This window comes from Rhizobium oryziradicis, assembly GCF_001939045.1.
Classification (GTDB): domain Bacteria; phylum Pseudomonadota; class Alphaproteobacteria; order Rhizobiales; family Rhizobiaceae; genus Allorhizobium; species Allorhizobium oryziradicis.
This window is the reverse complement of sequence record NZ_MKIM01000020.1, coordinates 1-57,671: the sequence shown is the minus strand read 5'-3', so window position 1 is coordinate 57,671 and position 57,671 is coordinate 1. Positions and strand designations below refer to the sequence as shown.

Sequence of the window (57,671 nt, the reverse complement as noted above, 5' to 3'; positions counted from 1 at the left end):
CCCTGATGGAAGGCAAGACGCCTGAAGTCAACGACACCAAGACCTATGACAACGGCGTGAAGGTTGTTCCAGCTTACCTGCTGAAGCCTGTTGCTGTGACCAAGGCCAACTACGAAAAGGTTCTGGTTGAAGGCGGCTACTACAAGGCTGACCAACTGAAGTAATACGGAATGGCCGGAATTTATGTCTGATAAATTCCGGCTTTCTTTTTTGTTCGCGCATCCGCCCCTGAAGCGGGATGGCGAAAACTGCGAGCGGTTTTCGCATGAAATCGCGCTCTAACTGTTTGTTGCAGATCATGATTGGACGAGAAGGCGACAACGCCTGACATCAGCATGATCTCGCGGCTGTGGCTCTGGAACAATATTATGGAAAATACCATCCTCGAAATGCGGAACATCACCAAGACGTTCCCAGGCGTGAAAGCGCTTGCGGATGTGAACCTCAAGGTTCGCAAGGGTGAGATCCACGCATTGGTGGGCGAGAACGGGGCTGGCAAGTCCACCTTGATGAAAGTTCTCTCCGGCGTTTACCCGGCCGGAAGTTACGATGGCGATATTGTTTATGACGGCGAAGTGCGCAACTTCAAAGTCATCAAAGACAGTGAAGAAATCGGCATCATCATTATTCACCAGGAACTGGCGCTTGTGCCGCAATTGTCGATTGCCGAGAATATTTTCTTGGGCAATGAAATTGCCTCCAAGGGCGTCATCAGCTGGGAACAAACCTTCAGCCGCACCAAGAAACTCCTCGCCATGGTTGGCTTGAAGGAGTCTCCGAGCACGCTGGTCACGGATATTGGTGTTGGCAAACAGCAATTGGCCGAAATTGCCAAGGCGCTGTCCAAGAGCGTTAAATTGCTCATTCTGGACGAACCAACTGCCTCGCTGAATGAAACTGACTCGGATGCGCTTCTCAATCTTTTGATCGAGTTCCGCAAACAGGGCATTACCTCGATCATCATCACCCACAAGCTGAACGAAGTGCGCAAAGTGGCCGACCAGATCACGGTGTTGCGCGACGGCATGACCGTGAAGACACTGGACTGTCACGCGGAAGAAGTCAGCGAAGACGTGATCATTCGCAACATGGTTGGTCGTGATCTGGAAGATCGTTATCCTCCGCGCTCCGTGCCGATTGGCGAAACCGTTCTTGAGGTCAAGAACTGGAATGCCTTCCATCACCAGCACCGCGAACGCCAGGTTTTGCACGACATCAATGTGCATGTGAAGCGTGGCGAAGTGGTTGGTATCGCTGGCCTTATGGGCGCAGGTCGCACCGAATTTGCCATGAGCCTGTTTGGCAAGTCCTACGGCCACCGCATCAGCGGTGAGGCCTATATGGATGGCAAGCCTGTGGATGTCTCCACCGTGCGCAAAGCCATTGATGCGGGCCTTGCCTATGTGACCGAAGACCGCAAACATCTGGGTCTGGTGCTGGCTGATACCATTTTGCACAACACGACGCTTGCCAATCTGCCGGGTGTGTCCAGCGCCGGTGTCATCAATGACATCAAAGAGATCAAGGTTGCCACCGATTATCGCTCAAAACTGCGTATTCGCTCGCACGGCATCTATCAGGAAACGGTCAACCTGTCGGGCGGCAACCAGCAGAAGGTTGTTTTGTCCAAATGGCTGTTTTCCGACCCGGAAGTGCTCATTCTGGATGAGCCAACGCGCGGCATCGATGTTGGCGCGAAATATGAAATCTACAGCATTATCAACCAGCTTGCGGCCGATGGTAAGGGCGTTCTGATGATCTCGTCGGAAATGCCTGAACTGCTTGGAACCTGTGACCGCATCTACGTTATGAACGAAGGACGCATCGTCGCAGAGCTTTCGAAGGAAGAGGCAAGCCAGGAAAGCATCATGCGCGCTATCATGCGTTCAGGGGAGAATAAATAATGAGTTCCGCCAATCCATCCTCGCAAGAGCAGAACGTGGTGTCGATCGCGTCCTACATTCGCGCCAATATCCGCGAATATGGCATGCTGATTGCCCTCGTGGCCATCATGGTGTTCTTCCAGTTCTACACCGGCGGTATCTTGTTCAAGCCCGTCAACCTGACCAACCTTGTGCTGCAGAACTCGTTCATCGTCATCATGGCGCTGGGCATGTTGCTGGTCATCGTGGCGGGGCATATCGACCTGTCGGTCGGCTCGATCGTTGGTTTCATTGGTGCTGTGGCTGCCATTCTCACCGTGCAATGGGGTCTTGGGTTTATCCCGACCGTGCTGATCTGTTTGGTGATCGGCGGTATTATCGGTGCGGCCCAGGGTTATTGGGTTGCCTACCACCGTATCCCGTCGTTTATCGTCACGCTGGCCGGCATGTTGGTGTTTCGTGGTCTTACGCTTTTCGTGCTCGGCGGCCGTAATATCGGTCCTTTCCCGAAGGAATTCCAGCTGATCAGCACCGGCTTCCTGCCCGATCTGGTGGATATGGGCGACCTGCACTCGACATCGATCATTCTGACTGTGATTGGTGCCGTTGCATTGTTTGTGCTGGCTTGGCGTCGTCGTCAGGTCAATGTCGCTCACGGCATTGATGTTGAGCCATTCAGCTTCTTCCTCGTTCAGAACCTGCTGGTATCGGGCGCGGTTATGGCACTTGGCTATCTTCTGTCGACCTATCGCGGTCTGCCAAACGTCTTGGTCGTGATGCTGGCGCTGATCGTTCTCTATTCCTTCGTCACCCGCCGCACCACCATTGGCCGTCGCATCTACGCCATGGGTGGCAACGAGAAGGCTACCAAACTGTCGGGTATCAACACCGAGCGTCTGAGCTTCCTGACATTCGTCAACATGGGTGTTCTGGCTGGTCTGGCTGGCATGATTATCGCCGCCCGCCTCAACTCTGCCACACCAAAAGCCGGTAGTGGTTTCGAGCTGGACGTGATTGCCGCCTGCTTTATCGGCGGTGCTTCGGCCTCTGGTGGCGTTGGCAAAATTACCGGTGCCGTGATTGGTGCCTTTATCATGGGCGTGATGAACAACGGCATGTCCATCGTTGGTCTGGGGATTGATTTCCAGCAGATGGTCAAGGGTCTCGTGCTTCTCGCCGCCGTCTTCTTCGACGTCTACAACAAGAACAAAGCAGCCTAAGGAAACTGGGTCATGTATCTTTCGCAATTGAAAGCCGGTGGGGTGATCTGCCGGCAGGGTGAAGTCGCGCGTCTTGTACCGGGCTTCTCCTCTACATTTGAACTCGCCAAGGCAGCGCTGGCTGCCAAGGTTAGCCTCGCTGATCTGATCGCCAAGCAGGGCGAAGGCGAAGTGGTTGATCTGGTAAGCTTAGCTGCCAGCGGCAAGCTGGATTGTCCTGTGCGCCATCCCGATGCGGCGCATATGTTCCTGACCGGAACGGGCCTGACCCACACCGGTTCGGCTTCTGCCCGCGACAGCATGCATGCGGATACCGCTGGCATGAGCGACAGCATGAAAATGTTCCGCATGGGTCTTGAAGGCGGCAAGCCCAAGGATGGCGCATGGGGCGTGCAACCGGAATGGTTCTACAAGGGCACGGGCGTCAATGCTGTTGCACCGTTGGACGGCCTAGAATCCCCCTCGTTTGCGCTTGACGGCGGCGAAGAGCCAGAAATTGCGGGCTTTTATGTTATCGATACCGATGGCACGCCAGTGCGCATTGGCTTCACGCTGGCCAACGAATTTTCGGACCACGTGACCGAGAAGATCAACTATCTCTACCTCGCCCATTCCAAGCTGCGCCCGGCTTCTTTTGGCCCGGAATTGCTCGTGGGTGATCTGCCTGCCAACATCAACGGCACATCGAAAATCCTGCGCGACGGCAAGACGGTTTGGGAAAAGCCTTTCCTATCGGGCGAGGACAACATGTCTCACACAATTGCCAATCTGGAATATCACCATTTCAAATACGGTCTGTTCTGCCAGCCCGGCGATTTGCATGTGCATATGTTTGGCACCGCGACACTTTCCTTCGCTGATGGTTTCAAGACTGTCGCTGGCGACGTGTTTGAAGTGAGCGCGCCGGAATTTGGCCTGCCTTTGCAAAATCCGCTGGTGGTTGCCGCGGAAACGCCATTTGCAGTGAAGAAAATCTGAACAACAAGAGGCGGCAGCAAGCCGCCGCGTTAACACCAAACACGGGAAGAAACACCATGAGTGGCTTCAAACCTAAGGAATGGCCCCGCACGCTTCGCTCACAATCGTGGTACGGCGGCACATCACGCGACACCATCTACCATCGCGGCTGGATGAAAAATCAGGGCCATCCGCACGATCTGTTCGACGGTCGCCCCGTTATCGGCATTCTCAACACCTGGTCGGACCTGACCCCTTGCAACGGCCACCTGCGGGAACTGGCCGAGAAGGTCAAGGCTGGCGTGTGGGAAGCTGGTGGCTTCCCGGTTGAAGTGCCGGTGTTCTCGGCCTCCGAAAACACCTTCCGCCCGACCGCGATGATGTATCGCAATCTGGCGGCTCTGGCTGTTGAAGAAGCCATGCGTGGCCAGCCTATGGACGGTGCCGTTCTGCTGGTGGGCTGTGACAAGACCACGCCATCATTGGTGATGGGTGCGGCCTCCACCGATATCCCGTCCATCGTTGTCACCGGCGGCCCGATGCTGAACGGTTACTTCCGTGGCGAGCGCGTTGGTTCTGGCACGCATCTGTGGAAGTTCTCGGAAGCTGTGAAGGCTGGCGAGATGACGCAGGAAGAATTCCTGGAAGCCGAAGCCTCGATGTCGCGCTCTTCCGGCACCTGTAACACCATGGGTACTGCATCCACCATGGCATCCATGGTCGAAGCGCTCGGCATGGCGCTGTCTGGCAATGCCGCTATTCCAGCGGTTGACAGCCGTCGCCGCGTGATGGCGCAGCTGTCTGGCCGTCGCATTGTGCAGATGGTCAAGGACGATTTGAAGCCTTCCGATATCATGACCAAGGCAGCATTTGAAAACGCCATCCGCGTCAACGGCGCCATCGGCGGTTCCACCAATGCCGTTGTGCATTTGTTGGCTATGGCTGGTCGCGCTGGTATTGATTTGACGCTGGACGATTGGGACCGCCTTGGCCGCGACGTCCCCACAATCGTCAATCTGATGCCATCGGGCAAATATCTGATGGAAGAATTCTTCTATGCAGGCGGTCTGCCGGTTGTCATCAAGCGTCTTGGCGAAGCGGGCAAGCTCAACAAGGATGCCCTGACGGTTTCCGGCGAAACCATCTGGGACGAAGTCAAGGATGTGAAAAACTGGAACGAGGATGTTATCCTGCCAGTTGAGAAGGCCCTGACCCAGCACGGCGGCATCGTTGTTCTGCGCGGCAATCTGGCACCCAAGGGCTGCGTGCTGAAGCCATCGGCAGCTTCCGAGCATCTGATGAAGCATCGCGGCCGCGCCGTGGTGTTTGAAGACATCGACGATTACAAGGCCAAGATCAATGACGAGGCGCTCGACATTGACGAAACCTGCGTGATGGTTTTGAAAAACTGTGGTCCGCGCGGCTATCCGGGCATGGCCGAAGTGGGCAACATGGGCCTGCCGCCCAAGGTGTTGCGCAAGGGCATTACCGATATGGTGCGTATCTCGGATGCGCGCATGTCCGGCACCGCTTACGGCACCGTGCTGCTGCACACATCGCCGGAAGCGGCCCGTGGTGGCCCGCTGGCAATTGTCAAGGATGGCGATTTCATCGAGCTGGATGTGGATGCCCGCAAGATTCATCTGGATATTTCCGATGAAGAAATGCAGCGCCGTCTGGCCGATTGGCGCCCGAATGTTGAAACCCCTGCCAGCGGTTACGCCCGCCTGTTCCACGATCACGTGGAAGGTGCCGACACCGGAGCCGACTTCGACTTCCTCAAGGGTTGTCGTGGTGCCGCCGTTGGCAAAGACTCGCATTAATCTTATCAACCAAGGAAATGCGCCGGATCGGCGCATTTCTCTTTGACGAACTAGAACACTGGGGCAAGCTCATGACCTCCTCCCAAAAGATCGCGCTGGCCTTGGCTGGCGTTGGCAAAATTGCCCGTGACCAGCACATTCCGTCTTGCGAAGAAGGCCGCGATTTCGACATCAAGGCTGCCATCAGCCGCAATGGCAAAATTGAAGGTGCCGAGAATTTCGAAAGCTATGATGCCTTTTTGCAAAATCGCAACGGCATTCAGGCCATTTCGCTTTGCACGCCGCCAGAAGTGCGCTTTGACATGGCCAAAAAAGCCATTGCAGCAGGCCTCGACGTATTGATGGAAAAGCCCCCTGCTGCCACCATGGGCGAAGCGCAGGCGCTGGCTGAAATGGCGGATATGGCAGGCGTTGTGCTGTTTGCCACCTGGCATTCGCGCTTTGCCAATGGTGTTGAACCAGCCCGCGAATGGCTGTCCACCAAGAAAATCACCAGCGTCACCATCACCTGGAAAGAAGATGTGCGCCGCTGGCACCCCGGTCAGGCATGGATCTGGGAAGCCGGTGGTTTTGGCGTGTTTGATCCGGGCATCAATGCGCTCTCCATCCTCACCGCTATCATTCCCGGCCAGACGATTGTAGAAAAGGCATCGCTGTCTTTCCCCGCCAATCGCCAGCAGCCGATAGCGGCAAGCCTCAAGATGCGCAGTGCCGCAGGCGCTCCCATCAGCGCCGAATTTGACTGGCGTCAGGAAGGCCCGCAGACTTGGGATATCGTGGTCGAGACAGATAAAGGCACGCTTCGCCTCGCAAAAGGCGGTGCGGAACTCTATATTGATGGCAAGCTGACGGTTGAAGGCCCAGACCGCGAATACGCCCGCATCTACACCCGCTTTGCGGAACTGGTGCGGACTCGCAAGAGCGATGCCGATTATCAGCCGCTTCGCCTTGTTGCCGATGCTTTCCTGACCGGAGAGCGTCATGAGGTTGAAGCCTTTATCGAGTAACAGGAACTTTCATAGTTTCTGACAGGATACAGGCGCGCCTCCCAAGCTGATCTTGCGCTTGTGTCCCCCATTTCTAGAGCCTGTTAGGTTCAGATTGAACCAGACAGCCTCTAGATTCCCTTATTTGAGTTTGTCTTTTCGGGAAAACCGGATTCCACTTTTCCCTGACAAACTCTATTGAGAAAAAAGGAATTCAGGATGACATTGAATCTGACCGGAAAGCACCTGATCGCAGGCGAATGGGTGGATGGCGCAGGCACTTTCGTCTCCCATCCCGCAACTGGCGAAAGCCGCACCTATGCTCTCGGCTCGGCAGCGCTTGTTGATCGCGCCTTCAAGGCTGCGGAAGAGGCTTTTGTATCGTATGGCTACTCGACACGCGAAGAGCGCGCCAAGTTTCTCGAAGCCATCGCGGAAGAAATTGACGCCCGTGGCGAAGCCATCACCGCCATTGGTTCTCAGGAAACCGGCCTGCCGGAAGCCCGCCTGCAAGGCGAGCGCGGCCGCACCACTGGCCAGCTCAAGCTGTTTGCCGAGCATATCCGCAAGGGTGACTATCTGGACCGCCGCTTTGATGCCGCCCTGCCAGACCGCCAGCCTCTGCCCCGCCCCGACATTCGCCTGATGCAGCGGCCGATTGGCCCGGTTGGCGTATTTGGCGCGTCCAATTTCCCATTGGCCTTCTCCACCGCTGGCGGTGATACCGCTTCCGCACTGGCCGCTGGCTGCCCGGTTGTGGTCAAGGGTCACGAGGCTCATCCCGGCACGTCTGAAATCGTCGCCCAAGCCATTGATGCCGCCATCAAGCGCACAGGCGTTCATCCCGGCGTGTTCTCGCTGGTACAAGGCGGCAACCGCGAAACCGGAGAGGCCATCTGCTTGCATCCGCTGACCCGCGCTGTTGGCTTCACGGGCTCGCTGGCCGGTGGTCGTGCGCTGTTTGATCTCTGCGTGCGTCGTCCAGAGCCTATTCCGTTCTTTGGTGAGCTTGGCTCGGTCAACCCGATGTTCCTGCTGCCAAACGCCATTTCGGCACGCGGCGAAGCGCTTGCCAAGGGTTGGGCTGGTTCGCTCACCATGGGCGCTGGCCAGTTCTGCACCAATCCCGGCATTGCCATCATCACCGAAGGCGCGGAAGCGGACGCTTTCCTCGAAACCGCAAAGACCGCCCTTGCAAGCGTCAACGCCCAGACCATGTTGACCGACGGCATTGCCAACGCTTACCGCGCCGGTGCCGACAAGATTGCAGCGACCGAAGGCGTTCAAGCCGTTCTGACCACCACCTGCGATCTGCGCAACGCCACGCCTTACCTGTTTGCCACCACCGGCGAAAACTGGTTGGCCAACCATGTGTTGGGCGAAGAAGTGTTTGGTCCGCTTGGCATTCTCGTCACCGTCAAGGATGAGGCCGAGATGGTGAAGCTGGCGGAAAGCTTTGTTGGCCAGCTGACCACCACCCTGCATATGGATGATGCTGACGCGCCAACTGCGAAAAAGCTTCTGCCGATTCTGGAGCGCAAATCTGGCCGCGTGCTGGCCAATGGCTTCCCGACCGGTGTTGAAGTCTGTGATGCCATGGTGCATGGCGGTCCTTATCCGGCCACCACCAACTTTGGCGCAACCTCGGTTGGCACCATGGCGATCCGCCGTTTCTTGCGCCCAGTCAGCTATCAGAACATTCCGGTGGCCCTGCTGCCAGAAGATCTGCAACAATAACGGTTCCATCGCATGGCTGACATGAGCACACATAACGCCCCCTTTGCCGCTTTGGTGGATTGGGGCACCAGCAATTTTCGTCTGTGGTTGGTGGATGCTGAGGGCGCAATCCTCGGCGAGCGCCAATCCGCAGACGGCATGTCAGCCTGCGCGGCAGACAATCGGTTTGCCACTGTTCTCGAAGACAATCTTCAGGCGCTGAATGCGCCTGAAGATCTGCCCGTGGTCATCGCGGGCATGGCCGGTGCGCGGGCCGGATGGCTGGAAGCGCCATACGTGGAAACACCCACAGCGCTTTCTGGACTGCACCTTCATACTGTGTCGCCCAAAACATCGCGCCCGGTGTCCATTCTTCCCGGCCTTTGCCAGAAAGACACTGGCCCGTTTGATGTGATGCGCGGGGAAGAAACCCAACTGGCAGGCGTGGTCGCAGGCGGTATTTCCACAGGCATCATCTGCATGCCCGGCACCCATTGCAAATGGGTGGACCTGGAAGAGGGCGTGGTCAAACGCTTCCGCACCGCCATGACCGGCGAGATGTTTGATCTCTTGTCCAAGCAATCGATCCTGCGTCTGTCCATCCCACAGGATAGCGACCACTCGACCCATGACGTGGCTTTTGACACCGCTGTTGCGGAAGCGTTGAGCGAAGGCTTTTCGCTGACCACCAGCCTGTTTTCCATCCGTGCTGGCGGATTGCTCTCCACGCCCGCCCCCAATGAAGCGGCCAGCCGCCTGTCTGGGCTGTTGATTGGCGCAGAGATTGCCGGCATGCGACAATTTTACGCCTCCGGCAAAACCGTGCATATCGTGGCTTCCAAATCCTTGTCAGCGCTTTATATTCGCGCCTTGACGCAGGCCGGAGCCAAGGCGCAAAGCCTTGATGGCAGCGCGCTGGTGCGCGACGGCCTGTTTGCTGCGGCCCAACATCTTTTGACATCTGCGAAGTAGGATAATCCCCATGACCTCCCCCATCGTTCCATGGCCCACCCTGAAGCGCGAATTGGTCGCCATTTTGCGCGGCATCGGCCCAGCCGATATTGAAAGCGTGGTGGAAGCCCTGCTGGAAGAAGGCTTTGAGGCCATTGAAGTGCCGCTGAACTCGCCAGAGCCGTTTGTGTCGATCGAAAAAGCCCGCAAGCTGGCACCATCCGAGATCCTGATCGGTGCAGGCACCGTGCTGGATGCAGGCTCTGTCGAAGAGCTGCACAATGTCGGCGGCAATCTTGTGGTCACGCCCAACACCGATCCATCGGTGATTGGTCAGGCGGCACGGCTTGGCATGGTCTCCATGCCCGGTGCCTTCACACCCACCGAAGCGCTCGCTGCCATCAAGGCAGGCGCGTCTGCCATTAAATTCTTCCCCGCCAGCGTGCTCGGCCCAAGCGGCATCAATGCCATCAAGGCCATTTTGCCACCCCATATCCCGCTGGGTGCCGTCGGTGGCGTTGGCGAAAACAATTTTGGCGACTATCTCAAGGCCGGAGCCCGCGCCTTTGGCATTGGCACCAGCCTCTATAAGCCTGGTGACAAGGCCGATGTGGTCAAGGCTAGAGCTGCCAAGCTGGTGGCCGCTTATGATGCAGCGGTTGCAGCCCACAAAGGCTAACCGCAGCGCTGCACCTGTGCTATATTTCGCCACCGGCCCGCTGACGGCTGGTGGCGAATTGCTTTTGGGGACATGATCGATGCGACTGGTGTTATTTGCACTCGGCTGGTTTTTTGTCGTCCTCGGCGTGATTGGCATTTTCCTGCCGCTGTTGCCCACCACCCCCTTCATGATCCTTGCCGCAGGACTATTTGCCCGCTCATCGCCGCGCTTTGAGCGCTGGTTGCTGGATCATCCCCGCTTCGGCCAGCCTCTGGCCGATTGGCGCAAACAAGGGGCCATTTCCACCCGCGCCAAAATTCTGGCCGTCTCGATGATGGCGGCAAGCCTTTGTGTCATGTGGTTTTTCTCGTCTGCCCCTCTGTGGGTGCGCATTATGACCGCCATCATTCTGGCAGGCTCTGCCACTTTCGTGCTAACACGGCCCACACCACAACCAAAGCATCAAGACGCAGCCTCGGAGAGCCGTGATTAATGTCCCAGATCAAACCCGCGCTCGACCTTGGCGACGAACTCCTGATCGATGCCGAGCCGGATGAAAAGCCCGACCTTTCTCCGTCGAGATCCAATCTTTCGCGCGTCATTCTGGGCATCAGTCTGGTGCTGATCGCCTTCAATTTGCGGCCCTTGTTTTCCAGCGCCTCCACGCTTTTGCCCGAAATACGCGAGCAGATTGGCCTTTCCGCCTTTGGCGCAAGCCTGCTCACCACATTGCCCGTAGTCTGCCTTGGGGTGTTCTCGCCTCTGGCTCCGCGCCTTGCTGATCGGTTTGGCGCGGAAAAAACACTCGGCGTCATGATGTTGCTGCTCACCATCGGCACGGCTTTGCGCGGCTTGCACGCGGCCACGCCCCTGTTTTTGGGAACCGCCCTGGCGGGTGGCTGCATTGCCGTGGGCAATGTGCTCCTACCCGGTCTGGTGAAGCGCGATTTTCCCAACCGCACCGCACTCATGACCGGCTTTTACACCATGGCTTTGTGTGGCGGGGCTGCGGCAGCGGCCGGTTTGACCTTGCCAATCAAGACAGCCAGTGGATCCCTCTCCATCGGGCTTGCCATCTGGGCACTGCCAGCATTTTTGGTTTTTGTGCTGTGGTTGCCGCAAAACTTCTCCACCCATGCCAAACGGGCAAAACTGCGCGTCAGCGTGCAAGGCCTGTGGCAGGATCGGCTGGCATGGAATGTCACGCTGTTCACCGGCCTGCAATCGGCTTTGGCCTATTGCGTGTTTGGCTGGCTGGTGCCCATTTTGCGTGAGCGCGGGCTGGATGGCGTCACGGCGGGCGGCATTGTTTCCGTCTCCGTCATGGTGCAGGCCGCCGCCTGTATTATCGCTCCCCAATTGGCGGTGCGCGGCAAAGATCAGCGGCTGGTCAACGCCGCTTTTGTCGGTGTTGCGGTCATTGCCCTGTTCGGGCTGTTGTTTGCGCCGCTCTCCACCGTCTGGTTCTGGGCGATTTTGCAAGGTATTGGCCAAGGCAGTTTGATTGCGCTGGCCATGACCACGATTGTGTTGCGCTCCGGCAGTCCGCAAATTGCCGCTCATCTATCGGGCATGGCCCAGTTTGTCGGCTATTGTCTGGCGGCAATTGGACCCCTTCTGGTGGGGTTGATCCGTGCCTTCACCGGCAGTTTTAGCGCCTCTGCCCTGTTGTTTCTGGCGCTTGGCATGGGGGCTGGCTGGCATGGCTGGCGGGCGGGTCGAAATCTGCATGTGAATGTGACAACAACCGAAAAAGACAATTGACACCAATCGGTTAAAAAACAAGAGTATTTTGCCGATGATTGGTACTGCATAATTCCTTAAATCGGAATCGCTTTAAGGCAAAAATTATGCAGAAAATATAAATGCTACAGCAAACCTTTGTGCGCCCTATAGGGCGCACAAAGGTTTGCTGTCGTGCAGGGACGGAGAGCCGGGCGTGTTCACATATCTGAAATTTGCCGTTGCGGGATTGGTCTTGCTCTCAGGTCTGCAAACCCAACCTGTTATGGCCGCAGATCAAAGCCGCAGCGTGGAAACCACGGTGGATAGCGACTATGCGGGGTTTGATCTTCGCACCTTGCAAAATGTCTCCCAGGCCCAATGCCAGACCGCTTGTGTTGATGACAAATCCTGCCGCGCTTTTACCTATAATATCAAGGCGCGCTGGTGTTTCCTCAAGTCAGACTTCAACACGCTGAACAGTTTTGCAGGGGCCGTTGCCGGCAAAGTGGTGATCAAGGATGCCCAGCCAGATTTGGGCCGCGCGCCAAAACTTGCTTTTCTCTCCGATGATCTGCGCCAGCAAGCCAAAGATTTTCGCGAAAATCTGCCCCAGACAGCAACCGCCTCGGAGCTTGGCCTCAACACCTTGATGGGGCAAGCCTATGGCAACCTCACGGCGGGCAAAGCACCGGAAGCCTTGGGCGATTTTCTCTCGGCCCTGCTGATTGCCCCTGATGATGCCACACTTTGGATTGATGCGGCCCGCGCCGGAAATGCCGTGAAAAGCAATCGCGAACTTGCAACCCAAGGGCTTTATGCCGCCATCATCGGCTATGATCTGAGCCGCAATGCCAAAGCCCGCGCCAGCGCCCTCGCCGTGATGGCCAAGGGACTAGAACGCAACGAGAATTACCGTGCAGCGCTGAGCGCTTACAAGGCTAGTCTGGATCTCAGCGCCAGCCCATCGGTCAGTGCGGCCTATCTAGCGCTCAAATCCACCAAGGGCTTTCGCATCACCGGCAATAGCGTTGATGCTGATGGAGCATCTCCGCGTGCCTGCATTCAGTTTTCCGATCCGCTGATTGCGCGGGGCACGGATTATACGCCTTACGTGAGCGTGGACGGTCAGCCACCCAAATCCATGGAAATCAAGGGCAGCCAGCTGTGTATCGAAGGGCTGGACTATGGCAAGCGCTACACCATAGCCTTGCGTGAAGGTCTGCCATCTTCGGTCGACGAGCCACTGGCTGCCAAGACCGATATTCAGGTCTATGTGCGTGACCGCAGCCCAACAGTGCGTTTCACCGGCGATCATTTCGTGCTGCCATCCTCGGCCCGTCATGGCATTCCGCTGGTATCGGTCAACACCGATCGCGCCAATCTCAAGCTCTATCGTATTGGTGATCGCGCCATTGCGCCGCTGATGACCAATTCGCAATTTCTCTCGCAGCTCAGTGGCTACAGCGCCAGCCGCATTGAGCAAGACAATGGCGAGTTGATCTGGCAGGGCAGCATTGATATCGCCACCAGTCTCAACCGCGAAGTCACCACCAGCTTTCCGGTGGACGATGTGCTGCCAGAGCGAAAGCCCGGTGTTTATGTGCTGACGGCGGTTGCCAACAGCGGCAAGGCAGACGAGTGGGACGACCGCGCCACCCAATGGTTTCTGGTGTCCGATATTGGCCTGTCCACCTTTGCCGGAACCGATGGGTTGAATGTCTTTGCCCGCGCCCTGTCCTCTGCCAAGCCGCTGGCGGGGATTGAGCTGAAATTGCTGGCCAAAAACAACGAAATCCTCGGCACCGCCACCACCGATGCGGATGGCAGGGCCATTTTCTCGCCGGGCCTGATGCGGGCGGGGGCGGCCCTTGCCCCTGCCGTGCTGACCGCCGAGCAGCCCGGCAAAGACTACGTGTTTCTGGACATGACCCGCGCTGGTTTTGATCTGTCGGATCGTGGTGTCACCGGCAGACCCGCGCCCGGCGCGATTGATATTTATGCCTGGACCGAGCGCGGCATCTATCGCCCCGGCGAAACCGTGCATGTGGGCGCGCTGGCGCGTGATATAGGTGCTGAAGCCATCGATGGCCTGCCGCTGACATTCATCTTCACCCGGCCTGACGGGGTGGAATATCGCCGCGTGGTCAGCACCGGTGCTGGCCTTGGTGGCCACAATGTTGATCTGGCGCTGGACAGCAATGTCATGCGCGGCACATGGACATTGGGTATCCACGTCGATCCCAAAAAGGCCGCCATTGCCGAGAAAACCTTCCTGGTGGATGATTTTCTTCCTGATCGGATCGAGTTTGACCTGAAATCAACAGAGCCTGCGATAACACCCGGTACGCCGCTGAGCGTGGGTGTGGATGGCCGCTATCTTTATGGTGCCCCAGCCGAAGGGCTGACACTTGAAGGCGACGTGGTGATCAAGCCAACGCGCAGCAGCAAGGCATGGCCCGCTTACGTGTTTGGCCTTGCCGACGAAGAGGCCGGTGACAACACCACTCTCACACTGGATGGGCTTGAGCCGCTGGATGCCAAAGGCCATGGCACCATCAACGTGCAACTCAACGATTTGCCATCCACCACGCGCTTGTTGGAGGCCACGCTCTCGGTGCGGCTGAAAGAAGGCAGTGGTCGGGCTGTGGAGCGGCAATTGACATTGCCGGTGCAGACAGAGCAGCCCGCTATTGGCATCAAACCCGAATTTTCTGGCGATCTGGGCGAAGGGGCCACCGGCCATTTCCGTGTGATGGCGCTGGATGCCAGCGGCAAGCCTGCGACCAGCACGGGTGCCCATTGGAAGCTGGTGCAGTTGGAGCGCAATTACCAATGGTATCGCGATGGCAATTCCTGGCGCTATGAACCCATTACCACCACCAAGCAGGTGGCCAATGGCGTGATTGATATTGCTGCCGACGGTGTGGATCTTCCTGTCAATGTCAACTGGGGCCGCTATCGGCTAGAAGTCGATGGCGCAGGCCCTGCGGCGGCAGCCAGCAGCATAGAGTTCAACGCTGGATGGTTTGTCGAGGCAAGTTCGTCCGAGACACCAGACGCGCTGGACATTGCCCTCGATAAGCCGGTTTACAAAGTTGGCGAGACTGCCAAGTTGAAAATCTCCGCCCATTTTGCGGGCGAGGTCTTGCTGACCATTGGCTCAGAATCGCTGATTTCCACCCAGACCGCCACCGTGCCAGAGGGTGACAGCGAAATTTCCATTCCAGTGACCGAAAATTTTGGGGCTGGTAGCTATGTCACGGCCACACTCTGGCGGCCGGGCGATGCACAGGAAAGCCGCATGCCAAGCCGCTCTATCGGTGTGGCATGGCTCAACATTGATCCCGGCCCGCGCAAACTTAGCGTGAAGCTCAATCCGCCGCAGCAGATGCAACCGCGTCAGGCTTTGAGCATTCCGGTATCCGTCACCGGCGGTGGCAATGACGCCTATGTCATGCTGGCCGCCGTGGATGTTGGCATTCTCAATCTCACCCGCTATCAGGCCCCTGATCCGGAAAGCTGGTATTTTGGCCAACGGCGCTTGGGCCTTGAGATGCGCGACCTCTATGGTCGTCTCATTGATGGATCGCTGGGGGATACCGGCGCATTGCGAAGCGGCGGTGATGGCGGCATGCTGGCGTTGCAGGCAAGCCCGCCCAAGGAAAAGCTGGTGGCCTTCTTCTCTGGCCCGGTCAAGCTCGACCGCAATGGCAAGGCTGAGGTGAAATTTGATATTCCGCAGTTTAACGGCACCGTGCGGATCATGGCTGTTGCCTGGTCACGCACCGGAGTTGGCCATGCCACGAGCGATGTTATCATCCGCGATCCTGTGGTGGTGACGGCCTCTCTGCCGCGCTTTTTAGCACCTAACGATGTCTCCAGCTTGCGCCTTGATCTGGCGGCCACCGATGCACCAAGCGGTGATTACAGCCTCGCTATCACTGGCAATGCCGCTGTTGGCGTGGACGCAAAAGATGCGCAAAAAACGATTGCCTTGACCGCAGGCGGCAAAACGAGCCTGATTGTGCCCATCACCGCCACTCAAACCGGGGATGGTGCCATTACAGTGGCACTCAGCAATACCGACGGCCTGTCGCTCACCCAATCTTTGGACCTGCCCGTGCGCCCGGCCTCGCTGCCGGTCACCACCCGTCGTGAACTGCCTCTGGCGGCTGGCGCAAGCCTGAAAGTTGACAGTGATCTGTTGGCCGACAGCATTATGACGGGAGCGTCTGTCAGCCTGTCTGTGTCGCGGGGTGCCAGTTTGGACATCGCAGCCCTGTTGACCAGTCTGGATCGCTATCCTTATGGCTGCGCCGAGCAGACCACCAGCCGCGCCCTGCCCCTGCTCTATTTCAGTGATATGGCTTCGGTTGCCGGTCTGCCCGATGATGCCGAGATCAAGCATCGGGTGCAGGATGCCATTTACCGGGTTCTGTCCTATCAAGCAGCAGCAGGCAGCTTTGGCCTGTGGGCACCCGGCTCGGAAGACCTGTGGCTGGATGCCTATGTGACAGATTTTCTGACCCGTGCCCGCGAAAAAGGCTTTGATGTACCAGACAATGCACTGGTGCAAGCACTGGATAATCTCTCCAACAAGCTGTCTTATGAGACCGATGTGAGTGCAAAGGGCAATGACATTGCCTATGCGCTCTATGTTTTGGCGAGAAACCGCAAGGCCGCCATCAGTGATTTGCGCTATTATGCCGACACGATGCTGGATCGCTTCCCCACGCCGCTGGCCAAGGCCCATCTGGCCGCAGCCTTGTCGCTCTATGGTGATCCGACCCGCGCCGCCACCATTTTTGCGCAAGCCGCCAGCATGTCCGAGCAAGGATCGACAAAACCGGTCAGCCTGGAACGCTCCGACTATGGTTCGCAACTGCGCGATGGTGCTGCCATTTTGGCACTGGCTGCTGAATCGCACCCCGTTCCCTCGATTATTCCGGCTCTGAGCAAATCCGTGATTGCGGATTGGAAAACCAAGGACAGCACCAGCACGCAGGAAGAGGCCTGGTTGCTGCTGGCCGCTCGCGCCGTTGATAAAGGCGATGACGGCATGCGCGTAACCGTCAATGGTGCGGTTAACACCGGCGCGTACCGGGCGCGGATTGAAGGCAATGAGCTGTTGAAACAGCCTGTGCTGTTGCAAAACACCAGTCAGGAACCGCTGATGGCCACTGTCACCACGGTTGCAGCACCGCGCTATCCGCTGCCTGCGGCCAGCGCTGGCTTTACCATTGAGCGCAGCTATTACGATCTTGCGGGACAGCCGGTGAATATCAGTGAAGCCACGCAAAACACGCGTTATGTGGTGGTGCTCAAGGTGACGCAGGACAAGCCTTTGCCAACCCAGTTGCTGATCACCGATCTTCTGCCAGCAGGCCTTGAGATTGATAATCCAGCGCTGGTGGGCAGTGCCAGCCTCGCCAATTTCGACTGGATCGGCGATACGCAAGCCGCGCATCTGGAGTTCCGCAACGACCGTTTTGTGGCAGCCCTCGACAGCACCCGGCAGGACAATGGCGAGATGGTGCTGGCCTATGTGGTGCGTGCTGTTACCCCCGGCATCTATGATCATCCGGCGGCAACCGTGGAAGATATGTATCGCCCACAGCGTTATGCGCGCACCGCTGTTGGCCGCATGGAGGTGAAAGCCAACCCGTGAGGCGACGTGGTCGGACCATAGGCGTCATTGGACTGGTTGTTCTGATGATGGTTGGCGCTGGGTGGTTGGCTCTCAACTGGCTTGACGAGGCCTTTCCGCCGCCACTGGACAGGATTGGTCCGACTTCTGCAGAAATGCAGGATCAGGATGGACAGTTGTTACGCGCTTTCACCACGCCAGAAGGTCGTTGGCGGCTGAAAACCACCGCTGATGATGTCGATCCCTTATTGATCCGCATGGTGATCGCCTATGAGGATCATCGCTTCTATCAGCACGCGGGCCTTGATGCGCTGGCTCTTGGGCGGGCGGCCTATCAACTGATCACCCATGGCCGGATCGTGTCGGGAGCGTCTACCCTGTCCATGCAGGTGGCACGGCTGATCGAGCCGCGAAAAGCGCGCTCGTTCTCGCAAAAACTGCTGCAAATGGCTCGTGCCGTGCAAATTGAACGCCGCATGAGCAAGGCACAAATTCTTGATCTTTACCTCACCCACGCGCCTTACGGCGGCAATCTTGAAGGGGTGCGGGCGGCAAGCCTTGCCTATTTCAACAAGGAGCCCAAGCATCTGACGCCTGCCGAAGCCGCCCTTTTGGTGGCTTTGCCGCAGTTGCCGGAACGCCGCAGGCCTGATCGCTATCCAGACAACGCCCTTCATGCCCGTGAGCGCGTGTTAGCACGCATGCAAACGGCGGGTATTGTCTCGGCGATTGAGGTGGCACAGGCAAGCGCTGCACACCTGCCGCGCCGCCGCTTGGAGCTGCCCCTTCTGGCCGCCAATCTGGCCGATGAAAAGCGGCGCAAACGGCCAGAGAGCCCTCTCTATCCCACCACGTTGCGCAAAAGCGTGCAGGCGGCCATGGAAACTGTGGCGAGAGAGGCCGCCCAACGGCTTCCGCCAAAAGTGTCGGTGGCCATTATGGTGGCAGATGCGCAAACGGGTAACATTCTGGCCCATGTTGGCTCCGCCAATTATCTCGACGCCAGCCGGTCCGGCTGGCTTGATATGACGCGTTTTGAGCGTTCACCCGGCTCCACCCTCAAGCCGCTCATCTATGGCTTGGCTTTTGAACAAGGCATGATCGCACAGGAAACCGTGATCGAAGATCGGCCCGCTGATTTCTACGGCTACCGGCCGAAAAACTTTGACATGACCTATCAAGGCGATGTCACGGTGCGGCAGGCGTTGCAACTGTCGCTCAATGTTCCCGCTGTGCGCTTGCTGAATGCGGTCGGTCCTTCGCAAATGCTGTCGCGTTTGCGCAAAGCCAATATTAAAATACAGCTTCCCTCACAGGAAACGCCGGGGCTTGCGCTGGCCCTTGGCGGCGCTGGCACGACGCTGAAAGACCTGATGGCGCTCTATACAGCACTGGCGCGCCAGGGCAGCAGCATACGCCTGAAAAACTGCGTCACCCCCAATGTCAACACGCCCGAACCAGAGCTGCTCCTTGATAAGGCTGCCGCCTCCAGCATCACCGATATTCTCGCAGGCGTCGCGCCGCCGCTTGGCAGCCCCAGAGAGCGCATCGCCTATAAAACCGGCACCAGCTACGGCTATCGTGATGGCTGGTCGATAGGCTATGATGGCCGCACCGTGATTGGCGTGTGGGTCGGAAGGCCCGACAATAGCGCTATTCCAGGCCTCAGCGGCTATGGCACCGCCGCCCCTATTTTGTTTCAGGCTTTCGCTCGATCCGGTATTGCACCCACCTCTTTGCCCACAGCGCTTTCTGGTACCCAACACCCAAAACAGGCTGATTTACCAGCCGGGCTGAAGCGGTTTTCCAGAGAAAGCAACGGGCTGGTCAGCCTGCGCGCTGGCGAAAAAGCCCCGGTGATCGTCTATCCGCCCGAGGGGTCGCATGTGGAACTGGGCAAGGATCAAGACGGGCAGGCCCTGCCACTGGCGCTGAAATTGCAGGCGGGCCGTGCGCCCTTCCGCTGGCTTGCCAACGGCCAACCGCTGCCAGACCTGGTGCGCACCCGCAACACCAATTGGGTGCCAAAGGGCGCTGGCTACTCGACCTTGACGGTGATTGACGCCTTGGGGCGAACCGCAAGTGTCGGCATTTTCGTGCGCTGAAACCCCGCGCATTTTATTGGATTCGAAAGAGCCGTGCTTTATCGTTTTTCTCACCCGATCAAACGCGGCAATACCTTCGAATCCCTTGAGATGCGGGATACTTCGGGTGATTTAAACCTATCTTAATATAAACACCCTAGATTCCGGGGTGACGATGAGGTCGGCCGAGCAACAGCGCCGGGCACAATGATTGTTCCACGGACTGATGACTGCATAATATCTTAAATCAGACTGGATTTAGGGAGAAAATTCTGCAGCAGATTTAAAGTGTTACCGTGTCATCTTTTGCGTTTTATCAAACGCGCGGCGCTGTGCATGAACCAGAATACCTGTTGGAGACCGGTCACAGGTCTCAGTTTGCATGCGATGAAACCGTTTGCGCATGCATCGATGCCACAAATGCGGATCGAAACTGTGCCGTGATCAAAGAATGACCCGACAGAGCAGTATTTCGGTTTTGGTACCATGGCTTTTGGAGGAGCCTAGAAACAATGTTTGTTGATCGATTGTTGTCACGTTTCCGTATCCAGACCAAAGTCCTGATCTTTATTCTGCCTTTTGTTCTCAGTATCAGCGCAGTCGGCTTTACGGGTCTTTATGCATCCGGCCTGCTTCAAGGCCGCATGGAGATTTCCAACAGCGTGCTGCAATCGCTGAGCGGCTTTCGTGATGTCTCTGCCTCCATGGAAAAGTTTCTGAGAAACGCCTCCGTGCAAACCCGTGATGCTGTTTCAGGCAATTTGCAAAAAACCCAGGAGCTGCTGAAAGCAACACAGCAACAAGTGGGAGAGGACGCGGAAGGACGCGATCAACTGCAACAGGCCATTACCATGGTCGACGGCGTTTCAGCGCAAATTGGCACCCTTTGGTCTTTGCACCAGAAGGAAGAAGGCCTGACCGAAGACATGAAAAAGGGCATCGGTGAGATCGTGCAGGCGCAAACAACGCTGAGCGATCACATGCGCGATATATCCAGCTCGATTCAACGGGATGACAAGGCCGCCAAGCAGCTCTTGCGCGACGCCGACACCATTGAACAAACCAGCACATTTTTGGGCGACATCAATCGTAGTTTCACCAAACTTGCGACCCCGGATGAAAAATTCGATCTCATTGCCAAAAATCTTAAAGAGATGACCCTTCGTCGCAATCTTCTGGAAATGGCATTGCCAGAAAAGAACAAATCAGCGGCAAAAACCATCGGCACCATTCTGGATCAATTGGCCGACATGGTGAAAGCGGCAGACAAATCGCCAGAAGCCACCGATGCCATGGCCACCAAGCTTCGCAATTTCGTGCAGCTTTCAGCCTATCTGGGCCTTGCCGCCCAACAGAAAATGAAAGAAGCGACAAAGCGGTTTGGCGAGTTGGACCAGCCCCTGTCTCTGGCGCAGTCTGTACAGGAAGATGGCCGTCATCTGGTCAACTCCATCTATTCAACGCAAATCATGGCAGCGAGCTTTATGCTGGCTCCCAAAGAAGAAAATCTCAGACGTCTTGAAGATGAGTTTATCGGCGTTCGCAGCAATATCTCAACCCTGGCTGGAAGCGCTGGCTCTCTCGACTTTTTCGAAGCCTTGCAGGCTCAGGTCGGAAACGCCATCGACCTGATGGAAAACGCCAGCCCGGCTCTGGTCAAAGCCCGCGACGAACGCCTACAGAGCTTTAGCAAAGCCAATGACGATCTCGATAAGATCTGGCAGCAATTGACAGCTTTTGCGCAGCTGCAGAAAAACAGCGCTAACGCAGAACGTCGTGATGTCAATTCCATCTCCATTGGAGCCATGACGCTCGGGATCATCATCTCGATCTTCGCGGGCATTGGGCTTGTGATCACCTTCAAAGGACCAATTGGTCAGATCACTGCGGCTATGCGCCGTCTGGCCGATGGTATGCTGGAAACCAAAATCAGCGGCGAAACCCGCATTGACGAAATTGGTGAAATGGCCCGCGCTCTGGGCGTGTTCAAGCAAAATGCGCTGTCGAAAATTGAAATCGAACACCGCAGCGAAGCAGAACGCGACCAGGCGGAAGAACAGCGCAAATTGCGCGATCTCGAAAAGCAGGAGATGGATCGCCAGATTGAATTTGCCGTCAATGCACTGGCCTCCGGCCTTGGCCGTCTTGCTCAAGGTGATATTTCATCGACCATCGACACGCCATTTACCGGCCGCCTGGAGCAATTGCGCACCGATTTTAACACCTCTCTGGAGCACCTCCAAAACACCATTCGTCAGATCCGCTCCAACACCTATTCCATTCAGCGCAATGCCGGTGAAATGAGCGCTGCTGCCGATGAGCTGGCAAAGCGGACCGAACAACAGGCTGCATCGCTGGAGCAGACGGCGGCGGCAGTGGAAGAAATCACCACAACGGTGAAGCTTTCCGCTGAACAGGCCCATGAAGCCAATGCCATTGTGGCCGAAACCAAGGGTGCCGCCGACACCTCCTCCAATGTTGTTGCCAGCGCCATTGACGCGATGGGGCGAATTGAAACCGCCTCTGGTCAGATTGTGCAGATTATCGATGTGATCGATGAAATTGCCTTCCAGACCAATCTTTTAGCCTTGAATGCCGGAATTGAAGCGGCTCGCGCTGGTGAGGCTGGCCGTGGCTTTGCCGTGGTGGCGCAGGAAGTGCGCGAACTGGCTCAGCGCTCGGCCGGTGCGGCCCAGCAGATCAAGGGATTGATCACCACCTCCAGCACGGAAGTGACGTCCGGTGCTCAGCTGGTGCAGCGAACAGGCGTGGTATTGGCCGAGATTTCCACCAAGATTGTCACGGTTTCTGAGCGGGTTGAAGCCATCGCAGTGGCAAGCCGCGACCAGTCCACGGCTCTTGGCGAAGTCAACTCCGCCGTCAATGGCATGGACCAGATGACCCAGCGCAACGCCGCCATGGTGGAAGAAACCAATGCCGCCACCCGGCAATTGGCCGATGAGGCTGATTCGTTGATGGCCTTGATCAACCAGTTCAATCTGGGCAATGAGCAGAACAGGCGCTCCGCCACCGCCCACGCGGCGTGAGGGACTTGCCTCAGGCTTTGAGCAACCGGCGCGCAAGGGTGCGCCGGTTTTTATTTTGATCGGTAGCGCGTCGCTTTTCTTCACCATTCGCTTGACTTGATGACCCAACCCTTTGTTAAACGTCAGCCACAAGACAATCAGGTCGCACGCTGCATCACGCAGCACCCGGCATTCTGTCATTTCGGGCTTTGCGCCCCAGCAATATGGTTTTGATCGTGCGCTATTTTATCACTGGCACTGCAGGTTTCATTGGCTTTCATCTCGCCCGCCGTCTTCTTCGGGAGGGTCATACGGTGACAGGCTATGATGGCATGACCGCCTATTATAATCTGCGCCTGAAAGAAGCCCGCAATGCAGGACTTGCGCAATTTCCCAATTTCACCGGCGTTCAAGCAATGCTCGAAGATCGGGCGGCACTGGAACAGGCGGTCGATGCAGCCAAGCCCGATGTCATCATCCATCTGGCCGCACAAGCAGGCGTGCGCTACAGCCTTGAAAATCCCAAGGCCTATCTGGATTCCAACCTGATTGGCTCGTGGAATATTGTTGAAATTGCCCGGCAATTGCAAATCGGTCATTTGATGCTGGCATCTACCTCGTCGATTTATGGTGCCAACCCACAAGTGCCGTTTCGCGAAATGGACCGTGCCGACGAGCCGATGACGTTTTATGCCGCAAGCAAAAAGGGCATGGAGCTGATGGCCCACAGCTACGCCCATCTCTATAAAGTGCCGACCACTGCCTTTCGCTTCTTTACCGTTTATGGTCCCTGGGGTCGCCCGGATATGGCCTTGTTCAAGTTCATCAAGGCGATGCTGGCCGATGAAGCCATTGAGATTTATGGCGAAGGCAAGATGAGCCGGGATTTTACCTATATTGACGATCTGGTCGACAGCATCATTCGCCTGTCAGCCATTGCGCCCTCGGAAGACAATCGGGTATCCATGCCGGAAGGGCTGGATACGCTCTCACACAACGCGCCGTTTCGCGTCATCAACATCGGCGGCGGCCAGCCCATCGCGCTGATGGATTTCATTGAAACGCTGGAAGCAATCATGGGTCAGCCTACGAAGCGGGTGATGCTGCCCATGCAGCAAGGCGATGTGCCGCGCACCTTTGCAAGCCCTGATCTGCTGGTGGCCCTGACGGGATCAAAGCCGATGACCAGCCTTGAGCAAGGCGTGAAAGCCACGGTGGAATGGTATCGCGAGCATTATCAGCCGTTGGCTCTTTGATCCAGTTTTTCAGCAACAAGCCTTGCAGTCTCTGCCGCCCCGTTCAATGACACGGTGAGATCCTCTGGAAATTGCAGGGCTTTTGCGCGTGCCACGGCCTCGGCCATGGCAGCACCATTCAGCCCCTCTTCCAAGATGACATGAGCAAGCCCAAGTGCTTGCAGTTTTTGCGCCCGCACGGTTTGCTCGGTTTCTCCACCCGCCGCAAAGGGCACCAACAGCGCGGGGCAACGCGCGCGCAACAGATCACAAACCGTATTATAACCCGCCTGCGAAATAGAGAGTTTTGCCCTTGGCAAGAGAGCCGGAAAATCAGGCCGGAAGCGGTAGAGCGTCACGTTCTGTGGAGCCACGTCTGCAAAGCGGTCATAATCGGCCTGCGGCAGATTGGGTCCGGTGATCAGGCACCAGCGGTCATCTCCACCCAAAATCTGCTGGGCCGACATGGCCGCCTCAATCAGCGCCGCCCCCACGGCACCGCCACCGGCGGAGACGACGATATCAAACGGATCCTGTGCGGGAGCGGGCTCAGGTGCTGCCACCAAGCCGGTGTAATAAATCTTGTCGGCAATGGTCTCAGCCAGCGGAAAGGTTTCCTCCAGCCGCACAAAATGCGGATCACCATGCACCAGAACACCATCAAAATGCTCCAGCACCAGATCAACGGTTTCCTGATCGCGTCCGGGCTTTCGGTTTTCCTGCAAGATGTCGCGCACCGAGCTGAACAGCAAAGGCTTGTGCTCTGCTGCCTTAATCGCCGCCAGCAGCGGCAAAAGCTCAAACCGCACCTGCCTGCGGCCAAAAGGAAAGGCCTCGACAATCACGACATCAGGCTTCATTCTCTCAAACGTTTCCAGCAAAAGGGCGGTGCGGTTTTGCTCAAAAGCAGCATCCACGGCCGCACCATCGCTGTCCACCAAGCCGGAAAAGCCGGTGGCCGATAAAACAGCGGGCAATTGCGCATGGGCAATCCCCTCCCCCGGAAAGCCCTTCACGGGCGCGCCACCGGTCACCAGCGTTACCGCAAAACCGACCTCCACCATGGCACCCGCAATGCGGCTGGCGCGGGCCAGATGGCCAATGCCCAGCAAATGCTGCACATAGAACATCACCCGTTTGGGTGCAGGCTGCGTCATTGGCCAAGGCTCCGGTTAAACAGCACTGTCAAATCGCGGATACTGTTTTGATAATCAAAATCCTGCCGCACTTTTTGCTCGGCAGCGGCACCCAACTGATGGCGCAGATCTGGATTGCGGATGGCGTTCTGCAAAGCGTCTGCCAGCACCACAGGATCATCCGGGGCAACCAGCAAGCCGTTTTCCCCATTCACAAACAGCTCGGATATGCCAGACACCGTGGTGGATACCGCCATCAGGCCCTGACTTGCCGCCTCCACCAACACATTGGGCAGGCCATCGCGATCGCCATCGGCGGTGATGCGACAGGCGAGCGTGAACACATCGCTCTCGCGGTAATGGGTCAGCACATCGCGCTGGTCCATTGCCCCTTTCCAGGTGATGCGATCGGCGATGTGCAATTGATCGGCCAAGGCCTTCAGCTTTGCCAGTTCATCACCGCCGCCGATATGGGTGAAAGCCCAGTTCAGCTCACTCGGAAGCTTGGCAAGGGCGTGCAACAGCACATCATAGCCTTTTTTCTTTACCGCGCGTCCCACAGACAAAATCCGCACGGGATCATGAACATCTGAACCGTCGCGGCGGGAACGCGCACCCTCAAAATGCGGAAAGCGCTGCAAATCCAGCCCGTGATAGCTCAAATGCACCACCTTGCGATCTTCAGCCCGCCGATCTTTGGCAAGCGCGCTCAACTGCTCATAACCCACCCGCGTGCAGGTGACAGCCCAATCCACATGGGCCAATTTGTCGGCCAGATCCCAATCCTTCGATGTCCAGATGTCCTTGGCGTGGGCCGAAACACTCCAGCCCATACCGCTCAGCAGGCTGGCATAGAAGGCCACCGAGGCGGGCGTGTGAATGAAATGGGCGTGCAGCCACTCGGCCTTGCCCGGCCATTCCGCCACCAGCACCATGGCCTGCCCCAAACGCCGAAAGCGATTGCGCGAAAAATCACGCGGCAGATCCTTGAAAAACTGGCGCAACATCTTGCCGAAACCCGGCAAGCGGCAGGCTTTGCCCAATGCTTTCAACACCCGGAGGGGTTCTTCATGCAGATATTCGGGCAGATAATGCACGGGTGCTTTGATTTCATCATGCACCGGGTGGCGCTTTTTATCGGTCGGGCGGCGCATGGCCACCAGTTCCAGCTCAAAGCCTGCCTTTTCCAAACCCAGCAATTCTTGGGCAATAAAGGTCTCGGACAAGCGCGGATAACCCTTGAGCAAGACAGTAATTTTCGCAGGATTCTGCACGTTCACTTATCCTTGCACCACCGAGAGATGGCCTTTTTCGCTGCTTGCCAGATTTTCCGCCACCAGACGCGAAATCGTTGGCAAGCCTTCAAGATGCATGCCCGGCGCGCTGACCGACGGCGGATCGCGCTTGAGCACATCCTTGATGGCTTGCGCGAACGCCATGCTGTCAGACGAATCATCCGCCGAAACCATGCTGACCAGCCCAAGCTGTGAAGCCCGTGTTGCCCGGATCAACTGTTCCTGCCGAGGCTCGGTGCGCGGCACAATCAAGGCTGGCTTATCAAAGGACAGAATTTCGCAATAGGTGTTGTAACCACCCATCGCAACAATGGCTTTGGCACCGACAATCAGGTCTTCCATCCGGTTATCAAACTCAATGATCGTGAGTTTAGGATGGCTTGCCCCCTCTTCCATGAATTTCTGCCGCATCTCCACCGGCATGTAAGGACCAAGCACCACCAGAGCATTGTGATCCAGCGTCGGGTCAGCCTTATAGGCAGCAATCACATCTCGCACCAATTCGGCACCATCGCCGCCGCCGCCGGTGGTCACCAGCAGATAATCGCCTTGCGGCGCATGTTCCGAACGCGTTCCGCCCAACGCATTGCGCTGCAAAAAGCCAACAAATTGCATCTTGTCACGCAAGGCCTGCGGCACATCAATGCCGGTGAGCGGATCATAAAAATCGGGCGGGCCATAGACCCAGACATCATCATAGAGCTTGGCAATCTTGGTCAGCACATCATTGCGCTTCCACTCGGCTTCCAACAGATGCGGCGCATCCATCACATCGCGCAGGCCCAGCACCAGACGTGTGCCCTTGGTTTTCAGATAAACCAAAGTGTCCTCAACCTCACCGCGAAGCCCAAGCGGCTCCTTGTCGATGATAAACATATCCGGCTCAAAGCTCTCCGCTGTGTGGCGGATGATCGACTGGCGCATTTTCAACGTTTCGTGCAGATCAATATGCTGGTCCATCGAGGTATAGGCACCGTTGTGCAGCTTGATCACGCTCGGGATCTTGACAAAATCAACCCGTGCACGATAATCAAAGGCACCCGCAATGGTTGCTCCCGAAATAATCAGAACCTGTACCCCGCGATAGTCTTCGACCAGCGAATGGGCAATGGTGCGACAGCGCCGTAAATGGCCAAGACCAAATGTGTCATGGCTGTACATCAAGATGCGCGCGTTGCTAAGGCGTTTCAGCATGTAAACAATATCTCCTGAGCACCGGAGTTTAGAGCACCCGACAATGCGACATATCCTTATGACTGTATCGGGTCTGTGACAAAAGCGCAGACAAAGACAAGCGATACAGCCGATTAAACATGGTACAGCAACCCGTGTTCCGTACCCGATGCGACCAGATTGCCACGCGGATCATTTGTATGGATCTGCGGCATCTCTTAGACCATCCCCCAGAAAATTAAAGGCAAGGATGATCACAATCACTGGAACGACCGGAAACAACAGCCACGGATAGAGGGCAATCACGTTGACAGAGCGGGCCTCCGTCAACAGCACACCCCAGCTGGTAATCGGTGGTCGCAGCCCCAAGCCCAGAAAACTCAAGGTTGTTTCACCAAGAATCATACCGGGAATGGTCAATGTCGCGCTGGCAATCAGATGCGACATGAAACCGGGAATAAGATGGCGGCCAATGATGCGCGAGCTGCCAGCCCCCATCATCTGGGCCGCCAGCACATAATCTTCCTCACGCAGGGCCAGCAGCTTGGAGCGCACGGCCCGCGCCAAGCCCGTCCAGTCCAGCAGACCGAGAATGAAGGTGATGCCGAGATAAACCACCAGCGGCGACCAGTCTGCCGGCATGATAGCCGCCATGGCCAGCCACAGCGGAATGCTGGGGATAGAATGCAGCACTTCAATAATGCGCTGGACGATCATATCAAACCAGCCGCCCCAATAGCCCGCAAGGCCACCAATCACAATGCCAAGAACAAAGCTGGTCATTACCCCCAACAGGCCGATGGTCAGCGAAATGCGGGCACCATACAGAATGCGCGACAACACATCGCGGCCGAGCCGGTCCGTGCCTAGCACAAACAGGCTGCCGCCTTCTGCCGGGCACACCAGATGGAAGTTGGCATCCACAAGACCCCAGAAACGATAGCGATCACCGGAGCAGAAAAACCGTAGCTTCTCGACCTTGTTCTTGTCGTCGGTATAAACCCGCCGCAGCGTGTCCATGTCCAGCGTCATGATGCGCCCATAGACGAAGGGACCAACAAAGGAACCATCGTGGAACAGATGCAACGATTGCGGCGGGGCATAAATGCGGTCCACGTCACGGGTGTGGACATTATAAGGAGCCAGAAATTCAACGATGACAATCATCAGATAGGCAAGCAGCAGCAAAACCCCGGCGTAAAGCGCGGGCTTATGCCGCTTGAACCGCCACCAGGTCAATTTCAGCTGCGAAGCCTGATTGAAGGATGAGCCTTCCGCCGCCCCGCCCTGCTCGGCGGCATAAGGATCAAACGGCGCGGTTGAGACATAATGGTTTGCTGCTGGAGATGACATGCCGCTCTCGCTCATTTCGTTCTCCCGCCCTGAAGCCGGATGCGTGGATCCAGAAATGCCAGCGCAATATCGGATACCAGCACGCCAATCACCGTCAGCACTGCCAAAAACATCAGGAATGAACCTGCCAGATACATGTCCTGATTTTGCAAAGCCCGGATCAGCATGGGGCCGGTGGTTTCCAAAGACAACACCACCGCGGTAATTTCAGCGCCGGAAATAATGGTCGGCAGCACCGAGCCAATGTCGGAGATGAAAAAGTTCAAAGACAGGCGCAGCGGATATTTGATCAGCACTTTAAACGGATGAAGGCCCTTGGCGCGGGCTGTCATCACATATTGCTTGTTCAACTCATCCAGCAGATTGGCGCGCACACGCCGCACCATGCCGGCGGTGCCAGCGGTGCCAATGATCACCACCGGAATCCACAAATGCTCCAGAATGGATTTGGCTTTTGCCCAGCTCATTGGCTGGCCCAAAAACTGCTGATCCATCAAATGGCCAATGGAGGTGCCAAACCAGATATTGGCAAAATACATCAAAACCAGCGCCAGAATGAAATTCGGCACGGCAATACCAATCAGGCCCAGAAAGGTCAGCCCGTAATCGCCCCAGCTGTATTGATGGGTGGCCGAGTAGATGCCGATGGGAAAGGCGATCAGCCATGTCATGATAATCGTGACAACCGAGACCAGAATGGTCAGCCACAGGCGGTCGCCCACCACTTCCGATACTGGCAAGCGATATTCGAACGAGTAGCCGAAATCGCCCTGCACAAAGCCGGTGATCCAATGAAAATAGCGCACAGGCTCTGATTCATTAAAGCCGTAGCGTGCCCGCAATTCATCGATCTGCTGCATATCGGCTTTTTCGCCAATCGCCCGCATTTCCTCAATATAGCTTTCAAAATAGTCGCCGGGCGGCAGTTCGATAATGGTGAAGACCAGAACCGAGATCATGAACAAGGTGGGGATCATTACGGCAATGCGCCAGAGAATATAGCGTATCATCTATGCATCCTCATCATACCAGAAGGTATCTGGCATATAGATGCCGAGATAGGCAGTGGGGTCAAAACCATAGAGCCCCTTGTCTGGCAAATTGCGCAGCTTTTTTGCCCGCACAATCGGCTGCAAACCGCCATTGACAATGCCAATGGTGAAAACCTGACTGGTATAGAGGCTCAGCATCTGATGCCAGATGGCGGTGCGCTCTTCCAATGTGTCGGAGCGGCGCCATTCATAAAACAGATCCAGCAGCGCCTTGGCTTCTTTCAGGTCGGCGCGGCGGCCATCACCACCGCCCGACAATGTGTGCAAGCCCCAAAGCGGCCATTGCAACTGCTCGTCGCTGGTCGGTGCCAGCTCGCGCGGGGACATATCCGCCGTCGGGACGCCATTGTCCAAGCCCATCCACACCGACATCACGGTTTCACCGCCGGTGATGCGGCGGCGAAATAGCTCGCGATGGGCGACATGGACAAACACCCGTATACCAATCTTGTACCATTCATCGGTGATCAGTTCGAGCACGTCCGAATCAAATCCGCTGTCGCCGGTTGTTTCAATGATCAGCGTTGCAGGCCTGCCATCGGGGAGCGTGCGAATGCCATGCGCGCCTTCGCGCACCATACCCGCCTCTTGCAACAGCGCATTGGCCTGATCAACGTCATAGATTGCATAAGCATCGCGGTATTCCGGCTTGAACAACGGGCTTTCCGGCAAGACCGTATTGGCACTGGGCTGGGCCAGGCCAAAAAACACCGCCTTGTTGATCTCTTCGCGGTTGATGCCCAAAGACATGGCGCGGCGCACCCGCACATCGCGCAGCAGCGCATTCCAGACCGGATCCTTGCAGTTCAGGTTCGGCATCAGCGCAATGCGTGATCCCTGCGTGCGCTTCCACAGATTAACCTTGATTGGAAAGCGCTTTTCCGCATTTTTCAAAAAGGTGTAATCGGTAAAATCCAGATTGGTGAATTGCAGATCGCTCTCACCCGTGCCAGTTTTGGCCGCCACCAGATCACCGGAACCAACGCCCAGAACCATGCGGTCCAGATAGGGCAATTGCAATCCGTTTTCATCAACCCGGTGATAGTAGGGATTGCGTGCAAAAATAAACTGCCCGGCGGGTGGCTTGGTGGTGTTCATCCACGCATCCAGCGTTGGCAGATCGGGATTTTCAGGCCGCACGGTGCGCGACATTTTCTGGTGCAGCGCCACCCAGTCCTGCACGCCTTTTTTCTCAATCAATTTCGCCAGTTTATCCGGCTTTTGATATTTGCGATGATAGGTCTTGAGATAGCTTGCTGGCATCATCAGGCGTGTTGCCACCGGGGATGCCAGTTCTGCCAGAAAATCGGGATTGGGATCTTCCCAGGTGTAGCGCACCGTCAACGCATCCAGAACCTCAAACACTGGCTCTTTGTCATTCACCCGGAACACGGTGGGAATGCCGCCGATATAGAGTTCCTTGTCATGGAACATGTCTTCCCAGGTGTAGCGAAAATCTTCCGTCGTAAACGGACTGCCATCCGACCAGCGATGCCCTTCGCGTAAGTGGAAGGTAAAGATGCGCTCTTCAACAACCTCAAACCGCTCGAGAAGATCGGGCTGGAAATTGAAATGCAGATCATAGCCAATCAGGCGGCTATAGCTGATGATGGGCATGTAGCGAATATCGCGCTGACCACCAATCAACATGCGAACATCGCCGCCATAACGCCCCGGTGCCAGATTGGGTGTGTTCAGCGGAATGACCCTTGGCACTTTGGGCAAACGCTCAGCCATCGGCGGAAGCTTGCCCGCCGCCACCGCTTCTTTCAGGCTCAAAGGCTCTCGCGCCACATCCTGTGCTGCAAAGCTGAAAGTGGGCCGCGCCAGCAAGGTTGCTGACAGCAATGCCAAGGCATGACGCCGAGTAATCACGCGCGTAACTCCCTTGCATCCACATTGCGCCGCGCCAGCACCAGATGGCCACCACCCAGATCGACATGGGTCAAATTATCCGGCGTGCCATCATCATGAAACTGTCTGGCCCAGAGCTTCTTGGCCGCCTTTGACGGCTGGCCGATCAGATCGAAGTCAAGCGGATGATCAAGATTGGGCATGGGCACGGCCGCCAACAGCTTCTTGGTATAAGGATGCACCGGATTTCGCATAATGGTTTCGCACGGCGCAATTTCAACAATGCGACCCGCATACATCACCGCCACGCGGTCGGCCATATAATTGATCACAGCCAGATTGTGCGAAATGAACAGGTAGGTCAGGCCCAGTTCCGATTTCAAATCCTTCATCAGATTGAGAATTTGCGCCTGTACCGACACATCCAAAGCCGACACCGGCTCATCACAAATCACCAGATCCGGCCCCAACGCGAGTGCGCGCGCAATGCCGATACGCTGGCGCTGCCCACCGGAAAAACTATGCGGATAACGGCCCATGGCCGATTCAGGCAGGCCAATCGAGTGGATCAGCCGCCGCACAACATCCAGCCGCGAGGCACGATTGCCCCGTCCGTGAATTTCCAGAGGTTCGCCCACAATGCCGCGCACGGTCATGCGTGGAGACAGAGACGAGACCGGGTCTTGAAACACCATCTGGATCTTGGTGCGCAAAGCCTGCAAGGCCTGCCCTTGCGCATTCAGCACATCGATAGAACCATCTCCATCATTAAAAGTCACGGCACCATGATTGGCGGTCACGCCGCGCATCAAAATTTTACTCAGTGTGGTTTTGCCACAGCCGCTTTCGCCCACCAGCCCCAGCGTTTCACCGCGCATGATATCGAACGAAACATCATTGACCGCCAGCGTGGCCGCCGTCGCCTTGGAGAAGAAACCGTTTGAGCGCTTGACCTGAAAGGACTTGCTGACATTGCGCACCGATAACAGCACGTCGCCTTTGGCTTGCTTGGTCGAACAGCGCTCAATCAAGCCCGCTGTGTCCACCTTGATTTCGCGCAAAGGCTTGAGCCGCTCGCCCCGGTCCATTTCAAAATGCGGCACGGCCGCCATCAGGCCCTTGGTGTAGGCATGCTGCGGATTTTGAAAAATCGCCTCAACCGGCCCGGATTCCATCACTTCGCCGCGATAGATCACCACCACGTCATCGGCCAGACTTGCCACCACGCCAAGGTCGTGGGTAATCAGCAAAATCGCCATGCCCAGCTTTTCCTGAAGCTCCATCAGCAGCTTGAGAATTTGTGCTTGAATGGTCACATCCAGCGCGGTCGTAGGCTCATCGGCAATCAACAGGGCAGGCTTACAAATCAGCGCCATGGCAATCATGGCCCTTTGGCGCATGCCGCCCGACAGCTCAAATGGATACATGTCAAACACGCGGGACGGGTTATCAAACCCGACCAGCCCGAGCATTTCTTCCACCCGCGCCCGTTTTTCCTTGGGCGATAAAACCGCGTGGACGGTAAGCACCTCTTCGATCTGATTGCCAACGGTGTGAACCGGCGAAAAAGAGGTCATTGGCTCTTGAAAAATCATGCCAATACGGCTGCCGCGAATATGACGGATTTGTCGTCCATCATGGGGCAGCGCCAGAAGATCAACGGTTTTGGCCATCTCGGGGTCGTGAAAGAAAACCTGGCCACTAACGTTTGCCACCGGGCTTTCTATGCCCATGATCGAGCGCCCCAACACAGACTTGCCCGAACCGGATTCGCCCACCAAAGCGGTCACCTTGCCGGGACGAACCCGCATACTGAAGGATTTAACCGCCTCAATACGACCGCCTGGCATAGGAAACGACACATTTATTTTATCCACATAAAGCAGATCCGCGCATTCTGCCATGCGTCTATCTTCCCACCCCACCGTATGAATTTGGGCCACCGTAACCTAGCATATCAGTGAAGTCTATGACGGAAACGCTGCATTTTGTACAGGATGTGCAACGCCCGCCACAGCCTTCGCATTAGCGACACGATGCAGCATGTTTTTTGCGCGACAATTGCTCAACAAGAGCCATCCACTGTTGCGCGCGCCGGTCCCACAGATAGTTTTCACGCACAAATTCCATCCGCGCTTTTCGCTTCAAGCCCGCCTCAACGGGATTTTCGCGGGCCTCGGTGAGCGAATGAACGACCATCTCGATAAACGTGTTGGCTAGCATATTCTGGGTGCCAAACTCATTTTTCAGATCGTCAGAATTCAGCATATATCCAAAACCGTTCAAGGTTTCCGGCAAAGCCCCCTTGTTGGTGGTTAAAACATCGGCCCCCGCCGCCATCGCCTCCATAACCGTGATGCAGGATGTCTCCTCAAACGAGGTTGGATAGGCCAAGGCTGCAGCCGACTGCAGGGACAAGGCAAGCTCCGGCTGGGAAACCGGGCCGATATAATCGACACCATCAAGGCCACGCGCCAACTCGTAAAGATAGCGAAAGCCATCTGCCGCCAGCCCTACACCGTAAATTCCCATGGAGGAGTGAATTTTCAACCGCACATCCGGAATCTGCGCGCGAATGGAGGGAAAACACTGCAACAGCATATCCAGCCCGCGATAGGGGGTGCTGGCGTAAAACAGCGAGGGTGCCTGCCCGGTTTCAAACCACGCCGGCGTGGGGGCAAGATCCAGAAACGCTGGCGAGACCGCATTGCCAATCACATGGGTGCGCTCCGCATCCAGACCAAAATGCCCGACAAATTTGGAGGCCTGCCATTGGCTGACCATGACATAGGCATTCCATGCCTGCCTTTCTTTTTCCTCGCGCAAGCCGCCAATGAAGGGCTGGTCCGCATCGAGATGGCACCAGAGCAAGAGTGGCACCTTGTTGCCAAAGCTGGCGCGGATGCGGCTGCCGACGGCCGTGGACACCACCACAAGCGCATCGCAGCGATCAATCAGGCCCGGCTTTATTTTATCGTTCGGCACCAGATGAACACCATCAATGACGGCCTCAACCTCCGGATTGTTGAGCAAGGTGACCTTGGCACCCGCACGCGCAAGCGCCGTGCTGAGATAGACAACGGCCGATTCCGTTCCCCCCATGGGCTTGTTCAAAGGTGAAGCGGGAGTGTAGCCGTTTCCAGTCGGGTGCATGAAAACAAAGTGCATTCAGATCAATTCCCTTCACATCCTCAAAATCCACAGGGTGAGAATCAGCCTATAGAGGGCCAATACATGAGCGAAGCTGATGCAGGCTGTATAATTCCTGAAATCGGAGGCGGTTTTAAGCATGATACAGCAGATATAGCGTGCGATAATGCGCTTTGTGCGCCATAGAGGACCGCACGGGGTTTGGGCGCAAAATATCAGGGCGAAGGTCATGCGTGACGCAAAAGAAGACGGCAACCCAAGACAAGCGAGCCGCGCGCTGATCGCGCAGAGCATTGCACTTGCCCAGCAAGGGGCCTTTGAAGAGGCCCATGAGCTGCTTGATCAACTGGCATCAGACCAGACCATGCTGGCTCATGCCGAGCTTGGCCCTCATACGGCACTGGGTCTGCCGCGCAAGCTGCATGCAGCCTATCTAAAACTTGCCAAGATTGAAAAAGACCGCAGTAAGGTTATCGCTCTGCAATATAGCTTGGTACCGCCACCGTCGGTTCTTCTGCCGTTTTCCCGGTTTGACAGTGTTGAGCGCCGGGCCATGGCGGCCCTTAACCGGCAGCCCGTGCCGCGTGTGTTGCATCAAATCTGGCTGGGCGATCTGGCTCTGCCACCGGCAACACAGGCCTGGGCCGACCACTGCGCCCACCATGGCTTGACCTATCGCCTTTGGCGAGAGGCCGATTTAAAGGCAGAAGGGCTGGACCAGCATCCGAGTTTTCAAGATATGCTGGCGCGCGGCGATTATCCGGGCGCTGTGGATGTGGCCCGCTATCTGATTTTAGAACGCTTTGGCGGCATCTATCTCGATTGCGATTGGTATCCGGCCCGCGATGATATCAGCTTTGCCGATTGCCTGCCCTTGACCGGCCTCACCGCATTGGCAGAAGACACGCCGCGCCAATTGGGTCTGGGCAGCCTGCTTTTGACCAATTCGCTGCTGGCCAGCCCGCCCGGACAGCCGGTGTTTACCCGCATCATCGAGGCCATGCCAAAAGCCATGGCGGCTTTGCCGGATGCGCCGGCATGGTGGTCAACCGGACCCGTGTTGCTGACCGTGGTGTTTCGTGGCACCAGTTTTAGCGTGCCGGATGCACAGTTTGTGGCAGCAAATCTGCCTCGAAAAGCACCGTTTTCAGCCGTGGACGCCGCACGAGCCACCGCACAGCAAGAGGATGGCGGCCTGCTGATCGGGTGGAAGTCCTGGTAAATCAGTCGTTCGAGAGAATATCCCCTGCTGACATCCAGCGGCATGAAGGGTGATCGTGCGTCAGTTGAAACAAGCGCTCCAGAAAACGCCACACCGCAGCATCATGCACAAGGTGGTGGGTCAACAGACCCAGCGCTTTCAGCGGTTCGGCATCGGGTGCCAGCCAATCTGCAACCTCGGCAAATAGCACGTCCGCATCGCGCCCGCCGCCGGTGCCGCGCCAATCCATCACATCCACATGGGTGTTGAGAAGTCGCATCGGCGTTGGCACCTTCTCGCGGCCAAATACAGAGAGCGCCGAAAAGCCGAGAGCGGACAGCGCTGGCACCAATGTCTTGTCAATCCGGTTCCACGGTGGAACCAGCATAGGCAGGAAATGCGCCCCATACAGGTCTTGCAGCTTGTCAAATCCGGCTTTGAGCTCGCCGAGGACCACCGCTGCCGGGCGCTGCAAGCCAAGCTCCTGCTTTTTCTCGGGCGGGGTGGCGTGGTTCACATGGCTCCAGCCATGCACGGTCACGCACAGCGCAGGCTCTTGCGCCAATCGGTCCACCAGTGCCGCGCCGGTGTGTTGCGGAATCACCGCAAGCGTCAAAGGGATGTTATAGCGGCGGGTCAATTGCAACAGCGTCTCAAGCGCTGGCGTTGGCTCCACCGCATCATCATCACGCAGCCAGAATGTTACCTGTTGACCTTGGCTTGCCAGATCATCGAGCCGTTGCTTCAATCTCTCTTCAGACATGATGTTTCTCCAATGCCTCCTGCAACAAGATCGAGAGCCGCTCTGATGCCGCCTCCAACCCATGATGCATCTTCACCCGCGCCCGCGCAGCCACCGCCATTGTGCCGCGCAGAGCGCCATTGTTCAGCAGCTCAGCAACAGATGCGGCAAGCGCATCAGCATCGCCCGGCGGCGCGAGTAGCCCCGTGATGCCTGCAGCCACCACCTCGGGCACGCCCGCCACCGCTTCGGCCACCACCGGCAATCCGGCCGCCTGCGCTTCCAGATAGGCCAGACCATAGGCTTCGCCATGACCGGGCCAGACATAAAGCGATGCGGTGGATAAAATCTCGGCAACCCTCTCAGGCGGCTGCTCACCCAGCCATTCGATCTGCCCCGGTGCAAAATGCGAAAACAACGCCTGCACCTCATCTCTGCACGGCCCATCGCCCACCACACGCAAACGCCATGGCCCATCGCCCAGTTTGGTCAGTGCCTGCGCCAGCGCCGTATAGCTGCTCATTTTATCGCCGGGGCGCATCATAGCAACAGTGGCAAGTACACCTGGCTGTGGCAGCGGCGCGCAAGAAACAAAGGGTGCCGCATCAATGAAGGGAGCAAGACGCGCCAGATGCGCATTCGGTGCCACAGCTTCAAGACCAAGAAAATCACGTGCGGTGAAACACAGGTTCAAAGCCGCCGTTTTCACGTGATCCAGCAATTGCGCTTGAAAATCAGTCCAGACACCCAGATTGCGACGATGGGAATAGGACGCCTCGGCCGTCACATAGGCCATGCCAAATTGCTGGCACAGCAAGGGACCAATCAGATCGGGGGCTTTGTAATAGGGATGGTAGCAAAACCAGATATCGGGTCTGCCCTGATCCTGATACAAGGCCGCCAGTCGCGTCACCTCGGCTGTCGCTGACACCTGCAAATCTGGCAAAACCACATCCGGGGATGCGTGAAAACTGCGCAGCTCCGAGGCAATCTCCACCTCGTGCCCTGCCAATATCAAAGCCCGCAGCAACAACCGCGCCATCAATCGATCGCCTGACGGCACCGGATGGTTTGGCGATTTCAAAGGCGCATAAAAAGCTATTTTCATGGGCGCAATGTGCGCACTCTGATGGCGGTTGCAAGGGGGCAGATGATTTTTCAAACGCATCACAGAGGATCAATCCGCCGTCAACACCATGCTGCACCCTTGACATATGGGTTTGGCAACGACAACTGGAGCACATCCGAAAAGTGTCACGGAGTTTGATCCCGCCATGTCTCACCACCCAATCGCCGCCGATTTGCTCGCCCGCATTCAGTCCAAGAGCGCCAAAGCGGCCGTTATCGGGCTTGGCTATGTGGGCCTGCCCTTAGGGATGAGCATCGCGCGGGCCGGCTTCACCGTGATGGGCTTTGATATTGACGCCAGCAAAATTGACGCCATCGACGCCAGGAAAAGCTATATCGAAGCCGTCCCGGATCATATTCTCGAAGCAGAGTGTGAAGCTGGCCGTTTTGCCGCCACAACAGATTTTTTGCAGCTGGCCGATTATGATGTGATTGCCATTTGCGTGCCCACCCCCCTCACCCGTCACCGCGATCCTGATCTTTCCTACATTGAAAACACCTGTCGGCAGATTTCGCGCTCCTTGCGCCCCGGCCAATTGATCGTGCTGGAATCCACCACTTACCCCGGCACGACGGAGGAAGTGGTCAAACCTATTTTGGAAACATCCGAATTGCGCGCAGGCGAGCATTTTTTCCTCGGCTTTTCGCCTGAGCGCGAAGATCCGGGCAATCGCGAATTTGAAACCTCCACCATCCCGAAAGTGATTGCCGGTGATGGAGCGGAAGCGTCGGCCATGATGGCGGCATTTTATGGGGCGGTTGTCAAAACCATTGTGCCGGTGTCTTCCACGGCCACCGCAGAAGCCGTAAAGCTGACGGAAAACATTTTTCGCGCCGTCAATATTGCGCTGGTGAACGAGTTGAAGCTGGTTTACGACGCCATGGGCATCGACGTGTGGGAAGTGATTGACGCGGCCAAAACCAAGCCCTTTGGTTATATGCCGTTTTATCCCGGCCCCGGCCTTGGCGGCCATTGCATTCCCATTGATCCCTTTTACCTGACCTGGAAATCGCGCGAGTTTGACCAGCCCACCCGCTTCATTGAACTGGCTGGCGAAATCAACACCGCAATGCCCCATCATGTGGTGGAAAAGCTGGCCGAAGCCTTGGATCGCAAGGCAGGCAAGGCCCTGAGCCGCTCACGCGTGCTGGTGATGGGATTGGCCTATAAGAAAAACGTCCCCGACATTCGCGAAAGCCCATCGCTGCGGCTGATGGAGCTTATTCTGGAGCGCGGTGCCGAGGTCTCCTACTTTGACCCGTTTATTGCGGAAATTCCAAAGACCCGCGAATACAGCCACCTGAAGGGTCGGCGCAGTGTGGAATGGAGCGAAGACAATCTCTCATCATTTGATGCTGTGCTGATTGCCACCGACCACGACACGGTGGACTATCAGGCGCTGGCCGATTGGTGCCCGCTGATTGTCGATACCCGCAACACCTTCGCCCGTCGCCAGATTTCTGGCCAAACCATTATAAAGGCTTGAAACCCCATGAGCCGTCTCGATAGCTTCATTAACCGCATGAGCGCCCAGCGCGATCTGCTCAATCACATTCGCGATACCTATCCCCTGCCAGATGGTCCCATTCTGGAAGTGGGCCTAGGCAATGGCCGCACCTACAGCCACCTGCGCGAAAACTTTTCCAACCACCGCATTGTCGCATTTGATCGCCAGCTTGGTGCGCACAAAAGCTCAATTCCAGCGGAGGGTGATCTGATTTTGGGAGAAATCGCCGAAAAGGGGCGCGATTTTATCGGCTGTGGTGCCGCCATGGTGCATGCCGATATTGGCACCGGCTATCCTGACAAGGACGCGATGACCCTGACATGGCTACCGGATATGGTGGCAGGAATGCTGAGAGTTGGGGGGATTGCTCTGTGCGGGCTGCCACTGGAACATGACAGTCTTGAAGCGCTGCCGATGCTCGATACGATCGAAAAAGATCGCTATTTTCTCTATCGTCGCAGCACATAAGGCTGCGACAAAATACCACAGGCTGGAACGCCTTAGAAAAGCCGAAAACGACGTTCAAACAGCTTAAGTCAGACGGGATCGGCGTGGCGAACGCGGTTGTTATCCAGTTCAGACGTTGCCGTTCTCAACCGTTCGGCCAAAGCACGACTAATTTCAAGACCCATGCGGGGACTATCAGACATTACTTTTGAAAGGCATTCCTTGCCAATGCGCAGCGCATCAACCGGGGTGGTGGCACGCGCAGTGACGGTTCTCGGACCATCGCACAGCAAAGACATTTCACCGATGATAGATTGGCACTTGGCTTCACCCAATTTGGTTTCGCCACCGGGAAATTCGCTAAGAAGATCAACCTGTCCGCACAAAATGACGTAGGCGGCATCCCCGCCGTCACCTTGATGAAACAGCTCGTCACCGACATTATACGTCACCCGTTGCGAGGCAAAAGCCAACAGCTTCAACTTGCATGGATCAACATGCTTGAAGTAGGGCACGCTCCGCAATAACTGCACTTCGTCTCTCAGTAACATCTTTGCCACCAGCTCCTCTGTGCAGGTGGCATGAAACTTTATGCCACCAACGTTTTGAAGATACCATTTTCTTTATCAAGAGTCTCGTACGATCCGTCCGCGACCACTGATCCGTTGTCGAATACAACAACACGATCAAAGTTTTTTGACAATGATGTGTTCGACAACACCCACATTATTGTCGGATCATTGTCCTGCTGTTGCAAAAATGCAAGCACATCTCGAACAATATCCTCCTGCGCACGCCGATCCAGGCCCGGCAATGGCTTATTAAAGATATAATAATCACAGCGACGCACAAGAGCGCGCGCCAAATTGAGCTTGTGGCGCTGGGCAATTGTTAAGCGGCGCCCACCACTTCCCACATCAAATTCCAGCCCAAGGGCCAAAAAGCGATCGGAAAGACCTTTCTGAATCGAAAGGCGCTGGGCAATCTCGCGAAACTTCGCAAGGGCTCCGGGGTTGCGGTGGGCAAGTTTTCCGAAAATCACGTTTTCGCGCAAGGAGGCCGACGCCATGTAGCGATGCGGATCATAGCGTTCAATGCTGTTGCGCAATTCAGGCGACAAATTATCGTGGAACTGATCGCGTGAGCTGACAATCTTGTCCATCACCTCATCCGTCAGCACACCCAGACGATAGCGCGGCTCGACATAATTGAAGCTCAGACGGATCATGGCGCGCTGCTCTTCTTCGGTCGGCGCGGGCCTGTTGCGTCCCTGCAAGCGCTGGAGAATCTGCTGATAGTAAACCACATCATCGGCGGTCAACACATCGAGCTGCTGGAAAAATGGATGGTCCGGCGGCAGGCCGGCAAAGATTTCGACAAGGTTTTCGGCAATCATGAAGCCCATTTCATAGAACAGACTGAGAAGCCCGGCCCGCTCTAAAACGGCATAGAAATAATCGCTTTTATGGGTGAAAACCGGCATATCGGCCACGGGCCGTAGCGTGCCGAACAACAGGTTTTCGCCAACCGTCGCCTCGCTATTGTAACTGCTGGGATCAAAATGGACCACCAGATTGGACAGTCCAAGGGTTCGCAATTCCTCGCGAAGCGCCAGTCGCAGCTCGACAACCCGCTCCGTCAGATCCGGATATTCGAACGGATCCACAATCGAATGCAACGCCAGTTCCAGCACATCATTGGTGAGCTGTACCGCATTCAGCGCACCAATAATCGAATCGCGCAAATCGCCCGGTTTGCCATTCAGCACCGATGTTGCGCGCCGATCCAGCCAATCGGCATTCAGATCCAAATCGCTGTTATCGACCAATTGTGCTTCGCGCACATCCCAGCGCCGCTGCGCCGCCTCACGTCCACTGTAATTGACAGAATTTGTCGGCGCATGTTTCAAACCGTAGATCAGATTGTCTTTCAAACTGGCATGGAAGAAATAGCCATCGGCAGACACGTAAGACATCGCCCGGCCAACCACGGAATCCGGCAGCTCGAGAATATCGACATCACCCAATGTTACCTTTCCGGACACCGGCCAATTCTGACGCCCAAAAGCTTCTGCCAGCAGCTCGCCACCGCCGCCGTGATTATCAACCACTGCCACCGTTTCACCGGGTGTGAATTTCAGGCTGACATTCTCGACAACTTTTGCGCCACTGCCATCCAGCAGCGTCACATTTTGCGCCTGCAACAGGCCCACATGCCCTTGAGGTGAGGTCAAGGCCACCGCCAGCAAGGCGGGATCAAGCATATGTTGCGGCTCGAACTGCTCCAGAACCTGCTCGTATTTGACCTGCACATCCTGGCGTGACTGATCCCAGTCGATCAACTCCTTCAACGGCCCTGGCAAGTCTTTATAGGCATTGATCACGGCAACCAGCTGTCCAACATCGAGACTGCCGCGAAGCGCAAAATAACCGCCGATCGAATAGAACAGGAAGGGAGTCAGCTGCGAGAGGAAGTTATTGAAAAATTTAACAAAAAACTTCCAGCGATAGAGATCGTAGCGAATTTTGTAAATCAGACCCAATCGCTGGGCAATATCAGCGCGTTCATAATTGGATGTATCATAAGCGTGGATTGCGCCAACACCATCGACAATTTCGCCAACGCGCCCGGCAAAATGCCGCGCCGTGATCTGACGCCTGCGGCCAAGATCGATCAGGCGCCTGCGCATTTTGGGGATGATGCCAACCTGCAAGCCGACCATGACGCCCGCAATCATACCAAGCCACAGGCTTTGCAAAAAGATAAAACTCAGGGCCGCAATGGCCTGACCACCCAACAATGTGGGCTGCACAAAGGCGTCGCCAGTGAAGCCGCCAAACGGCTCCACCTCGTCTCGCACGATGGTTGAAAGCTCCGACGAATGAACCTGCTTCACATAATTGGGTGGAAACCGCAAAATCCGGTCCACCAGTTCATAGCGGATACGCCGCAGCAATCGCTCGCCCAAACGGCCCTTGTAGGTATTGATGTAGAATTTGAACAAACCATTGATCACAACGAGCAGCAGAAATACGCCGCTGAGCGCCATGAGACTGGTTAAACGATCCAGAGAAATTCCGTCAAAATTCAAGGACCAATCGGTCAATGGGACCTGATAATCAAATGCCATGAAGGCTTGGCGGGAATCTGGCTGCTCAAAGCCGGAGCCTTGAATGGGTCCGTTGATGATGCGCTTGGGCAAATCGAACGCGAGAAAATAGGGCAGCATGGAAATGACGACAATTGCCAGCACCCAGATCTGCTGTTTTCGCGTGTGCCGCCAAATGTAACGGAGAAGACTTTTATCCATCGTCAGATATTCACGCGGCCCAACAAGCAGTGTCAGGCAGCACAAGAGCTGCCTGTTCAAGGGTTCGGAATATAAGCGCTCTCCACGCACACGCAAAGGTGCAATGCACAAAAGTCGAGCAAAATTCCGCAAAATCGCATCAACGTGATGGGAAAACAGACCAAAAAAACCGCATCACTGCGATCAGATTGATCTAATCCCACTGAGAGTCAATGCTCTTTGCGCGCGTCAGTCCGTCTATGAGGCAGCAACGCCAGTCAAATCGAGCTTCTCAGCATAGTGGCACCGCGCCAGCCGCCCGCCCGCCAACGTGCGAAGCGCTGGCACTTCGGTGCGGCAGGTCTGATCGGCATAAGGGCAACGCGGATGGAAGGCACAGCCGGTTGGCACATTCATCGCATCGGCGATTTCCCCTTTCAGCGGCACACGCTTGCGCAGGCGATTGCCACGCGGATCAGGCTGCGGCACCGCCGCCAGCAGCGCTTCTGTGTAAGGATGCAGCGGCTTTGTAAACATCTCGGCTGTTGGCCCCACCTCCATCAAACGGCCCAGATACATCACGCCCACCCGATCCGAGATATGCTCGACCATGCCCAGATCGTGGGTGATAAACAGATAGGTCAGGCCAAATTTTTCCTGCAAATCCTGCATCAGATTGATGTTTTGCGCCGCCACCGACACATCCAGCGCGGACACCGCTTCGTCGGCGGCAATAAAACTGGGGTTCAGCGCGAGTGCGCGGGCAATGCCGATACGCTGGCGTTGGCCACCCGAAAACGCATGCGGATAGCGCATCACATATTCCGGGCGAAGACCCACCAGCCCCAAAAGCTCAGCCACCCGGTCGCGAATTTCAGCAGGCGTTCCCCAGCCATGGATGACCAAAGGCTCCCCCACCAGATCCAGAAGCCGCATACGTGGATTGAGCGACGAATAGGGATCTTGAAAAATCATTTGCATTTCGCGGCGAATGTCGCGCATCTCGAAATCATTGAGCGCGGTGATATCGACCACAGAGCCATCACCCCGGCGAAACAGAATCGAGCCACCGCTGACATCATAGGCGCGCAAAATCAGGCGCGCGATGGAGGATTTGCCCGAACCACTTTCGCCCACCAGACCAAAGGTTTCGCCTTTCTTGATATCAAAGCTGATGTCATCCACCGCTTTGATGCTGCCGATCTGCTTGCGCATCCAGCCTTTATAGATGGGAAAGTGCTTGCGCGCCTCGCGGATGGACAGCAGCGTATCATCTGCCATCGGGGCCTGAGCCTGGGATGTCGGAGAAAGAAGTGCATTGCTCATTGGGCTGCCTCCATACGATCAGGGTCGGGCAAATCAGTTCCGGGAAAATGGCAGCGGGCAATCTGACCACTCGCATAGTGCACCACATCGGGGATGCGCACATTGCACACGCCCGCCACCGCCCGTTCGCACCGAGGATGGAAGGAACAGCCGGAGGGCACATTATACGGGTCTGGCACCATGCCAGAGATAGTACGCAGCCGTTTGCCATGGCTTTTGCCAAGCCGTGGAATGGAGCCGAGAAGCGCTTGCGTATAGGGATGTTTCGGCTCGTAGAAAATCTCATCCACCGTGCCGGTTTCGACAACCCGGCCAAGATACATCACCGCAATGCGATCGGCGATATCGGCCACCACGCCAAAATTATGGGTGATGAACACAATGGCCATATCCATTTCTTGCTGAAGAGATTTCAGCAATTCCAGAATTTGGGCTTCCGTGGTCACGTCCAGCGCCGTGGTTGGCTCATCGGCAATCAGCAGACAGGGATCACAGGCCAACGCCAGCGCAATCATCGCCCTTTGCCGCATGCCGCCAGACAGGTGATGCGGGTAATTATCGACAATTTCATTGGGGCGCGGCATTTGCACCTTGGTCAAAAGCTCTATGGCGCGTTGGCGCGCCTGCGCTTTTGAGACTTTTTGATGCAACATAACCGTGCGCATGATCTGCGTGCCAATGGTATGCACCGGCGAAAGGGCTGTCATGGGTTCTTGAAACACCATGCCAATATCGCCGCCGCGTAAACTCCGCATGGTTTTGCCAAGCCGCTCTTGCTCAGACAGCACGATTTCCTGACCATCGCGCTTTCGAAACTGCACCGAGCCGCCTGCATCCACCGCATTTTTGGGCAAAAGCCGCATGATGGAGCGTGCCGTCACCGACTTGCCAGAACCGCTTTCGCCAACAATGCCCAGCACTTCGCCTCGGTTGACATGATAGGACACGCCATTGACGGCTTTGACCAGACCGTCACGGGTGGGAAAGTGCACACCAACGTCGTTCAATTGCAAAATACGCTCTGGTGGCATGGGAGAATGAGTCATGGTTTCCTTACCTCCTCAATGGCCATAGGGATCGGCTGCATCGCGCAGACCGTCGCCCAAGAAGTTGAAGGCGAGAACAACAAAAATAATCGCAATGCCCGGAGCCAACAGCCATGGTGCCAGCGCAATCGAGCGCAGGTTTTGCGCATCCTGAAGCAGCACGCCCCAAGACACCACCGGCGGGCGAAGCCCCAACCCTAAGAAGCTCAAAGCCGTTTCGCCCAAAATCATCTCCGGCACCGCAAGCGTGGTGGCCGCAATGATATGGCTGGTCATGGCAGGCAGCATATGTTTGGTAACAATGCGATATTCGGTGGCACCAGAGAGACGCGCCGCCAAAATATAATCCTCGGTTTTCAGCGAATAAAACCGCCCGCGTACCACCCGCGCCAGGCTGGTCCAGCCAATCAGCGCCAAAATGATGGTGATCAGCACATAGACCAGCAGCGGATCCCAGGTGATCGGCAAGGCCGCCGCAAGCCCCATCCAGAGGGGTATTGTGGGGATAGAGCGGATAAACTCCATCAACCGCTGGATCGCCCCATCAATCGCGCCACCATAATAACCGGAGACTGCCCCCATAAAGATGCCAATGAAAAAGGCAAAGGCAACGCCGATCAGACCCGCCGAGAGCGTGACCCGCGCCCCATAGAGAATGCGTGAAAACAGATCGCGGCCAAGGGAATCGGTGCCAATCACATTGATCTTCTGTTTGGAACCTTCAATGCCAAACAGATGGATCTTGGTGGGAAACAGGCCCAGCAGATTATAAGCATCGCCCTTGGTGAAATAGGAGATTGGCAAAGGCTTGGCTGTGTCTTCCACATAGATCACCCGCGCCGTTTCCGGATCGCGGCTGCGCTTCAACCCATAGATAAACGGGCGTTGCAGGCTGCCCTCATGAAGGACATGAATACGGGTGGGCGGCACAAACGTATTGAGTTTGTTGATGTCGCCGGGGTCGTAAGGCGAGATGAAATCGGCAAACACCGTGATGACAATGCAGAACCCCAGAAAAATCAGCGAGGCCAGCGCCAGTTTGTGTTTTTTAAACCGCCACCAGATCAGCGTCCACGGTTTGGCGGTATAGAGCGCTTCATCCTTGGTAACAGGTGCGGCCAAGGGCGGCTGTTTTTGCTCCACAACAGCTTGAGAACTTTGGGTCAAGTCAGTCATGAGCACCTCACGAGAAACGAATGCGCGGGTCAGACCAAGCCAGCAGAATGTCGGATAACATTGTGCCGATCACGGTGAACACGCTGAGAATGAGGATAAAGCTGCCGGCCAGATACATGTCCTGCATCTGAAGCGCTTTGAGCAAAAGCGGACCGGTGGTCGGCAGGTTCAGCACCACGGCCGCAATAATATCGCCGGAAAACAGCGCTGGCAGCGCCCAGCCGACGGTGGAGATAAATGGATTGAGCGCGATGCGCACCGGATAGCGCCACACCACCTGCCGCTCGGTCATGCCTTGGGCATAGGCGGTTTCCACATAGGGCTTGCCGATTTCATCCAGCATATTGGCCCGCATCACGCGAATCAGCCCCGCCGTGCTGCTGACCCCCAGCACCACCACCGGCACCCACAGATGCGAGAGCAGATTGACAAACCGCGCCCAGGACCACGGCGCTGAGGCATATTCAGCCGAAAACAACCCGCCGACATCGAGATTGAAATAGGTGAAACTGAGCCACATCAAAATCAGCGCCAGAAGAAACTCCGGCACACCTTTGCCGATAAAGCCAAAGATGGTGAACACATAATCGAGAAAGGAATATTGCCGGGTTGCCGAATAGACGCCGATGGGAATGGCAATGATCCAGGTGAACACCATGGACAAGGACGAGATGGCCAGCGTGAGCCCGAGGCGATCCCAGATCATGTCCTTGACATCCATGTTCCATTCCAGCGAGCGGCCAAAATCACCATGAAAGATAATCGCGCTGATCCAACGCCAATATTGCAGCACAATCGGATCATTCAGTCCGTATTGCTGGCGCATCAAGGCTTCCTGCACGTCGGTGATATATTCGCCATTGTGGCGCAATTGCCCGACATAGGCCGTGACATAATCTCCCGGCGGCAGCTGGATAATAACGAAGGATATAAAGGAGACGAAAATCAATGTGGGTATGGCCCACAGGATCCGTCTGATAATCAGATTGATCATGGCTCCTCCTCCGGGTTGCTCACCCGCCGGTTCCAATTTCGAAAGTCAGGCCAGCCTAACGATGGGGTTGGCCGTCTATTTTTTGTGGTGAAGAATTTGAAAGCTGGACCTAAAAAAGCCCCTCCCCGACCCTCCCCACAAGGGGGAGGGGTGATCACACGGCACAACAGTGCCCTGCCCGCTTATTTGTCGAAGTAAAACTGCGCAGGATAGGCAATGCCTTCACCACGGGTCACATCATCATTGATAAGGCCGTCGCGGACATTCTTCATGGTGTTTTTGGCAATCACCAGAGCCGGGGTTTGGCCCACCAAACCAATGACATAACCCTGTTCCACAAAGGTTTTAATCATGTGATTGGTGGCTTTGTCAGCCTCTTCAATCGTGCTGGCTCCGGCGGCCTTATCCCAGTCGGCCCACAGCGAGCGAATGGGTGAATCCTTCGGTGGCTCCATGCCAGAGGCACCCTTGGTTTGATACCAGGTGTAATATTGCTCGGCATAGCCATCATCGCCCAGCATCAGGCGGGGATCGGAAGGCACAATCGAGAGCCGGTCAAACGGGGTATATTGCATCTGGAAATCATTGTTGTCGCGATTGGAATCGTACTGGGTCCGGTCAATCACCCGCGGCAAAAGCTCGACGCCAATGTCGCGCCAATTGTCGCGGATCATTTCCAGCGTATTGGCAAAGGCATCCAGATAGGTTTCCACCACAATAGAGATCCGCTTGCCATCCTTGTTCAGGCGGAAGCCATCGCCATCGCGCTTGGTGAGGCCCATCTTGTCGAGCAGTTCATTGGCCTTGTCCGGATCATGCTCAGCCCAGTGCTTGGCAAGCTCTTCATTATAATAGGGAGAGCTGGAAACCGGAGAGGCAGAGCGCGCCTTGCCAAGGCCCGATTGCGACAATTCGTTGATGGTGTCGCGGTCAATGGCAATGCTCAAGGCATGACGGAAATCAACAGTGTTGATCAACGCATTCAGGCCCGGATCCTTCACGGTGAGATTAGGCACCAGAGACCAGGCTTCCGAATTGGTCCATTTCAGCACTTTATAATCGCCGCGCTTCTCATTTTCCTTATAGAAGGTAAAATCACCATTGAAGGTGTAGCGCTGCTGCATGTCGATCTGGCCCTGTACGACCATCAGGTTGAAATTTTCCTGACCATCAAACAGCTTGTGTTCGATCCGGTCGATATAGGGCAGCTGATTGCCTGCCTTATCGACCATGTAATAATAAGGATTGCGCTCCATCACCATCACATCGGCAGGCGGCGGCGTGACAATTTTCCATGGCGTAATCACCGGCAGATCAGGGTTCTGGTTCCAGGCCGTAATCGGCCCCTTGGAGCTCCACAGGTCAGACCATTTCTTCACACCCTTTTCAGCCACCACCTTATCAAGGGCGGCCTTATCGGCATATTTCGGCATGAAATTCTTCAAATAGTGCTTCGGCATAATGAAGGATGGACGGTCCAGACTTGGCTCGCCAGTGGAATCCTTGGCCAAAATGGTGAGGAAATACACATAGGGCTGGGCAAACTTGACCTTGAAGGTGCGCCCATCGACAATCTCCACCTGAAGCGGCTTGCCGCCCGGCGCATAGAGCGTATCAATCGTCGCCACAATGTCCTTGTTCATAAAGACATCTTCATACCAGAACTTCACGTCTTCGGTGGTGACGGGCACGCCATCAGACCACTTCAGGCCATCGAGCAGCGTGAAGGTAAATTCCTTGCCATCCGGGCTCATGCTATAGCTATCGATGAAGGTCGGAATCATCTTCAGCTTGCCATCCGCCCCTTGGAAAAACTTGAGCGCCCGCTCTTCAATCAACTTGGTGGGACCCCAACGGTCGCCCGGGCCTTTATAGGCGCGGTGCCAGGTGCCGCCAAACTTACCAATGCTTTCAACATCCAGAACACGCGGATGGGTTGGCAAACGCTGATCAACCGGTGGCAGCTTGCCCGCCTTCACCTCTGCATCCAGCATTGGTGATTGTTGAAACGCAAATGCGGCTTGCGCACCCATGCCAATCATCAGTGCAGCGATAGACATCGTAAAAATATTTTTATTGATGTTCATACTTCCCTCCTCCTTCAAATTCTACCCCACACCTCCAATGCTGGGTAAAATCGCTCTTTAAGACACGCTCGTAGATCGCTCTCGAAAAATCAAGAACAAAAATATTTTCATTTCATTTTATCTCGAAAAAATATATTTATTCTGCATAGAAGGGGTTGGTGAACAGCTGAGGCGCTTGATCGCGCCAGACCTCGAAACGCAAAAAGCGGCCAGAGAAAGCCCGCTCCAAGGTTATCGTGCTGTGATCTGCGATATGACGGCCGACCACGCCTTCCTCGGTAAGAACGCGAACCTCATCGCCCACGACAAGGCCGCTAAAGCCCAGCGTCAGCACGGTGCCTGCCGCCACCTGATCGCCAAACACCGGGCTGCTATCGCCCAGCGGCGTGACCATCACGGCATCCGGCGATGCGGTGACAACATTGCGGCCATCGCGCACGGCTTTGAGAATATCGGCAATCGAGCCGCTATCAGCGTAAAGATTATTGGCGGGATAGCCATGACGACGGCGGTTTTTCAGATGAAAGTCGCTGCCGCCGGTGGCTGGAATACGTCGGCCCGCCACCAGCAATTCCTGCCAGAAGGCCAAGCCCTGCTCGTTCATCACCGACCAATTGCCATTCCAGATTTCATAGGCATCAAAAGCCACATCAAAACCGGATTGCCAGCGACCACCAGCGGAATTCTGGAACGGGTGATTGATAACAATGGTGGCACCCTTGGCACGCGCCTCCTGCATTTTGTCCGCCACATCCTGTGGCGAGCGACAGCGCCAGTCCTCGAGCGGCTGGGCCAAGCCATGGAAATTGGTATGGCCGTAAAACGACGTCAGCTCCATAGCCGGAATGACCAATATGCCCGGATCATCAGGGCAAATGGCGTTTTGCGACACCGTGTTGTGGTCAGTAATCGACACAAAATCGAGCCGGGATGCCCGCGCCCGATAAATCGCATCCAGCACGGTTACGCCGCCATCGGAATGTTCGGAGTGACTATGCAGATCTCCCACCAGCCAACGCTGTCGTTTGGGCGTCAGCCGAATATGCAGATCCACCTTGCAATCGGGGCCAATTTTGACGATGCCCAGCACCACATGCCAATGGCCGGGCAAAGGCCCTTTGTCATAACCTGGCGTGACACGATCTGCCTCCAGCGTGATATGGCCGCGCTCGGCACCCGTCCAGCCGCGCATGCGACCATGCTGGGCAACCCCAAGATCAATAACACTGCCACCGCCCCCAAAAGGAAAGTGATAGCTGACATCAATTCGCTCTATGTCGGCCCCGACTTCGAACGGAATCTCAATGAAGGATTTTTCGCCCTCTGGAAACTGATCGATGATGTGATGAAAATCTTGATAGGTATCCACGTCGCTCTCCTCCGACACGAAAGCCTGTCAAATTCCCATGGAACCCGACAGGCATTAAATTGCTTTGTTTTGTTGCTTTGCAATAGGTTAGCGCGACAGCTTCAGCGTGATGACCTCAAACGGCATGAACGTCAGCGTCAGCCCATCCGCACCAATGACGAATGCCTCCCCGCCCTCTTCAAGCAGATCAACAATTGTCGCCGTTTTGAAACGTGCATCCGGCACAAGATGCGCGGATTGGCGCGCGCCCGTTGTCTCCCACAGGCGAATGATCACACCATCATCGTCTTCTGCCTTTTTCACAGCTTCCAGCGTGATGCTTTTTGTCTTCACCTCAATCAGTGGCGTAGCCGACACATCTGCCGCAACAGGGCTGGCCGCACCACGCAACAGCCGAAGCGGCATGTTGAAGTCCTCGGCAGCGTGATGAACGGCATTTTTATCGCCATCATGAATGAACAAGGCATAGCGGAAATGATGCTCGCCCTGATCAGCCTCCGGCCACGGATAGGTGGGGGAGCGCAGCAAGGTCAGGCGCAGTTCTGTGCCTTTGGCGTCATAGCCATATTTGCAATCATTGAGCAGCGCGACGCCAAAATCCGGCTCGCTCATATCCACCCAACGCTGCATGGAGCATTCAAAGCGGGCACGATCCCACGATGTATTGCGATGGGTGGCGCGCTTGACATGGCCAAACTGAATTTCGGCATCCACCGAAGCAGCATTCATGGCCAGCGGAAACGCCGCTTTCACCAGCGTATTATGCTCATGCCAGTCAATGAATGTCTCAACCTCCACCTGCCGCGCACCGGCCAGCAGAGACACGACCTGCACCAGTCTTGAGCTCTCATAAGCCCACTCAAACCGGATTGCGGCCCGCAATGGACCTGTTTCAACCACCTCGGCACTGACAAGCTGATCAATTTCAAAGATCTGATCTTCAAAATCATCGTCAATATCCCAGGCATCAAACTGGGCGGGCATATCGCGAAAAGCTTGCAAGCGGTTGGCCAGAGCGCCACGCGGCAAAACATCACGTCCGGTTTTTGCATCGACCATCGCTGTTATGCGTCCGGCATCATCAAACCGCACCGACACCAGCCCATTGCTCAAGTGCTGCACCGAAACCGAGAGCCGATCATCTGCAACAACCACGATCGCTGGCTCTGCCAAAGCAAGCGGCGCAACATCTTTGACTATTGCCGCAAAACGGGTTTTTCCATCTGCGCCCACAAGCACCTGCTCAGCCTTCGCGGCAAAGCTTTGATCATCGCAAATCAAGCCACTGCGCGCGCGCGCCGTGGCATTAAACACAGCCACATCGGACGCGCACGGCAACCCTGAGAGCAAAGATTGTTTCAGCAGGCCCGCCTCATGGAAAAACCGTGCGTAATCAACATCACTATCGTCATAAACGGCACCAATGGAGGAGCCGGGCAAAATATCATGAAACTGATTGAGCATCACAATATCCCACAGCGCTCTGAGAGCCTCCGCGGGATAGGCCGCCCCCGTCTCCACCTGTGCCATCACCGCCAAGGTTTCCAATTCGCGCAGCTCAATCTCGGCCTTGCGGTTATGGCGCTTGTTTTTGGCAACAGAGGTCAGCGTGCCGCGATGAAATTCCGCATAGAGTTCACCCACCCACACAGGATAGCGCTCTGGATTGGCCTGCATACGCCCTATCAAGCCTTCAAAAAACGGCCGCATTGGCGCGTGTTTTACTGTCGGGCAGCCCGGAATGCCTTGCTCCATCCGGCGAATATTGTGCAGCATTTCGCGGGTTGGTCCGCCGCCGCCATCGCCATGACCGTAAACCAGAAACAATTCGGAATTCACATCCTGCTGACCATGACGCCGCCACGTTCCCATCACATGCGTTGGCTTGAGATTGGGGCAATAGGTGGTGTTATAGGTCTGTGCATCATAAGGCTGGGTGGTCAGGAAATAGGCCACCACCTTTGAGCCATCAATGCCCTGCCAGAACATGGTCTCGTTCGGCATCCGGTTGGTGTCATTCCATGACAGTTTATGCGTAACAAAACTGTCCAGCCCGGATTTTGCCATCAGCTGCGGCAGGGCGGCCGAATAGCCAAAGGTGTCTGGCAGCCAAATCATCCGAGGGCGGACATCAAACGTCTTCTGATGATAGCGCACACCATAGAGAATATGGCGCACCAGCGCTTCTCCGCCGGTGATATTCACATCCGGCTCCAGCCAGAGCGCGCCTTCAATCTCAAAGCGACCCGTTTTGACCTCGGCGTCAATACGGCTGAACAGCTCGGGATAATCCTCGCGCAGGTAATCCAGAAGCACGCATTGGTTATACATGAACTGATAATCGGGAAAATCCTGCATCAGCGACAACGCTGTGGCCATGGAGCGGGCCATTTTCTGGCGCGTTTCACGCACACGCCAAAGCCATGCCACATCGATATGCGTATGGCCGGTGGCAACAATCACCGGCTTTTCCTCAAAATCGACCGCTTGATAGATCGCAGCAGCTACCTCTCTTGCCGCCGCCACCGAAGCCTGGAAGCGCGCATCATTGCCGGGGCGCAAATCAAGCACATCAATGGCTGCATTCAAGCGGCCCAAAATAAAATGACGGCGAGGATCGTCCTCTTTCAGCAAACGCGCCACATCCAGCGGCACGCGAAGATCATAGTAAAGATTCTCAACTTCCAGATCATGCACCTGCATTTGCAGCGCAAACCCGAGCTGACGTCGATCTTCAATCGTGCCCGCCTCAATCAGAATATCGAACTGCTCACCCTCTGAGCCACAATTGGTCAGCAAAAACTCCCGGTGATTGCCATCCACACCCTGCTGGATGCGCCCATTGACGCGCACCAGGCATTGCGGATCGCACCGCCCCATCACCGAGCCAAACGCGGCCTCCACACGACAGACAATGCGACGCCCTTCCGCCTCAGCCGGCAAAATCGCGGAACCGCCGAACCAGTAATAGCCATCCGGCTCACCCCACACCAGATCGCGCGAGACCGGCGTCCAGCCCTCGCGATTTTCCAAGGCCACCGCTGCGCGCTCACCGGACGAGGCTTGACGAAAAACCAGCGGCACATCGCAATCCAGCGATAAAAACAGACGCTCCCGAAGGCGAGACAGAAGGTGGTCGAGTTTACGGATTCGGTTCATGCGTTTTCCACCTGTATCATCATCAAAAAACGGCGGCGATCATTCTGCTGGGCAGGCGGCCGGCAGCAAAAGCTGGGTTGGAACGCAACAAGCAGCAAAGAGCCATCCAAATACCCATCAAACCGCGAAATACTTTTTAAAAATATTTTCACGAACATCGAAATAATCATGACTATGAATTGTGTCTCACTCCACACACAGCCTTTCCTCCTCCTCACCACACCAAGTCAATAGCCTGAAAGGTCATCATATACCAGCAATAGTGCGTTACAAGCCTTTAGCGAGGACTCGTTTCGTTTTTGCCGCTCATTTGAATTTAAAAAATATTTTCACAAACAGTTCTCAAGTCATCTTTACAGCGCCGGAATCGTGCCGAATTCAGCCAGAACAGCCATCAGCCTGAAAACCATATCTTATCGCTCTCCAACCGTAACAATTTCGCATATTTTTTAGGCAAATTTTATCGAATGAGACAAATTACACGTATTTAAGCCCAATAAATTCCATTTCTCGCTAAAATTGCTGATTTTTTATGCAAAAAATCCACCACATCCGCAAATGCTAATCAAATATAAACCGCAGCACCTTATCGCTGCGCAATAAATTGACATTTATCAAATCAAGCCCTGCTGTGCGCACGCTTGCCCCTATCTGGATAAGGACATTACGATGACTATCATAGGCAATATGAAAATCGGCACACGCGTTGTCATTGTTGCCGCCATTCCGTCAATTGCCTTGCTTGGAATAATGGTCCAAGACAATTTGAAAAGACTTGACCTAGCCTCGCAGGCACAATCGGTGGCAGCCATTTCGGCAATGGCACCTGTCATCGGTGGCCTGGTGCATGAAATCCAAAAAGAGCGTGGTGCGTCAGCCGGCTTTATCGGCGCGGGCGGCCAAGGAGAATTCGCTTCGCTGCTCGACAAGCAAAGAACCCTGACGAACAGGGCAATGCAGACTTACGACGCTTTGAACTTGACGGCGACAGACGCCGTCGGTGGTCAGGCTCTGCACGATCTCGCCAACCAAAGCCGGATCAAACTCGAACAGCTCAACGCGATGCGCGAGAATGTTTCCTCTCTCAAGGCAACCGTGCCTGAAGTGGCAGCCTATTTTGCCGATACGATAGCAAGTCTTCTCAAAATCATTGAATCGATGAGTTCCCTGACCACAGACAGCCGGATCTCCAACCGGATCGTTGCTTATTCCTCCTTGCTGCAGGGCAAGGAAAGAGCGGGGCAGGAAAGAACCATCGGAACGGCGGCTTTCACCAGCGGACGCTTCAGTCCTGAAAGCTATCAACAGTTCGTTAAATTCGCCGCGATGCAAAATACCTATTTTTCCACTTTCAACAGCTATGCCAATCCAGAAGAGCGGCGCGCCCTTCAGAATGCATTGACAGGAGATGTTGGAAAACGCGTTGAAGACCAGCGTAGCGTCGCATTGAAAAGCCCCTTTGGTGGATCGCTCAGCGACGTTAAAGGCGAGGATTGGTACAAGGCGGCCACCAACCGGATCAATGCTTTAAAAGCTGTCGAAGATCAGACCGGGTCGGAATTGAGTGCCTTTGCCACCAACACTGCAGCATCGGAGCGCAGAGGGCTGATGATCTCCATTGCGGCATCTCTCGCGGCTTTGGCTTTCGTTGCTCTTCTGGCCGCGATTGTTACACGCTCTATCACCGGGCCCGTTGGCCGGATTGTCGGCACGATGCGTGCTCTTGCCTCTGGCCGAGCCGATACGGAGCTGGATGTAACGCCTGACCAAAGCGAGATCGGTGACATGGTCCGCTCTGTTGCTGTGTTCAGAACAAACGCTCAGGAACGACTACGGCTGGAAGCGGAAGCAAACGCCAATCGCTCCTTGTCTGAACGCGAACAACGGGAACGTGAGCGTCAACAGGCTCAGGATGCCGCAGAGGTTCAGTTTGCCGTGGACACACTGGCCGACGGCCTCGGCGCATTGGCCGCCGGCCAGCTCACCTATCGTCTCAACGCCCCGTTCGCGTCCCGTCTTGATAAAATCCGTATCGATTTTAATGGCGCGATCCAACATCTTGAAGAGGTTATCATGGACGTGAGCAGCAATGCCCAGGCGATTGCGGCTGGCTCAAGCCAGATCAGAGCGTCCGCAGACGACTTGGCAAAGCGCACGGAACAACAGGCGGCATCCGTTGAAGAGACCGCAGCAGCCCTCGAACAGATTACCACCACCGTCGCCGACACCACCAATCGAGCCGAAGAAGCAGGCCGCCTTGTCAGCTCTACCCGTGAAAATGCCGAGCACTCAGGTGCCGTTGTCACCAAAGCCATTGGCGCAATGAACGAAATCAAGGCATCGTCCGATGAAATTTCGAACATTATTGGCGTCATTGACGAGATCGCCTTTCAGACCAACCTGCTGGCCCTCAATGCCGGCGTCGAAGCCGCCCGTGCGGGAGAAGCTGGCAAAGGATTTGCAGTGGTTGCCCAAGAGGTCCGAGAACTGGCACAACGCTCCGCCAGCGCCGCCAAGGATATCAAGGCTCTGATCGCACAATCAGGCGAGCACGTCGTAAATGGCGTCAGTCTCGTTGGTGAAACAGGTCAAGCGCTGAATCAAATCGTGACACAGGTTAAGGAAATCAGCATTAACGTCCTCTCCATTGTGGAAGCATCCCGAGAACAAGCCACGGGCATTAAGGAAATCAATCACGCCGTATCGCAAATGGATCATGGCACCCAGCAAAATGCTGCCATGGTCGAAGAGTCCACCGCGGCAAGCCACGCCCTTGCCAAAGAAGCCGATTCACTCTTTGCGCTGGTGGGCAAATTCGAAACCACCGCTGGCATGTTAACCCAACCCCGGCATAATTCGAGGCCGTCGTACAAAAGATACGGCTAAGGTTCTCCATATTCTACACTTTGGTACGACAACCAAAGGCCTTTCCGTAAAAGGAAAGGCCCAATGCCATTTTCCAGCTAAGACACGGGAATGTCTCGACGAGAGGTCTGCATCAACTCTCATAGCAGACGCGCACTGCATTTGGCGATCTTCCAAATATTGCGATCAAAAGCGCCACCATCCGGATTTATTTAGACCAAAAATGTTCTACTAACGCTTTCGTTGTTGCGAGACAGAAGCCGACAAACTGAGTCGTGGGATACAGTGATCCACTTATTTGGAACGTGAAAACGATAAAGGCCCCTAAATTTCAGCTTGGTTGTGCCCAGCAGACCCGGAACGTGAGGATTGGTGGTTTTCGAGCTTTACTGCCCCAAAACGCAAAA

Annotated in this window: 39 protein-coding genes (1 of these 39 running past the window's edge); 20 read left to right on the top strand and 19 right to left on the bottom strand. The window is 55.9% G+C overall.

Annotation, left to right across the window (positions count from 1 at the left end; all coding sequences use genetic code 11):
• The 15 genes from chvE to BJF95_RS02030 all read left to right on the top strand — a co-directional run.
• Positions 1-164, top strand: partial view of a multiple monosaccharide ABC transporter substrate-binding protein gene (gene chvE / locus BJF95_RS02100; RefSeq protein ID WP_139317373.1) — the 3' end only. The gene continues 904 nt to the left of window position 1, outside the view; the window shows 164 of its 1,068 coding nt (coding positions 905-1,068); the start codon falls outside the window, past its left edge; the stop codon is at positions 162-164.
• Positions 165-368: 204 nt separating this feature from the next.
• A complete protein-coding gene (gene mmsA, locus BJF95_RS02095; protein ID WP_075637928.1) occupies positions 369-1,904 on the top strand; it encodes a multiple monosaccharide ABC transporter ATP-binding protein in 1,536 nt (511 codons plus the stop codon).
• Entirely contained in the window at positions 1,904-3,103 is a 1,200-nt protein-coding gene (gene mmsB / locus BJF95_RS02090; protein ID WP_075637790.1) for a multiple monosaccharide ABC transporter permease, read from the top strand. Before mmsA ends, mmsB begins: the two co-directional genes overlap by 1 nt.
• Positions 3,104-3,115: 12 nt before the next feature.
• The gene (araD1, locus tag BJF95_RS02085; protein WP_075637789.1) at positions 3,116-4,081 is read left to right on the top strand and encodes an AraD1 family protein; all 966 of its coding nucleotides are present in this window, start codon (positions 3,116-3,118) and stop codon (positions 4,079-4,081) included.
• Positions 4,082-4,137: 56 nt separating this feature from the next.
• Positions 4,138-5,883 carry an L-arabinonate dehydratase gene (gene araD / locus BJF95_RS02080; protein ID WP_075637788.1) on the top strand — a complete coding sequence of 582 codons (1,746 nt, stop codon included), beginning with the start codon at positions 4,138-4,140 and terminating at the stop codon, positions 5,881-5,883.
• A gap of 71 nt (positions 5,884-5,954) precedes the next feature.
• Positions 5,955-6,890 carry a Gfo/Idh/MocA family protein gene (locus tag BJF95_RS02075; RefSeq protein ID WP_075637927.1) on the top strand — a complete coding sequence of 312 codons (936 nt, stop codon included), beginning with the start codon at positions 5,955-5,957 and terminating at the stop codon, positions 6,888-6,890.
• Between the two features lie 198 nt (positions 6,891-7,088).
• Entirely contained in the window at positions 7,089-8,606 is a 1,518-nt protein-coding gene (locus tag BJF95_RS02070) for an aldehyde dehydrogenase (NADP(+)) (protein WP_075637787.1), read from the top strand.
• Between the two features lie 21 nt (positions 8,607-8,627).
• Complete coding sequence (locus BJF95_RS02065; protein WP_075637926.1) at positions 8,628-9,557, top strand: 2-dehydro-3-deoxygalactonokinase; 930 nt, start codon at positions 8,628-8,630, stop codon at positions 9,555-9,557.
• Positions 9,558-9,567: 10 nt separating this feature from the next.
• Positions 9,568-10,215: a 2-dehydro-3-deoxy-6-phosphogalactonate aldolase gene (locus tag BJF95_RS02060; protein ID WP_075637786.1), complete on the top strand. Its 648-nt coding sequence runs from the start codon at positions 9,568-9,570 to the stop codon at positions 10,213-10,215.
• Positions 10,216-10,294: 79 nt separating this feature from the next.
• The gene (locus BJF95_RS02055) at positions 10,295-10,690 is read left to right on the top strand and encodes a YbaN family protein (protein ID WP_075637785.1); all 396 of its coding nucleotides are present in this window, start codon (positions 10,295-10,297) and stop codon (positions 10,688-10,690) included.
• Entirely contained in the window at positions 10,690-11,961 is a 1,272-nt protein-coding gene (locus tag BJF95_RS02050) for a CynX/NimT family MFS transporter (protein ID WP_075637784.1), read from the top strand. The genes BJF95_RS02055 and BJF95_RS02050 overlap by 1 nt, the downstream gene beginning before the upstream one ends.
• 187 nt (positions 11,962-12,148) lie before the next feature.
• The gene (locus BJF95_RS02045) at positions 12,149-17,590 is read left to right on the top strand and encodes an alpha-2-macroglobulin family protein (protein ID WP_075637925.1); all 5,442 of its coding nucleotides are present in this window, start codon (positions 12,149-12,151) and stop codon (positions 17,588-17,590) included.
• A gap of 44 nt (positions 17,591-17,634) precedes the next feature.
• The gene (gene pbpC / locus BJF95_RS02040) at positions 17,635-19,674 is read left to right on the top strand and encodes a penicillin-binding protein 1C (protein ID WP_075637924.1); all 2,040 of its coding nucleotides are present in this window, start codon (positions 17,635-17,637) and stop codon (positions 19,672-19,674) included.
• A gap of 491 nt (positions 19,675-20,165) precedes the next feature.
• Positions 20,166-22,700 carry a methyl-accepting chemotaxis protein gene (locus BJF95_RS02035; RefSeq protein WP_075637783.1) on the top strand — a complete coding sequence of 845 codons (2,535 nt, stop codon included), beginning with the start codon at positions 20,166-20,168 and terminating at the stop codon, positions 22,698-22,700.
• A gap of 215 nt (positions 22,701-22,915) precedes the next feature.
• Positions 22,916-23,935 (top strand): NAD-dependent epimerase/dehydratase family protein, encoded by a 1,020-nt coding sequence (locus BJF95_RS02030; RefSeq protein ID WP_075637923.1) that lies wholly within the window; start codon positions 22,916-22,918, stop codon positions 23,933-23,935.
• Here the strand turns inward: BJF95_RS02030 and BJF95_RS02025 are convergent.
• From BJF95_RS02025 to BJF95_RS01990, 8 genes are all read right to left on the bottom strand, one after another.
• Positions 23,917-25,071: a glycosyltransferase family protein gene (locus BJF95_RS02025; protein WP_075637782.1), complete on the bottom strand. Its 1,155-nt coding sequence runs from the start codon at positions 25,069-25,071 to the stop codon at positions 23,917-23,919. The genes BJF95_RS02030 and BJF95_RS02025 overlap by 19 nt on opposite strands.
• Positions 25,068-26,324 (bottom strand): glycosyltransferase family 4 protein, encoded by a 1,257-nt coding sequence (locus BJF95_RS02020; protein WP_075637922.1) that lies wholly within the window; start codon positions 26,322-26,324, stop codon positions 25,068-25,070. The genes BJF95_RS02025 and BJF95_RS02020 overlap by 4 nt, the downstream gene beginning before the upstream one ends.
• A 6-nt stretch (positions 26,325-26,330) precedes the next feature.
• Entirely contained in the window at positions 26,331-27,539 is a 1,209-nt protein-coding gene (locus BJF95_RS02015) for a glycosyltransferase family protein (protein WP_075637781.1), read from the bottom strand.
• Between the two features lie 171 nt (positions 27,540-27,710).
• Positions 27,711-28,886, bottom strand: a complete 1,176-nt coding sequence (locus tag BJF95_RS02010; RefSeq protein ID WP_139317372.1) for an ABC transporter permease — start codon at positions 28,884-28,886, stop codon at positions 27,711-27,713.
• A complete protein-coding gene (locus BJF95_RS02005) occupies positions 28,883-29,881 on the bottom strand; it encodes an ABC transporter permease (protein WP_075637780.1) in 999 nt (332 codons plus the stop codon). The genes BJF95_RS02010 and BJF95_RS02005 overlap by 4 nt, the downstream gene beginning before the upstream one ends.
• Complete coding sequence (locus tag BJF95_RS02000) at positions 29,882-31,798, bottom strand: ABC transporter substrate-binding protein (protein WP_075637779.1); 1,917 nt, start codon at positions 31,796-31,798, stop codon at positions 29,882-29,884.
• On the bottom strand, positions 31,795-33,681 hold the full coding sequence (locus tag BJF95_RS01995) for an ABC transporter ATP-binding protein (protein WP_075637778.1): 1,887 nt from the start codon (positions 33,679-33,681) through the stop codon (positions 31,795-31,797). Before BJF95_RS01995 ends, BJF95_RS02000 begins: the two co-directional genes overlap by 4 nt.
• Before the next feature lie 121 nt (positions 33,682-33,802).
• The gene (locus BJF95_RS01990) at positions 33,803-34,945 is read right to left on the bottom strand and encodes a glycosyltransferase family 4 protein (protein ID WP_083638657.1); all 1,143 of its coding nucleotides are present in this window, start codon (positions 34,943-34,945) and stop codon (positions 33,803-33,805) included.
• 211 nt (positions 34,946-35,156) lie between these two features.
• Here BJF95_RS01990 and BJF95_RS01985 point away from each other — a divergent pair, with 211 nt between their 5' ends.
• Positions 35,157-36,149 carry a glycosyltransferase family 32 protein gene (locus tag BJF95_RS01985; protein ID WP_075637776.1) on the top strand — a complete coding sequence of 331 codons (993 nt, stop codon included), beginning with the start codon at positions 35,157-35,159 and terminating at the stop codon, positions 36,147-36,149.
• Position 36,150: 1 nt separating this feature from the next.
• On the opposite strand, the gene BJF95_RS01980 is transcribed toward BJF95_RS01985, so the two are convergent.
• Positions 36,151-36,891: a polysaccharide deacetylase family protein gene (locus tag BJF95_RS01980; protein ID WP_075637775.1), complete on the bottom strand. Its 741-nt coding sequence runs from the start codon at positions 36,889-36,891 to the stop codon at positions 36,151-36,153.
• A complete protein-coding gene (locus BJF95_RS01975) occupies positions 36,884-37,978 on the bottom strand; it encodes a glycosyltransferase family 4 protein (protein ID WP_075637920.1) in 1,095 nt (364 codons plus the stop codon). Before BJF95_RS01975 ends, BJF95_RS01980 begins: the two co-directional genes overlap by 8 nt.
• A 166-nt stretch (positions 37,979-38,144) precedes the next feature.
• Here BJF95_RS01975 and BJF95_RS01970 point away from each other — a divergent pair, with 166 nt between their 5' ends.
• Together BJF95_RS01970 and BJF95_RS01965 are read left to right on the top strand one after the other, a co-directional pair.
• Positions 38,145-39,485, top strand: a complete 1,341-nt coding sequence (locus BJF95_RS01970) for a nucleotide sugar dehydrogenase (RefSeq protein WP_075637919.1) — start codon at positions 38,145-38,147, stop codon at positions 39,483-39,485.
• A 6-nt stretch (positions 39,486-39,491) separates the two neighbouring features.
• Positions 39,492-39,974, top strand: a complete 483-nt coding sequence (locus BJF95_RS01965; RefSeq protein WP_075637774.1) for a class I SAM-dependent methyltransferase — start codon at positions 39,492-39,494, stop codon at positions 39,972-39,974.
• 68 nt (positions 39,975-40,042) lie between these two features.
• Here the strand turns inward: BJF95_RS01965 and BJF95_RS01960 are convergent, their stop codons facing one another.
• The 9 genes from BJF95_RS01960 to BJF95_RS01920 form a co-directional block, all read right to left on the bottom strand.
• Positions 40,043-40,504 (bottom strand): cyclic nucleotide-binding domain-containing protein, encoded by a 462-nt coding sequence (locus BJF95_RS01960; RefSeq protein WP_075637773.1) that lies wholly within the window; start codon positions 40,502-40,504, stop codon positions 40,043-40,045.
• Between the two features lie 38 nt (positions 40,505-40,542).
• Positions 40,543-43,263, bottom strand: coding sequence for an ABC transporter transmembrane domain-containing protein (locus BJF95_RS01955; protein WP_075637918.1), 2,721 nt, complete (start codon positions 43,261-43,263; stop codon positions 40,543-40,545).
• Between the two features lie 237 nt (positions 43,264-43,500).
• Positions 43,501-44,568 carry an ABC transporter ATP-binding protein gene (locus tag BJF95_RS01950; protein ID WP_245297217.1) on the bottom strand — a complete coding sequence of 356 codons (1,068 nt, stop codon included), beginning with the start codon at positions 44,566-44,568 and terminating at the stop codon, positions 43,501-43,503.
• A complete protein-coding gene (locus tag BJF95_RS01945) occupies positions 44,565-45,614 on the bottom strand; it encodes an ABC transporter ATP-binding protein (protein WP_210187715.1) in 1,050 nt (349 codons plus the stop codon). The genes BJF95_RS01950 and BJF95_RS01945 overlap by 4 nt, the downstream gene beginning before the upstream one ends.
• Before the next feature lie 15 nt (positions 45,615-45,629).
• The gene (locus BJF95_RS01940; RefSeq protein ID WP_075637771.1) at positions 45,630-46,790 is read right to left on the bottom strand and encodes an ABC transporter permease; all 1,161 of its coding nucleotides are present in this window, start codon (positions 46,788-46,790) and stop codon (positions 45,630-45,632) included.
• 7 nt (positions 46,791-46,797) lie between these two features.
• Positions 46,798-47,784: an ABC transporter permease gene (locus BJF95_RS01935; RefSeq protein ID WP_075637770.1), complete on the bottom strand. Its 987-nt coding sequence runs from the start codon at positions 47,782-47,784 to the stop codon at positions 46,798-46,800.
• Between the two features lie 182 nt (positions 47,785-47,966).
• A complete protein-coding gene (locus tag BJF95_RS01930) occupies positions 47,967-49,871 on the bottom strand; it encodes an ABC transporter substrate-binding protein (RefSeq protein ID WP_075637769.1) in 1,905 nt (634 codons plus the stop codon).
• Between the two features lie 136 nt (positions 49,872-50,007).
• The gene (locus BJF95_RS01925) at positions 50,008-51,240 is read right to left on the bottom strand and encodes a CehA/McbA family metallohydrolase (protein ID WP_075637768.1); all 1,233 of its coding nucleotides are present in this window, start codon (positions 51,238-51,240) and stop codon (positions 50,008-50,010) included.
• An 87-nt stretch (positions 51,241-51,327) separates the two neighbouring features.
• Positions 51,328-54,399 (bottom strand): alpha-mannosidase, encoded by a 3,072-nt coding sequence (locus BJF95_RS01920; protein ID WP_075637767.1) that lies wholly within the window; start codon positions 54,397-54,399, stop codon positions 51,328-51,330.
• Here BJF95_RS01920 and BJF95_RS23990 point away from each other — a divergent pair.
• Together BJF95_RS23990 and BJF95_RS01915 are read left to right on the top strand one after the other, a co-directional pair.
• A complete protein-coding gene (locus BJF95_RS23990; protein WP_175577183.1) occupies positions 54,398-54,565 on the top strand; it encodes a hypothetical protein in 168 nt (55 codons plus the stop codon). The genes BJF95_RS01920 and BJF95_RS23990 overlap by 2 nt on opposite strands.
• A gap of 503 nt (positions 54,566-55,068) precedes the next feature.
• Positions 55,069-57,285 carry a methyl-accepting chemotaxis protein gene (locus BJF95_RS01915; protein ID WP_139317371.1) on the top strand — a complete coding sequence of 739 codons (2,217 nt, stop codon included), beginning with the start codon at positions 55,069-55,071 and terminating at the stop codon, positions 57,283-57,285.
• Positions 57,286-57,671: the final 386 nt, after the last annotated feature.

Coding starts and splice junctions, on each gene's coding strand:
- mmsA (WP_075637928.1), top strand. CDS start 369: ATGGAAAATACCATCCTCGAAATGCGGAACATCACCAAGACGTTCCCA.
- mmsB (WP_075637790.1), top strand. CDS start 1,904: ATGAGTTCCGCCAATCCATCCTCGCAAGAGCAGAACGTGGTGTCGATC.
- araD1 (WP_075637789.1), top strand. CDS start 3,116: ATGTATCTTTCGCAATTGAAAGCCGGTGGGGTGATCTGCCGGCAGGGT.
- araD (WP_075637788.1), top strand. CDS start 4,138: ATGAGTGGCTTCAAACCTAAGGAATGGCCCCGCACGCTTCGCTCACAA.
- BJF95_RS02075 (WP_075637927.1), top strand. CDS start 5,955: ATGACCTCCTCCCAAAAGATCGCGCTGGCCTTGGCTGGCGTTGGCAAA.
- BJF95_RS02070 (WP_075637787.1), top strand. CDS start 7,089: ATGACATTGAATCTGACCGGAAAGCACCTGATCGCAGGCGAATGGGTG.
- BJF95_RS02065 (WP_075637926.1), top strand. CDS start 8,628: ATGAGCACACATAACGCCCCCTTTGCCGCTTTGGTGGATTGGGGCACC.
- BJF95_RS02060 (WP_075637786.1), top strand. CDS start 9,568: ATGACCTCCCCCATCGTTCCATGGCCCACCCTGAAGCGCGAATTGGTC.
- BJF95_RS02055 (WP_075637785.1), top strand. CDS start 10,295: ATGCGACTGGTGTTATTTGCACTCGGCTGGTTTTTTGTCGTCCTCGGC.
- BJF95_RS02050 (WP_075637784.1), top strand. CDS start 10,690: ATGTCCCAGATCAAACCCGCGCTCGACCTTGGCGACGAACTCCTGATC.
- pbpC (WP_075637924.1), top strand. CDS start 17,635: ATGATGGTTGGCGCTGGGTGGTTGGCTCTCAACTGGCTTGACGAGGCC.
- BJF95_RS02035 (WP_075637783.1), top strand. CDS start 20,166: ATGTTTGTTGATCGATTGTTGTCACGTTTCCGTATCCAGACCAAAGTC.
- BJF95_RS02025 (WP_075637782.1), bottom strand. CDS start 25,071: ATGACGCAGCCTGCACCCAAACGGGTGATGTTCTATGTGCAGCATTTG.
- BJF95_RS02015 (WP_075637781.1), bottom strand. CDS start 27,539: ATGCTGAAACGCCTTAGCAACGCGCGCATCTTGATGTACAGCCATGAC.
- BJF95_RS02010 (WP_139317372.1), bottom strand. CDS start 28,886: ATGAGCGAGAGCGGCATGTCATCTCCAGCAGCAAACCATTATGTCTCA.
- BJF95_RS02005 (WP_075637780.1), bottom strand. CDS start 29,881: ATGATACGCTATATTCTCTGGCGCATTGCCGTAATGATCCCCACCTTG.
- BJF95_RS01995 (WP_075637778.1), bottom strand. CDS start 33,681: ATGGCAGAATGCGCGGATCTGCTTTATGTGGATAAAATAAATGTGTCG.
- BJF95_RS01990 (WP_083638657.1), bottom strand. CDS start 34,945: ATGCACTTTGTTTTCATGCACCCGACTGGAAACGGCTACACTCCCGCT.
- BJF95_RS01985 (WP_075637776.1), top strand. CDS start 35,157: ATGCGTGACGCAAAAGAAGACGGCAACCCAAGACAAGCGAGCCGCGCG.
- BJF95_RS01980 (WP_075637775.1), bottom strand. CDS start 36,891: ATGTCTGAAGAGAGATTGAAGCAACGGCTCGATGATCTGGCAAGCCAA.
- BJF95_RS01975 (WP_075637920.1), bottom strand. CDS start 37,978: ATGAAAATAGCTTTTTATGCGCCTTTGAAATCGCCAAACCATCCGGTG.
- BJF95_RS01970 (WP_075637919.1), top strand. CDS start 38,145: ATGTCTCACCACCCAATCGCCGCCGATTTGCTCGCCCGCATTCAGTCC.
- BJF95_RS01965 (WP_075637774.1), top strand. CDS start 39,492: ATGAGCCGTCTCGATAGCTTCATTAACCGCATGAGCGCCCAGCGCGAT.
- BJF95_RS01960 (WP_075637773.1), bottom strand. CDS start 40,504: ATGTTACTGAGAGACGAAGTGCAGTTATTGCGGAGCGTGCCCTACTTC.
- BJF95_RS01955 (WP_075637918.1), bottom strand. CDS start 43,263: ATGGATAAAAGTCTTCTCCGTTACATTTGGCGGCACACGCGAAAACAG.
- BJF95_RS01950 (WP_245297217.1), bottom strand. CDS start 44,568: ATGAGCAATGCACTTCTTTCTCCGACATCCCAGGCTCAGGCCCCGATG.
- BJF95_RS01945 (WP_210187715.1), bottom strand. CDS start 45,614: ATGACTCATTCTCCCATGCCACCAGAGCGTATTTTGCAATTGAACGAC.
- BJF95_RS01940 (WP_075637771.1), bottom strand. CDS start 46,790: ATGACTGACTTGACCCAAAGTTCTCAAGCTGTTGTGGAGCAAAAACAG.
- BJF95_RS01935 (WP_075637770.1), bottom strand. CDS start 47,784: ATGATCAATCTGATTATCAGACGGATCCTGTGGGCCATACCCACATTG.
- BJF95_RS01930 (WP_075637769.1), bottom strand. CDS start 49,871: ATGAACATCAATAAAAATATTTTTACGATGTCTATCGCTGCACTGATG.
- BJF95_RS23990 (WP_175577183.1), top strand. CDS start 54,398: ATGCGTTTTCCACCTGTATCATCATCAAAAAACGGCGGCGATCATTCT.
- BJF95_RS01920 (WP_075637767.1), bottom strand. CDS start 54,399: ATGAACCGAATCCGTAAACTCGACCACCTTCTGTCTCGCCTTCGGGAG.
- BJF95_RS01915 (WP_139317371.1), top strand. CDS start 55,069: ATGACTATCATAGGCAATATGAAAATCGGCACACGCGTTGTCATTGTT.